General features: G+C 53.4%; 44 protein-coding genes (2 of these 44 only partly in view). 23 read left to right on the forward strand and 21 right to left on the reverse strand.

Translation table 11 applies throughout. The features are described from left to right. The 3 genes in view from HV334_RS09310 to poxB are tightly spaced (at most 36 nt apart) and all read right to left on the reverse strand, a layout consistent with a single transcriptional unit that may run on beyond the window. Window positions 1–713: the 5' end (the start) of an SDR family oxidoreductase gene (locus HV334_RS09310; RefSeq protein ID WP_016156947.1), read on the reverse strand. Its footprint begins 721 nt before the window's first position; 713 of the gene's 1434 nt are visible here — the first part of the coding sequence; it begins with the start codon at window positions 711–713; its stop codon lies beyond the left edge, outside the window. A gap of 10 nt (window positions 714–723) precedes the next feature. After that, a complete protein-coding gene (ltaE, locus tag HV334_RS09315; protein WP_016153662.1) occupies window positions 724–1725 on the reverse strand; it encodes a low-specificity L-threonine aldolase in 1002 nt (333 codons plus the stop codon). Between the two features lie 36 nt (window positions 1726–1761). Continuing rightward, window positions 1762–3480, reverse strand: a complete 1719-nt coding sequence (poxB, locus tag HV334_RS09320; protein WP_016156946.1) for a ubiquinone-dependent pyruvate dehydrogenase — start codon at window positions 3478–3480, stop codon at window positions 1762–1764. Between the two features lie 152 nt (window positions 3481–3632). On the opposite strand from poxB, the gene HV334_RS09325 reads away from it, so the two are divergent. Then, on the forward strand, window positions 3633–4067 hold the full coding sequence (locus tag HV334_RS09325; protein WP_047501022.1) for a DoxX family protein: 435 nt from the start codon (window positions 3633–3635) through the stop codon (window positions 4065–4067). 72 nt (window positions 4068–4139) lie between these two features. On the opposite strand, the gene HV334_RS09330 is transcribed toward HV334_RS09325, so the two are convergent. From HV334_RS09330 to aqpZ, 5 genes are all read right to left on the reverse strand, one after another. Then, complete coding sequence (locus HV334_RS09330; protein ID WP_181221528.1) at window positions 4140–5756, reverse strand: FAD-NAD(P)-binding protein; 1617 nt, start codon at window positions 5754–5756, stop codon at window positions 4140–4142. A 201-nt stretch (window positions 5757–5957) separates the two neighbouring features. Beyond that, a complete protein-coding gene (gene hcr, locus HV334_RS09335) occupies window positions 5958–6926 on the reverse strand; it encodes an NADH oxidoreductase (RefSeq protein WP_181221530.1) in 969 nt (322 codons plus the stop codon). A gap of 10 nt (window positions 6927–6936) precedes the next feature. Beyond that, window positions 6937–8589, reverse strand: a complete 1653-nt coding sequence (hcp, locus tag HV334_RS09340; RefSeq protein ID WP_181221532.1) for a hydroxylamine reductase — start codon at window positions 8587–8589, stop codon at window positions 6937–6939. Between the two features lie 155 nt (window positions 8590–8744). After that, on the reverse strand, window positions 8745–9644 hold the full coding sequence (locus HV334_RS09345; RefSeq protein WP_016153656.1) for a lysine exporter LysO family protein: 900 nt from the start codon (window positions 9642–9644) through the stop codon (window positions 8745–8747). Between the two features lie 142 nt (window positions 9645–9786). Continuing rightward, window positions 9787–10482 (reverse strand): aquaporin Z, encoded by a 696-nt coding sequence (gene aqpZ / locus HV334_RS09350; protein WP_003840208.1) that lies wholly within the window; start codon window positions 10480–10482, stop codon window positions 9787–9789. Between the two features lie 372 nt (window positions 10483–10854). Between aqpZ and HV334_RS09355 the strand changes: the two genes are divergently transcribed. Further along, window positions 10855–12513 (forward strand): ATP-dependent endonuclease, encoded by a 1659-nt coding sequence (locus HV334_RS09355; RefSeq protein ID WP_049281962.1) that lies wholly within the window; start codon window positions 10855–10857, stop codon window positions 12511–12513. On the opposite strand, the gene HV334_RS09360 is transcribed toward HV334_RS09355, so the two are convergent. Beyond that, window positions 12510–13460, reverse strand: a complete 951-nt coding sequence (locus tag HV334_RS09360; RefSeq protein ID WP_181221534.1) for a VirK/YbjX family protein — start codon at window positions 13458–13460, stop codon at window positions 12510–12512. The two genes, HV334_RS09355 and HV334_RS09360, sit on opposite strands and share 4 nt — an antisense overlap. 160 nt (window positions 13461–13620) lie before the next feature. Here HV334_RS09360 and macA point away from each other — a divergent pair, with 160 nt between their 5' ends. Both macA and macB read left to right on the forward strand, forming a co-directional pair. Further along, the gene (gene macA, locus HV334_RS09365) at window positions 13621–14736 is read left to right on the forward strand and encodes a macrolide transporter subunit MacA (RefSeq protein WP_016156938.1); all 1116 of its coding nucleotides are present in this window, start codon (window positions 13621–13623) and stop codon (window positions 14734–14736) included. After that, the gene (gene macB / locus HV334_RS09370; RefSeq protein WP_181221536.1) at window positions 14733–16679 is read left to right on the forward strand and encodes a macrolide ABC transporter ATP-binding protein/permease MacB; all 1947 of its coding nucleotides are present in this window, start codon (window positions 14733–14735) and stop codon (window positions 16677–16679) included. Before macA ends, macB begins: the two co-directional genes overlap by 4 nt. A 74-nt stretch (window positions 16680–16753) precedes the next feature. Here macB and cspD read toward each other — a convergent pair whose 3' ends face one another. Continuing rightward, entirely contained in the window at window positions 16754–16978 is a 225-nt protein-coding gene (gene cspD / locus HV334_RS09375; RefSeq protein WP_003036813.1) for a cold shock-like protein CspD, read from the reverse strand. A 323-nt stretch (window positions 16979–17301) separates the two neighbouring features. Between cspD and clpS the strand changes: the two genes are divergently transcribed. Together clpS and clpA are read left to right on the forward strand one after the other, a co-directional pair. Further along, entirely contained in the window at window positions 17302–17622 is a 321-nt protein-coding gene (clpS, locus tag HV334_RS09380) for an ATP-dependent Clp protease adapter ClpS (RefSeq protein WP_181221538.1), read from the forward strand. A 30-nt stretch (window positions 17623–17652) separates the two neighbouring features. Next, the gene (gene clpA / locus HV334_RS09385) at window positions 17653–19929 is read left to right on the forward strand and encodes an ATP-dependent Clp protease ATP-binding subunit ClpA (protein ID WP_016153651.1); all 2277 of its coding nucleotides are present in this window, start codon (window positions 17653–17655) and stop codon (window positions 19927–19929) included. 259 nt (window positions 19930–20188) lie between these two features. On the opposite strand, the gene yegQ is transcribed toward clpA, so the two are convergent. The 9 genes from yegQ to yegD all read right to left on the reverse strand — a co-directional run bounded on the left by yegQ (window position 20189) and on the right by yegD (window position 34950). Next, window positions 20189–21550 carry a tRNA 5-hydroxyuridine modification protein YegQ gene (gene yegQ, locus HV334_RS09390; RefSeq protein ID WP_006683890.1) on the reverse strand — a complete coding sequence of 454 codons (1362 nt, stop codon included), beginning with the start codon at window positions 21548–21550 and terminating at the stop codon, window positions 20189–20191. A gap of 159 nt (window positions 21551–21709) precedes the next feature. Continuing rightward, complete coding sequence (locus tag HV334_RS09395) at window positions 21710–22042, reverse strand: YegP family protein (RefSeq protein ID WP_047501032.1); 333 nt, start codon at window positions 22040–22042, stop codon at window positions 21710–21712. Between the two features lie 135 nt (window positions 22043–22177). Beyond that, window positions 22178–22900: a two-component system response regulator BaeR gene (gene baeR, locus HV334_RS09400; RefSeq protein WP_016156936.1), complete on the reverse strand. Its 723-nt coding sequence runs from the start codon at window positions 22898–22900 to the stop codon at window positions 22178–22180. Continuing rightward, on the reverse strand, window positions 22897–24300 hold the full coding sequence (gene baeS / locus HV334_RS09405; RefSeq protein ID WP_016153606.1) for a two-component system sensor histidine kinase BaeS: 1404 nt from the start codon (window positions 24298–24300) through the stop codon (window positions 22897–22899). The genes baeR and baeS overlap by 4 nt, the downstream gene beginning before the upstream one ends. Next, window positions 24300–25712, reverse strand: a complete 1413-nt coding sequence (locus HV334_RS09410; RefSeq protein ID WP_016153605.1) for an MFS transporter — start codon at window positions 25710–25712, stop codon at window positions 24300–24302. Before HV334_RS09410 ends, baeS begins: the two co-directional genes overlap by 1 nt. After that, entirely contained in the window at window positions 25709–28789 is a 3081-nt protein-coding gene (mdtC, locus tag HV334_RS09415; protein WP_016153604.1) for a multidrug efflux RND transporter permease subunit MdtC, read from the reverse strand. Before mdtC ends, HV334_RS09410 begins: the two co-directional genes overlap by 4 nt. Then, window positions 28790–31912, reverse strand: coding sequence for an MdtB/MuxB family multidrug efflux RND transporter permease subunit (locus HV334_RS09420; protein WP_016153603.1), 3123 nt, complete (start codon window positions 31910–31912; stop codon window positions 28790–28792). Then, a complete protein-coding gene (locus HV334_RS09425) occupies window positions 31912–33159 on the reverse strand; it encodes an MdtA/MuxA family multidrug efflux RND transporter periplasmic adaptor subunit (protein WP_181221540.1) in 1248 nt (415 codons plus the stop codon). Before HV334_RS09425 ends, HV334_RS09420 begins: the two co-directional genes overlap by 1 nt. 438 nt (window positions 33160–33597) lie before the next feature. Then, entirely contained in the window at window positions 33598–34950 is a 1353-nt protein-coding gene (gene yegD / locus HV334_RS09435) for a molecular chaperone (RefSeq protein ID WP_046275425.1), read from the reverse strand. A gap of 136 nt (window positions 34951–35086) precedes the next feature. Between yegD and alkA the strand changes: the two genes are divergently transcribed. Beyond that, window positions 35087–35956 (forward strand): DNA-3-methyladenine glycosylase 2, encoded by an 870-nt coding sequence (alkA, locus tag HV334_RS09440; RefSeq protein WP_181221542.1) that lies wholly within the window; start codon window positions 35087–35089, stop codon window positions 35954–35956. Here the strand turns inward: alkA and HV334_RS09445 are convergent. Continuing rightward, window positions 35924–39253 (reverse strand): diguanylate cyclase, encoded by a 3330-nt coding sequence (locus tag HV334_RS09445; protein ID WP_181221544.1) that lies wholly within the window; start codon window positions 39251–39253, stop codon window positions 35924–35926. The two genes, alkA and HV334_RS09445, sit on opposite strands and share 33 nt — an antisense overlap. A 315-nt stretch (window positions 39254–39568) precedes the next feature. Between HV334_RS09445 and udk the strand changes: the two genes are divergently transcribed. The 3 genes from udk (at window position 39569) to asmA (ending at window position 42759) form a co-directional block, all read left to right on the forward strand. Next, complete coding sequence (gene udk / locus HV334_RS09450) at window positions 39569–40210, forward strand: uridine kinase (RefSeq protein WP_003036776.1); 642 nt, start codon at window positions 39569–39571, stop codon at window positions 40208–40210. Between the two features lie 91 nt (window positions 40211–40301). Further along, window positions 40302–40883, forward strand: coding sequence for a dCTP deaminase (dcd, locus tag HV334_RS09455; RefSeq protein WP_016153598.1), 582 nt, complete (start codon window positions 40302–40304; stop codon window positions 40881–40883). 25 nt (window positions 40884–40908) lie between these two features. Further along, window positions 40909–42759, forward strand: coding sequence for an outer membrane assembly protein AsmA (gene asmA, locus HV334_RS09460; protein ID WP_103766506.1), 1851 nt, complete (start codon window positions 40909–40911; stop codon window positions 42757–42759). Between the two features lie 44 nt (window positions 42760–42803). Here asmA and HV334_RS09465 read toward each other — a convergent pair whose 3' ends face one another. Beyond that, window positions 42804–44408, reverse strand: coding sequence for a TerC family protein (locus HV334_RS09465; RefSeq protein WP_181221546.1), 1605 nt, complete (start codon window positions 44406–44408; stop codon window positions 42804–42806). Between the two features lie 653 nt (window positions 44409–45061). Between HV334_RS09465 and HV334_RS09470 the strand changes: the two genes are divergently transcribed. The 13 genes from HV334_RS09470 to wcaI form a co-directional block, all read left to right on the forward strand. Further along, window positions 45062–46201 carry a polysaccharide export protein gene (locus tag HV334_RS09470; RefSeq protein ID WP_029139591.1) on the forward strand — a complete coding sequence of 380 codons (1140 nt, stop codon included), beginning with the start codon at window positions 45062–45064 and terminating at the stop codon, window positions 46199–46201. A 5-nt stretch (window positions 46202–46206) separates the two neighbouring features. After that, window positions 46207–46656, forward strand: coding sequence for a low molecular weight protein-tyrosine-phosphatase Wzb (wzb, locus tag HV334_RS09475; protein WP_016156925.1), 450 nt, complete (start codon window positions 46207–46209; stop codon window positions 46654–46656). Then, window positions 46653–48815 (forward strand): tyrosine-protein kinase Wzc, encoded by a 2163-nt coding sequence (wzc, locus tag HV334_RS09480; RefSeq protein ID WP_181221547.1) that lies wholly within the window; start codon window positions 46653–46655, stop codon window positions 48813–48815. Before wzb ends, wzc begins: the two co-directional genes overlap by 4 nt. Before the next feature lie 120 nt (window positions 48816–48935). Then, window positions 48936–49778: a colanic acid biosynthesis glycosyltransferase WcaA gene (gene wcaA / locus HV334_RS09485; protein WP_016153592.1), complete on the forward strand. Its 843-nt coding sequence runs from the start codon at window positions 48936–48938 to the stop codon at window positions 49776–49778. Between the two features lie 2 nt (window positions 49779–49780). Beyond that, window positions 49781–50269, forward strand: coding sequence for a colanic acid biosynthesis acetyltransferase WcaB (wcaB, locus tag HV334_RS09490; protein ID WP_016156923.1), 489 nt, complete (start codon window positions 49781–49783; stop codon window positions 50267–50269). After that, complete coding sequence (wcaC, locus tag HV334_RS09495) at window positions 50266–51483, forward strand: colanic acid biosynthesis glycosyltransferase WcaC (protein ID WP_181221549.1); 1218 nt, start codon at window positions 50266–50268, stop codon at window positions 51481–51483. Before wcaB ends, wcaC begins: the two co-directional genes overlap by 4 nt. Further along, entirely contained in the window at window positions 51458–52675 is a 1218-nt protein-coding gene (wcaD, locus tag HV334_RS09500; RefSeq protein WP_047499633.1) for a colanic acid polymerase WcaD, read from the forward strand. Before wcaC ends, wcaD begins: the two co-directional genes overlap by 26 nt. 5 nt (window positions 52676–52680) lie before the next feature. After that, the gene (gene wcaE, locus HV334_RS09505; RefSeq protein ID WP_019077134.1) at window positions 52681–53427 is read left to right on the forward strand and encodes a colanic acid biosynthesis glycosyltransferase WcaE; all 747 of its coding nucleotides are present in this window, start codon (window positions 52681–52683) and stop codon (window positions 53425–53427) included. Between the two features lie 9 nt (window positions 53428–53436). Next, the gene (gene wcaF, locus HV334_RS09510; protein ID WP_016153587.1) at window positions 53437–53991 is read left to right on the forward strand and encodes a colanic acid biosynthesis acetyltransferase WcaF; all 555 of its coding nucleotides are present in this window, start codon (window positions 53437–53439) and stop codon (window positions 53989–53991) included. A gap of 24 nt (window positions 53992–54015) precedes the next feature. After that, complete coding sequence (gene gmd / locus HV334_RS09515) at window positions 54016–55137, forward strand: GDP-mannose 4,6-dehydratase (RefSeq protein WP_047499634.1); 1122 nt, start codon at window positions 54016–54018, stop codon at window positions 55135–55137. Window positions 55138–55139: 2 nt separating this feature from the next. Continuing rightward, window positions 55140–56105: a GDP-L-fucose synthase gene (locus tag HV334_RS09520; protein WP_047499637.1), complete on the forward strand. Its 966-nt coding sequence runs from the start codon at window positions 55140–55142 to the stop codon at window positions 56103–56105. A gap of 2 nt (window positions 56106–56107) precedes the next feature. After that, entirely contained in the window at window positions 56108–56587 is a 480-nt protein-coding gene (locus HV334_RS09525; RefSeq protein ID WP_047499639.1) for a GDP-mannose mannosyl hydrolase, read from the forward strand. Beyond that, window positions 56584–57671 carry the 5' portion of a colanic acid biosynthesis fucosyltransferase WcaI gene (gene wcaI, locus HV334_RS09530; protein WP_181221551.1) on the forward strand. The gene runs 139 nt beyond the window's last position, so 1088 of the gene's 1227 nt are visible here — the first part of the coding sequence; the start codon lies at window positions 56584–56586; the stop codon falls past the right edge of the window. Before HV334_RS09525 ends, wcaI begins: the two co-directional genes overlap by 4 nt.

Below are 57671 nucleotides of genomic sequence, written 5' to 3' on the forward strand. Positions count from 1 at the left end.
GGAAAGGGGACAGGGATGAGCAGGCGATGTTTACCGCTGACCGCCATAAAATGCTCGAACTGCTCCTGATAGCTCAATACCTGCGGCCCGGCGGCTTCGAGCACGCGGTGTTGGCGTGTAGGATGGTCCAACAACGCCACCAGGTAGTACATTAAATTCTCCAGCGCGATAGGCGTGGTACGCGAGCGCACCCAGCGCGGAGGGGTGAGTACCGGCAGGTTGTAGACCATGTCGCGCATCACTTCAAAGGCGGCAGAACCTGCCCCTACGATAATACCAGCGCGTAATTCGGTCATTGGCACGCCTGATTCGCGCAGGGTGTCCGCGGTTATCTGTCGCGCACGCAGATGATCGGATTGTTCATGCCGGGGAGCCTGTAATGAGCTCAGGAAAATAAGCTGTTTGACTGGCGTATCACGTAGCGCATCGCGCACGTTCATTGCTACCTGGCGCTCATGGGCGATAAAATCACCGCCTTCTCCCATGCCATGGACCAGGTAATAGACCGTATCAACGCCGGTCAGCAGCGGCGTTAGGTTATCTGGCCAATTCAAATCGACCTTATGGCAACTGACGTTGGCCAACTGCTGCTTTTCCAGCCGCTCGATGCGGCGTGCCGCAGCCAGCACCTGATGCCCTTGCTGACTGAGCGCCTGTACCAGATGCTGACCAATGTAGCCACTGGCGCCAAGAACCAAAATCCGTTGCGGCACGCCCATCTCCTTAGCGGGTTAAAAAAGCGCGCCAGTGGGCGACGACTTCAGCAAGCTGTTCACGCGATACGTCCAGATGCATCACCAGACGCACAATCGGCGAGGCGTTAATCAGCACGCCTTGCGCTTTCATGTACTCGCCCAGTGCCGCAGCGTGTTCTTCGCCAACGCGGACAAACAGCATGTTGGTGTCGTGGCGCATGACGTCCGCTCCTGCTTCGCGCAGTTGTTCCGCCATCCAGGCGGCGTTGTCATGGTCTTCTTGTAAACGCGACACGTTATTTTTCAGCGCATACAGTCCGGCCGCCGCCAGAATACCGGCCTGACGCATTCCGCCGCCGGTCATTTTACGCCAGCGAATGGCGCGCTTGATGTACTCGTGGCTGCCGACCAGCAGTGAGCCTACCGGCGTTCCTAAACCTTTGGAGAGACAAATGGTGAACGAATCGCAGTATTGCGTGACATCTTTTAACTCACAGCCATAGGCGACGATGGCGTTAAAAATACGTGCGCCGTCGACATGCAGCGCAAGATTGCGCTCACGGGTAAATTCCCAGGCCTCTTTCAGATACTCGCGTGGTAGCACTTTGCCGTTGTGGGTGTTTTCCAGGCTAAGCAGACGCGTGCGGGCAAAATGGATATCGTCCGCTTTGATTTTTGCCGCCACTTTGTCCAGCGGCAAAGAGCCATCCGGCATGGCGTCGATAGGTTGCGGTTGAATGCTGCCGAGCACCGCTGCGCCACCCGCTTCGTAGAGATAGTTATGTGCGCCCTGACCGGCGATATACTCTTCGCCGCGCTGACAATGGCTGAGGAGAGCCACCAGGTTCGCCTGAGTGCCTGTGGGTAAGAAAATTGCGGCTTCTTTGCCAGCAAGCTCGGCTGCGTATTGCTGGAGGGCATTAACGGTAGGGTCATCACCGTAGACGTCGTCCCCGACCGGGGCGGCCATCATCTCTTCGAGCATGGCGCGACTTGGCCGGGTGACGGTATCACTGCGTAAATCAATCACGGGCATTCCTTTTTAAGTGAGGTAATGCCCTCTGTTTTACCTGAGCCAGTTAGTTTTCGCCAGTTCGATCACTTCATCACCGCGCCCGCTGATGATTGCGCGCAGCATATACAGGCTAAAACCTTTAGCTTGTTCGAGTTTGATCTGCGGCGGGATCGCCAGTTCTTCTTTCGCGACGACCACATCGACCAGCACCGGACCGTCAATCGACATCGCCCTTTGCAGCGCTTCATCAACCTCTGAGGATTTCTCCACGCGAATGCCCGTAATGCCGCAAGCCTCGGCAATCCGTGCGAAATTTGTATCGTGCAGTTCGGTGCCGTCGGTCAGATAACCGCCAGCTTTCATCTCCATCGCCACAAACCCCAACACGCTGTTGTTGAAGACAATAATCTTCACCGGCAGCTTCATTTGCACAACCGACAGAAAGTCGCCCATCAGCATGCTAAAACCGCCGTCACCGCACATTGCGACAACCTGACGTCCCGGTTCGGTCGCTTGCGCGCCGAGCGCCTGCGGCATGGCATTGGCCATCGACCCGTGGTTAAACGAACCGATCAGACGGCGTTTACCGTTCATTTTCAGATAACGTGCCGCCCACACCGTTGGCGTGCCAACGTCGCAGGTGAAGATGGCGTCGTCAGCGGCAAAATGGCTGATCTGCTGCGCCAGATACTGCGGATGAATGGCTTTATCGCTGGGTTTGGCTAAATCATCCAGCCCTTTACGCGCCTCACGATAGTGTTCCAGCGCTTTATCCAGGAACTGCCGATCGGTTTTTTCTTCCACCAGCGGCAGCAGGGTGCGGAGTGTGGATTTAATATCGCCTACCAGCGCCATATCAACTTTACTGTGCGCGCCAATGCTCGCCGGATTGATATCGATCTGAATAATCTTGGCGTCGGTGGGGTAGAACGGGCGATAGGGGAATTGGGTACCTAGCAGGATCAGCGTGTCGGCATTCATCATGGTATGGAAGCCGGATGAAAAGCCGATCAGCCCGGTCATGCCAACGTCGTAAGGGTTGTCGTACTCAACATGCTCTTTACCACGCAGGGCGTGCACAATCGGCGCTTTTATTTTAGCTGCAAACTCAACCAGTTCTTTATGCGCACCGGCGCAGCCACTGCCACACATCAGGGCGATATTACTGGAGTAGCGTAGCAGTTGCGCTAGTTTTCTGAGCTCTTCTTCTTCCGGAGTGACCACCGGGAGCGGCGCATGATACCAGTGAGTGCTGGCGCTTTCAGGTGCTGGCTTCAGCGCGACGTCGCCGGGTAATACCACCACGGAGACGCCGCGGTTGAGCACCGCTTTACGCATGGCAATTGCCAGCACCTGTGGGATCTGTTCAGGGCTGGAAACCAGCTCGCAATAGTGGCTACATTCGCGAAACAACTCTTGCGGGTGGGTCTCCTGAAAATAACCGCTGCCTATCTCACTGGATGGAATGTGTGCGGCAATTGCCAGTACCGGGACGTGGTTGCGGTGGCAATCAAACAGGCCGTTAATCAGGTGCAGGTTGCCTGGTCCACACGAGCCAGCGCAGACGGCCAGTTCTCCCGTCAACTGCGCTTCAGCGCCCGCGGCGAAGGCCGCAACCTCTTCATGACGGGTTGGCATCCAGTCAATCGTTCCCATACGATTCAGACTGTCACTAAGGCCATTTAGCGAGTCACCCGTCACACCCCAAATGCGTTTAACGCCAGCTTGTTCAAGTGTTTTAGCAATAAAAGCGGCAACCGTTTGTTTCATGGTTTTCCTTCTCCTTTAATGTGATACCGGTTACAAGTTTAGATGAAGATAATAGTTATGCTTATCATTACCTCTTATTTCCGGCAGGTTTCATTAAGCCTGTATTAAGCGTAGTTTGTTATTGGACATGGTGAAACAAGGAATAAATTCAAATGGTTATAAAACTATTAAATACAGTTAACCGGGTACTGACTCATGAAGATTTTGGCAAGTTTTTGTTACGTATTGCCGTGGGGGGATTAATGCTGTTTCATGGGCTGCATAAACTGTTCGCGGGTATTGATGGCATCGGTGGCATGCTGATAGCGAAAGGTTTCCCCGGCTTTATTGCGTATGGCGTTCTGCTGGGAGAGGTTGTGGCACCGTGTCTGATTATTCTTGGGATCCTGACGCGTCCGGCGGCGTTGGGGCTGGCGTTTACGATGGTGGTGGCATGGCTGATGGTCGGGATGGGTGAAACCTGGTCACTGGATAAAACCGGCGCATGGGCAATTGAAAGTCTGGTGTATTTCTTCATCGGCGCTCTGGCCGTGGCATTTTTGGGCGCGGGGCGATTCTCCGTTGCCGGAAACTCGGCCTGGCGATAGTTTGCCATCCGAGAATCAATACAGAGGCGGGAATGCGTTAACCTATCTCCGCCTCGCCATTAAATCTGGCCGTTAATCCATGTCGACACTGCTCCACAGTTTGTGCCGACGTCTCAGTGCACGTTGCGTCAATGCCTTTGCCATCGCGGTGCCTATTTCAGCGCTAACCACCAACCCCTGAATAAAGGGACGGTCGTGCATCAACCACGGCAGTCCGCCAAAGGCGATGCGGTTGCGGGCGTTTTCCGGCGCTTGCAGCGTGTAATCTTCGCCGATATCCGGGATCTCATCGCCACAGGCCAGCAGTTGATCGCGTAGCGTTGGGAACGGAATATCTTTGCTCTGTAATGCCCGTTGCCCTCGGGCGTCAATGAATACATCAAATTCACTGCGCTGACCGTGGTGGTAAATGACCGTCATTTCCTGCTCATTTGTACGCTCATAATCTTTGCCGAGTGCGAGGATCTCAATCAGCCCGGCATCGTGCAGAGCCAGCAATCGGCGGATAGATTCAGACGGGATTGCCGCATAGTTATCAATAAAGACGCGCGCCAGTCCGTGCCTGAAACGTTTTTCGTCGCGAGCATCAAGATGAGGAACGATCTCTTCAATAACCTCATGGAGGCGCAATAAGGTATAGCGCCAGGCGACGGTATGTTGTTCCTGCTTGTTGCGTTCAACCTCCACCAGGTTACGCCTCGCCCAGTCAAAAGGGTCATGCTTGAGCCTGTCGGCAAAATAGACCTCGGGGAATGTGTCGGCGTTAAGCGTTGCAAGTGCAACCTGTTGACACCACCCTGGGGCCGCGTCTTGCAGTTGTTGCACAATAAGCCGGAAGATGCGGTCCAGTAATCCGTTTTGGCCCTCGGCAATGGCGTTTTCAATCGCTTCTTGCGTCGCGATATTCAGCGGTTCATAGGGAAGAGGGCAGTAAAAATCCGCTTCAGGCAGCACACCGCTGCGCGACATCAGGGTCAGCTTCAGGTTTTGGCTGTCGGGTTTACGCGTGAACTGCAGTGAACGGTCGGTATTGGTGGTGAAGGTACCATGCTGACTGACCACGGCCATCGCCGCGTCGATAGCGCTTAGCGAGGTGCCCAGAATACCCACCCTGCAAGCGCTAATCTGCGCCTCCATCAGGCCGGTCCACGGACTGGGGAAAAACTTGCGTGCCTGAGCATCAGTTTCTGGCCACAGATGGCCGCTGGCGATAGCGGCGAAATCCACTTCGACGGGCTGTGACGCGTGATTGATCCACAGGGAGACCCCAGTCGGGTTTGCTTGCAGGTCGGTGACTTTACTTGATTCATATACGCGAATTGTGAACCCGGATCTTTGCGCTTTATCGACGATGGCTAAAAAACGATCGCGATAATAGTCGCCGAGGATCACCCGGGGCAAAAATTGCCGCTCATGCAACGATGTACGTTCAAGCCGAAACTGCGCCAGGTATTCATCGCTTTGATTCTGTAGCCACGTCAGATAACTGATATAAATCGGCGGGATCTCAATGCTGGCTATATTGGCCAGCATGTGGTCTGCGTTGTTGTCGCTGTTATAAGGCATGCCTACGCCAGCTTCCTCAGCTTGCTCATAAAGCTGTATCTCCAGCGGTTCACCGCGCTCAACGAGGGCATGAAACGTATAAATTCCGGTGGGACCTACGCCGACGATGGCCACTTTTTTCATGGGGATCCTTTGTTGAAAGTTCGACGTGGTAGTCGGGGTTTTGCTTAACCTGTGCCAGGTAAGTGTGGTCGATAATTCGCGGGAAGAGGGCGGTATTTTGCCTCGGAGGGTGAAAAAATCGGAATTTTGCAGCGTCTGACAACATAAAAAAAGGCCACCCGATATAACCGGGTAGCCTTTTGCACATCAGATATCGGTCAATTACGCCAGCACTAAATCACCCTGCGGATGACAGGAGCAAGCCAGCACATAACCTTCAGCAATTTCTGCGTCGGTCAGCGTCATGGTGCTGCTGACCGTGTAGTTACCGTCAACCACTTTGGTTTTGCAGCAGCCGCAAACGCCCGCACGGCATGCGGCGACAACCGGCACTTTATTGCTTTCCAGCGCTTCCAGCAGCGTACTGCCTACCGGCGCATAAAACTCTTTTGCCGGCTGCAGTTTGGTGAACTTCAGACCGCTGGTGGCGGCTTCAGCTACCGGCGTGAAAAACTGCTCTTTAAAGAAGCGTGTCACGCCCAGCGCGTTGACTTCTTTCTCGACCAGATCCATATACGGCGCCGGGCCGCAGGTCATCACGGTGCGCGAAGCCAGGTCCGGTACGCTTTGCAGCAGTTCGGTGGTCAGTCGGCCGGAAACAAAACCGTCAGTGGCATTGTTTTCAGCAACTAAGGTCACCGGATACTCGCGCCATTCGTCGGCAAAAATGACATCTTGCGGTGAACGAACGTTAAAGATCACCTGCACATCTGCCTGTGGGCGGTATTTTGCCAACCAGCGACGCATTGACATGATTGGCGTGACGCCACAGCCAGCGGCCAGCATCAGGAACCTGTCTTCCGCTTTATCTTCACAGGTGAATTCACCCATTGCATCGGAGAGCCAGATATAGTCGCCGCGCTTCACGTCGCGGGTTAACCACTGTGAGCCTGAGCCATCGTCAATGCGGCGGATGGTCAGCGTGATGTATTCGCTAACGCCCGGCGTTGAAGAGAGGGTGTAAGCACGCAGCGTGTCCGCTGAATTACGTACGCTGACCAGTGCATACTGCCCGGCGCGGTACGGATAATAGTCGTGGCACAGCAACGAAATTGTCCATACATCCGGCGTTTCCTGATGGATGTGATGAACCTGCATCCGCCATGGGCACTGATGAGTTGGCATTGTCATTCTTTACTCCTTACGCGCTCAGCAGTTGCTTCATATCTTCTTCAACGGTGGTCACGGAGCGCAGACCGAACTTCTCGTTGAGAACTGCCAGCAGGTCCGGCGTGAAGAAGCCAGGCGCAGTCGGGCCAGTGACGATGTTTTTCACACCCAGAGACAGCAGGGTCAGCAGAATGACAATCGCTTTCTGTTCGAACCAGGAGAGCACCAGAGACAGCGGCAGATCGTTCACGCCACAGCCCAGTTTCTCAGCCAGGGTTACTGCCAGGATGATGGCAGAGTATGCATCGTTACACTGACCTGCATCGACCAGACGCGGCAGGCCTTCGATATCGCCGAACTCCAGTTTGTTGAAACGGTATTTACCGCACGCCAGAGTCAGGATCAGGCAGTCGTCCGGCACGCTGGTGGCGAAGTCGGTGAAGTAGTTACGTTCGCCACGCGCGCCATCACAACCGCCAACCAGGAAGATGTGGCGCAGTTTTTCGCGGCTTACCAGGTCGATCAGGGTATCAGCCGCGCCCAGCAGAGTCTGACGGCCGAAACCAACGGTGATCAGGTGCGGAATTTCGCTGTACGGGAAGCCCGCCATCTGCTGAGCCTGAGCGATTACCGGAGCGAAGTTGTCGCCTTCGAGGTGGCTTACACCCGGCCAACCGACGATGCTACGAGTCCAGATACGGTCATCGTAGGCGCCAACGGTTGGGTCGATGATGCAGTTAGAGGTCATTACGATTGGGCCCGGGAAGCGGGCAAATTCAACCTGCTGATTCTGCCAGCCGCTGCCGTAGTTACCGATCAGGTGTTTGAACTTACGCAGTTCCGGGTAGCCGTGCGCCGGCAGCATTTCACCGTGGGTATAGACGTTAACGCCGGTACCTTCGGTCTGCTCCAGCAGGTTGTACAGATCTTTCAGGTCGTGACCGGAGATCAGGATGCACTTACCTTCGGTTGCTTTGACGTTGACCTGAGTTGGCGTCGGGTGGCCGTATTTAGTGGTTTCGCCAGCATCCAGAATGCTCATCACTTTGAAGTTCATCTGGCCGATTTCCATTGAGCACTCCAGCAGAGCGTTCATATCGGAAGGCCAGGTTCCCAGCCATGCCATGATTTTGTGGTACTGAGCGTAGAGGTCGTTGTCGTACTGACCGAGAACGTGCGCGTGCTCCATGTAAGCTGCCGCACCTTTCAGGCCGTACAGGCACAGCAGACGCAGGCCGAGAATGTTCTCGCCGATGGCAGCTTTGTCTTTGTTCGGGGTAAATTCAGCGGCCTGACGTTGCAGGTCGCCCAGATCGTCGCTGACCAGTTGCAGATCGGCCATCGGGTTAGCGACCGCTGCGTTCGCGTCGATGTTCAGGCATTGCGCTTTCAGGGCGTCGCGCATGGCGATAGCTTCACGGGCATAGCCAACAATACGCGGAGAATCGAAGTTAACGTTGGTCAGCGTGGAGAAGAATGCACGCGGCGCAAAGTTATCAACCTCATGGTCGATGATGCCGTATTCACGTGCCTTAACAGCCCATGCAGACAGACCTTGTAGGGAAGCAATCAGCAGATCCTGCAAATCGGAGGTTTCAGCCGTTTTACCGCACATACCCTGCGCGTAAGAGCAGCCGTTTCCTGCCGGAGTACGGATGGTTTGTTCACATTGCACACAAAACATGGTCACACCTTTTAAAGTTATATTTAATATACATGTTTAAGGTTATGCCTGTGCGCGAAGGGATAAAAGGGATTTCTGCTACAACTTGCAGGGAGATTGATTTAGCGCAATTTTGGCGGTAGATGACTACCGCCAGAGAGGTATTTGTCCTGACTTCAGGCGGAGAAAAACGCCATCAGCAAAGGCACTAACAGACTCAGAATAAAGCCGTGGACGATGGCTGCCGGAACCATCTCCAGACCGCCGCTGCGTTGGAGCACCGGTAAGGTGAAATCCATTGATGTCGCGCCACATAGCCCCAGCGCGGTTGAGCGGCTGCGGCCCACCATTCCAGGAATCAACATAATGGCAATCAGTTCGCGGGCCAGGTCATTAAAGAAGGCGGCGCTACCAATCACCGGCCCGAACGATTCGGTTAACAGAATACCGGACAGGGAGTACCAGCCAAAACCAGACGCCATCGCCAGCGCGGTTTTCAGCGGCAGGCCGAGGATCAACGCATTGATAACCCCCGCCAGCATCGAACTGGCGACGACGACCACCGCAACAATCATCCCCCGGCGATTCAGCACAATTTGCTTTAAGGTCATACCGCTGTTGCGCAGTTGAATCCCGACCAGGAACAGTAAAAAGATTAACGTATATTCGCTGGCTTCGGTGGCGTGCTGCAGAATAGGAAGACCGGTGAGGCCGAGCAGAAAACCCACGACGACGACGCCACAAAGCTGGAGCGACTCAAGCGCCATCGCAATTCGCGAGGGTAGCTTTTCTTGCTTGTGGTTATGTCGCCAGGGCAGCGAACGCTCCAGCCAGAACAGCGCCGCGATATTACACAGCAAAATGACCGTCACGCTGACCGCAGAATAATGAAGAATGGCTAACAGGTTGCTGGCGAGATTATCCAGAAACGCCAGGCTGATACCCATAAAAAAGAGAATAAGGTAGACGATCCAGCTCAACAGGCGATTGATGAGTTTTAATGCAGCCCTGTGCCGAAGCGGAATAAGGTAGCCCACAATAAGGGGAACCAGAATGATTAACAGCCCTGAAAACATGAAAACCAGATCCTTGCTGAGAGTAAGACGAAATGCGCCAGCACACACTACTCAATGCAAAGAAGGGAGTAAAGTTGCAAATAAAAGGAAATATAGCGGGGGAAAAAAGACCTGACTTGCGCCAGGCCTTTTTTGTTATCGATTAATCGCGTTTTTCCAGCAGAGTACGGTAAATAAGACCGCCGAGGACCCCACCGATAATCGGCATAACCCAGAAGAACCACAATTGTTGTAATGCCCAGCCGCCCTGGAAGATGGCTACAGCGGTACTACGTGCCGGGTTAACGGAGGTGTTGGTAACCGGAATACTGATCAAGTGGATCAGGGTTAACGCCAGACCAATCGCAATGGGTGCAAAACCTGCCGGAGCATGTTTATCGGTCGCACCGTGGATCACTAATAAGAAACCAGCAGTCAAAATAATTTCAATTACGACGGCAGACAGCATTGAATAGCCGCCAGGTGAATGTTCACCAAAGCCGTTCGAGGCAAAACCACTGGCAGTTGCGTCAAAACCAGCTTTACCGCTGGCAATAAGATACAGTGCCGCTGCTGCAACAATACCGCCCACAACCTGAGCGATAACATAACCAATAACGTCTTTTGCCGGGAAGCGACCGCCCGCCCATAAACCGAAGGTCACCGCCGGGTTAAAGTGTCCGCCGGAAATATGACCTACGGCGAAGGCCATGGTTAATACGGTCAAACCAAACGCCAGCGCGACACCGGCAAATCCAATACCCAACTCCGGGAATGCTGCGGCCAGAACTGCGCTACCGCACCCACCAAAGACGAGCCAAAACGTACCGAAGAATTCGGCTGCTAATTTCCTGAACATAACCACCTCAATTAAAAGTTCCGGGTTCGTGTTCCTTACCCGGTAATTCATCGCTAAAAGGGACGATGATGAAAGAGCCGGTATTTTAGAAAAAAACATCATCCCTTCGCCAGTTAAATTGATGAAAAAATTTGATTTAAGGCAATATGTTGTGATTCCTTTTTGAATATTGGATGAATGAAGCATAGTTCAATTAGCAAAACGGCGATGATTGAGTTCTGAAATAATATTCCGGGGAAAACATAAGAAGAATATTCTTATATTTTTTGATTTCTGCGGCTAACCTCCTGATCATATCGGGTGTCCTGAGCGCCCGCTTGCCGTTATACTCCTGATAACTTGAAGGAAAAAGTTAGCATTTCCGGAGGCTATATGATTCTCGAACGCGTTGAGATTGTTGGATTTCGTGGTATTAACCGTCTGTCGTTGATGCTGGAGCAAAGCAACGTGCTGATTGGGGAGAACGCGTGGGGTAAGTCCAGTCTGCTGGATGCTTTAACCCTGCTGCTGTCGCCGGAAACTGATTTGTACCACTTTGACCGCGAAGATTTCTGGTTCCCGCCGGGCGATATTCAAGGCCGGGAACATCATCTGCATATCATCCTGACGTTTCGTGAGTCTCAACCGGGTCGCCACCGCGTGCGCAGGTATCGCCCTCTGGAAGCCAGCTGGACGCTGTGTCAGGATGGCTATCACCGCATTTTCTATCGGCTGGAAGGTGAATGTGCGGACGACGGTAGCGTTCTGACGTTACGCAGTTTTCTGGATGGCGAGGGCCATCAGCTTCCCCTCGACGACATTAACGAGCAGGCGCGGCACCTCGTGCGTTTGATGCCAGTACTGCGCCTGCGCGACGCGCGTTTTATGCGACGGATCCGTAACGGTACTGTGCCGGATTCGGCGGATGTCGAAGTGACCGCGCGGCAACTGGATTTTCTGGCACGTGAACTGGCTACCCGACCGCAAAACCTGACAGATGGGCAGATACGTCAGGGGTTATCGGCCATGGTACAGCTATTGGAACACTATTTTTCTGAGCAGGGTTCCAGTCAGTCCCGCTATCGTCTGATGCGTCGACGTTCCAATAATGAACAACGTAGCTGGCGCTATCTGGATATTATCAACCGTATGATTGATAGACCGGGCGGACGGACGCACCGCGTGATCCTGTTGGGACTGTTTTCGACGCTGTTACAGGCCAAAGGTACGCTGAGGCTGGATAAAGACGCCCGGCCGTTACTGTTGGTAGAAGATCCTGAAACGCGTTTACATCCGATTATGCTGTCGGTTGCCTGGCACCTGCTGAATTTGCTTCCGCTGCAACGGGTGGCGACCACCAACTCAGGTGAGTTACTGTCCCTCACCCCCGTGGAACACGTTGTCCGCCTGGTGCGTGAGTCCTCCCGCGTCGCCGCCTGGCGGCTTGGGCCTGGTGGGATCAGCGCAGAAGATGGTCGGCGTATTGCCTTTCATATTCGTTTTAACCGTGCATCGTCGTTGTTTGCCCGCTGTTGGCTGCTGGTGGAAGGCGAAACGGAAACCTGGGTCATTAACGAACTGGCCCGCCAGTGTGGGCACCACTTTGATGCGGAAGGTATCAAAGTCATTGAATTTGCCCAGTCCGGCCTTAAGCCGCTGGTTAAGTTCGCCCGCCGGATGGGTATCGAGTGGCATGTGCTGGTTGATGGTGATGAAGCCGGGAAAAAGTATGCCGCTACGGTGCGGAGTTTGTTGAATAACGACAGAGAAGAAGAGCGCGATCATTTAACCATGCTTCCCGCGCTGGACATGGAACACTTTATGTATCGCCAGGGGTTCGCTGACGTATTCCACAGGGTGGCGCAAATCCCCGAAAACGTGCCCATGAATATGCGCAAAATTATCTCGAAGGCGATTCACCGGTCGTCAAAACCAGATTTAGCCATTGAGGTGGCGATGGAAGCCGGGCGGCGCGGCGTTGACGCGGTGCCAACGCTGCTGCGAAAAATGTTTTCCCGCGTGCTGTGGTTGGCACGCGGCAGAGCGGATTAGTTGCGAAACATCGACGACAGCTGCGAGTGGATGCTGTCCAGTAACTGGTAGCGACGGCGGTATTCCGCGCGTTTTTTGCTGGCAATGTCCGCTTCGCTTTTTCGCGCCATTGTGCGTGGGATATGGTAATAGCCGTGACTGTCGCACTCACCGCCAACCGACTCCCAAAATGCGTTGTAGTCGGAAAGTATCACCTTGTTTTTATCGTGGTAACGCGGGCTGCGAAAGATATGCTGTTCATTACTGACAGCCAGAATTTGTTTAATATTCAATTGTTCTGCAAAACAGCAAATGGCTTCCATCACAATACGTTTAGGGAAAATCCCGTAGCATGATTTGGTCGCTTTTTGAATTTCTTCATGTGGCAGTAATCGACTGCCTCCCTGTAACCCGCCAATAAACAGTGTGCTGCTTCCTTGATAATTGCACAGCGTAAACGTCATTTCCGCTAAAGTCTCGCCAGCGCTATTGCGTACCAGAATGGTACTTTCACCTTCTTTATCCAGTGAGATAAATGAGCCCAGTATTACGCTAAATATTTCGCTATTTTTGCCTTCAATTTGTGCCAGTTGTAATCCACCCGCACTTAAATAAGCTTTATATTCCGTGGCTGAAAAAGAGCTGCGGATAGCATTGTAATGAAAACGCACAGCATCCAGTTTCATTTTCCGATCAAGGTTTTGTGCGAGATAGGCGCGATGTAGGCGAACCGGCAGACGAGGCTGGCGTGCCAGTACGCTATCGAGATCAGGCCATTGCGCCAGTTCAGTCATCCATTCATGCATTAATCGTGGCATAAGCGCTGAGCGCAACAAAAACTTACGACGAAAGCTACGCTGATGCCAAAATTTTCCAGGGCGCCAATGTCCGGTTATCAGGCTACAAAAGAGGCTAAAACTTGTGGCGGGTTTTGAAGAATGAAAAGTGCTGTCAGTTAGCTGGCTCATAATAACAATCCGATGGATACTCTGGTACTAATTTCAACACAGCGGATCTTAACCATTCATCAATAACTCTGTTATTCTTGCGTTTTTCAACGGCTATTTATTTAACGTTGATGTTTACCACTCCACTCTGGTGGACGTATTGGGGGAAATTGGGACATTTATGAAGCTCAAGGGAAAAATCAAAAAGCGCTATTTTCTCTTCGCCATCATCATTATTGTGGCGATAATTGCACTTTGGCGAACGCTTAATGCGCCTTTACCTCAGTATCAAACGTTAATTGTTCGTCCGGGCGATCTGCAGCAAAGCGTACTGGCAACCGGCAAACTGGATGCGTTGCGTAAAGTTGACGTCGGGGCGCAGGTAAGCGGGCAGTTAAAAACGCTGTCGGTCGCGATTGGCGACAAAGTAAAAAAAGATCAACTGCTTGGCGTTATCGATCCTGAACAGGCGCAAAACCAGATTAAAGAGGTTGAAGCGACACTGATGGAATTACGCGCTCAGCGTTTACAGGCTGAAGCAGAGTGGAAGCTGGCGCGGGTAACGCTTTCCCGTCAGCAACAGCTGGCGAAAACCCAGGCTGTCTCGCAGCAGGATCTCGACACGGCGGCTACTCAGATGGCGGTCAAACAGGCGCAAATCGGCACAATTGATGCGCAAATTAAGCGTAATCAGGCCTCTCTCGATACGGCAAAAACCAACCTTGATTACACCCGCATCGTCGCGCCAATGGCAGGCGAAGTCACGCAAATTACTACCCTTCAGGGGCAAACCGTTATTGCTGCCCAGCAGGCGCCTAACATTCTGACATTGGCAGATATGAGCACCATGCTGGTGAAAGCGCAGGTTTCCGAGGCGGATGTGATTCACCTGCATCCCGGGCAAAAGGCCTGGTTTACCGTACTGGGCGATCCTCAGACGCGCTACGAAGGTAAGCTCAAAGATGTTCTTCCGACGCCAGAGAAAGTGAATGATGCAATTTTCTACTATGCTCGCTTCGAAGTTCCCAACCCGAAAGGGATCCTGCGTCTGGATATGACCGCGCAGGTCCATATCCAGCTCACCGATGTGAAAAATGTCCTGACGATCCCGCTGTCGGCGCTGGGCGATCCTATTGGCAACAATCGTTATAACGTCAGGCTGCTGCGTAACGGTGAAACCCGTGAACGTGAAGTGGTTATCGGCGCGCGTAATGACACCGATGTGGAGATCGTGAAAGGGCTGGAAGAGGGGGATGAAGTCATCACCGGTGAGGGCAACGCTGGAGCGCCAAAATGACGGTATTGCTTGAACTGAGCAATATCCGCCGCAGCTATCCATCAGGCGAAGGCCAGGTCGAGGTATTGAAGGACGTATCCTTGAGCATTCAGGCCGGGGAAATGGTGGCGATTGTCGGGGCGTCTGGCTCGGGGAAATCGACGCTGATGAATATTCTCGGCTGTCTGGATAAACCCACCAGCGGTACGTATCGGGTTGCCGGGCGCGATGTCTCCACGCTGGATAGCGATGCGTTAGCCCAGCTGCGTCGCGAACATTTCGGTTTTATCTTCCAGCGTTATCATTTGTTGTCGCATTTAACCGCCGCGCAAAACGTTGAGGTGCCTGCAGTCTACGCTGGCACCGAACGTAAGCAGCGCCTGGCCCGTGCGCAAGAACTCCTGCAGCGACTGGGTCTGGGCGACAGAGTCGACTATCAGCCTTCCCAGCTTTCCGGTGGTCAGCAGCAGCGGGTCAGTATTGCGCGTGCGCTGATGAACGGGGGGCAGGTTATCCTCGCCGACGAACCCACCGGCGCGCTGGACAGCCATTCAGGCGAAGAGGTGATGGCGATTTTGCATCAGCTGCGCGATCGCGGGCATACGGTGATTATCGTCACTCACGACAGCCAGGTCGCCGCACAGGCCGAACGCGTCATTGAAATTCGTGACGGCGAGATTGTGCGCAATCCGCCGTCGCACAAACCCTCTACCGGGCGCGATATCGCGGAGCCGACGGTGAAAACGGCGTCCGGTTGGGGGCAGTTTGCCAGCGGTTTTCGCGAAGCGCTCACTATGGCCTGGCTGGCAATGGCTGCGAATAAAATGCGAACGCTACTGACCATGCTTGGGATCATCATCGGTATTGCTTCAGTGGTGTCGATTGTGGTGGTAGGCGATGCGGCTAAACAGCTGGTGCTGGCAGATATTCGCGCTATCGGCACCAATACCATCGATATCTATCCTGGCAAAGATTTCGGCGACGACGACCCACAATATCAACAGGCGCTGAAGTATGACGATTTAACGGCATTACAGAAGCAGCCCTGGGTCAGTTCGGTGACGCCTGCGGTGTCGAAAAACCTGCGGCTACGCTATGGCAATATCGACGTGGCCGCCAGTGCTAATGGCGTTAGCGGCGACTATTTCAACGTCTATGGCATGACGTTTAGCGAAGGGACCACTTTTAACGCTGAACAACTGGCGGGGCGCGCTCAGGTGGTGGTGCTCGACAGTAATACCCGTCGTCAATTGTTCCCCAACAAAGCGAAAGTTGTCGGCGAAGTCGTGCTGGTGGGGAATATGCCTGCCACGGTGATTGGTGTTGCAGAAGAGAAACAGTCGATGTTTGGCAGTAGCAAGATCCTGCGGGTCTGGCTGCCTTACAGCACCATGTCCGGGCGAATTATGGGGCAGTCGTGGCTGAACTCGATCACCGTGCGGGTGAAAGACGGTTTTGATAGTGCCCAGGCCGAGCAGCAGCTCACCCGGCTACTGACGTTACGCCACGGTAAGAAGGATTTCTTCACCTGGAATATGGACGGTGTCTTGAAAACCGCCGAAAAGACCACACGTACATTACAACTCTTCCTGACGCTGGTGGCCGTGATTTCGCTGGTGGTCGGTGGGATTGGTGTGATGAATATTATGCTGGTTTCGGTAACCGAACGAACGCGCGAGATTGGCATTCGTATGGCGGTTGGCGCCCGCGCCAGTGACGTACTGCAGCAGTTCTTAATTGAAGCGGTGCTGGTGTGTCTGGTTGGCGGCGCGTTGGGCATTAGCTTGTCGATGCTGATCGCCTTTACGCTTCAGCTATTCCTGCCTGGCTGGGAAATAGGTTTCTCACCCGTAGCATTATTGACGGCGTTTCTGTGTTCGACTGCGACCGGGATTTTGTTTGGCTGGCTACCGGCGCGAAATGCGGCGCGGCTGGATCCGGTAGATGCTCTGGCGCGGGAATAATACCATCGAGATAAAAATGCCAGCCGCAAAGGCTGGCATTTTGACTGCGGGATGTACACAATGAAACAGAAGAGCTATGCGACAGCTTCTGCTTCAATGACAGGCACGATGACACTGGCATGATTGCCTTTTGGCCCCTGGTGGACATCAAACTGGACAGATTGTCCGGCTTTTAGCGTTCTGTAACCATCCATCTGAATGGTGGAGTAATGGGCGAAAATATCTTCGCCGCCGCCTTCGGGGCAGATGAAACCAAACCCTTTGGCGTTGTTGAACCACTTAACAGTACCCGTTTCCATGCTTCGACATCCTTCGTAAATCTTATATAAGTAAGATGGAATGAACCGGTGGCGGAGTGGGGGCTGTTCAAAACCTCGCCAACTCTCGAAACTACAATTTAGAGAAATCAGGCGAGGCGTCAAGCGCCAGGCTGACGGAATAGGGTAAAAATGCATCAAAATTTGAAGCAGTTAACGCTATTGTCGGTTATGTGACAGATGTCGCGGATGGCACTAATAGATGATAGTTATCTAATACTTGAGGTAGATTGATTGTGCGCATAGGCTGCTTGTCAGCGGCAAGATTTTCTGCCGGAAACCGTAACTGAAGATGACGACTGACGATGGGTAAGACTAACGACTGGCTGGATTTTGATCTGCTGGCGGAAGATAAATTGCGCGACGCGCTAAAACCGCCATCTATGTATAAAGTGATATTAGTCAATGATGATTACACTCCGATGGAGTTTGTTATTGACGTGTTACAAAAATTCTTTTCTTATGATGTAGAACGTGCAACGCAACTGATGCTTGCCGTTCACTATCAAGGTAAAGCGATTTGCGGCTTATTCACTGCCGAAGTGGCTGAAACCAAAGTTGCGATGGTGAACAAGTATGCGAGGGAGAACGAGCATCCGTTGCTGTGTACGCTAGAAAAAGCCTAAATGCAGGCATAAATATTGGGGGAGGTGCCTATGCTCAATCAAGAACTGGAGCTCAGTTTAAACATGGCTTTCGCCAGAGCGCGCGAGCACCGACATGAGTTTATGACCGTCGAGCACTTGCTACTGGCATTGCTCAGTAACCCATCGGCCCGCGAAGCGCTGGAAGCGTGTTCTGTGGATCTGGTGGCGCTGCGTCAGGAACTCGAAGCCTTCATTGAACAAACCACACCCGTATTGCCTGCCAGTGAAGAAGAGCGCGACACGCAGCCAACGTTGAGTTTTCAGCGTGTGTTGCAACGCGCGGTCTTTCATGTTCAGTCCTCCGGGCGCAATGAAGTTACCGGTGCTAATGTGCTGGTCGCCATCTTCAGCGAGCAGGAATCTCAGGCGGCTTATCTGCTGCGTAAGCATGAAGTGAGTCGCCTTGATGTGGTGAATTTTATTTCTCATGGCACGCGCAAAGACGAACCAAGTCAGTCCTCTGACTCTGGTAATCAGCCGAATAACGAAGAGCAAGCTGGCGGGGAGGACCGTATGGAGAACTTCACGACTAACCTTAACCAGCTTGCCCGTGTGGGCGGAATTGATCCGCTCATTGGACGGGACAAAGAGCTGGAACGCGCCATTCAGGTACTGTGCCGTCGTCGAAAAAATAACCCGCTGCTGGTGGGTGAGTCTGGCGTCGGGAAAACCGCTATTGCGGAAGGCCTCGCTTGGCGTATCGTCCAGGGCGACGTGCCGGAAGTGATGGCTGATTGTACCCTTTACTCTCTGGATATCGGCTCGCTGCTGGCGGGTACCAAATACCGTGGCGATTTTGAAAAACGCTTTAAGGCGCTGCTGAAACAACTGGAACAGGATACTAACAGCATTCTGTTTATCGATGAGATCCACACCATTATCGGCGCGGGTGCGGCATCGGGCGGCCAGGTGGATGCAGCTAACCTGATCAAACCGTTGCTCTCCAGCGGTAAAATCCGTGTGATAGGCTCCACAACCTATCAGGAATTCAGCAATATCTTTGAAAAGGACCGCGCGCTAGCACGCCGTTTCCAGAAAATCGATATCACTGAGCCGTCGGTTGAAGAGACCGTGCAGATCATCAACGGTCTGAAGCCGAAATACGAAGCGCACCATGACGTTCGCTACACCGCCAAAGCGGTGCGTGCAGCGGTCGAACTGGCGGTGAAATACATTAACGATCGTCATCTGCCGGACAAAGCGATTGACGTGATCGATGAGGCGGGCGCGCGGGCGCGTCTGATGCCGGTCAGCAAGCGCAAGAAAACCGTCAACGTGGCGGATATCGAGTCCGTCGTGGCCCGCATTGCGCGGATCCCGGAGAAGAGCGTTTCGCAGAGCGATCGCGATACGCTGAAAAACCTGGGCAATCGTCTGAAAATGCTGGTATTCGGACAGGATAAAGCCATTGAGGCGCTGACTGAAGCGATCAAAATGAGCCGTGCTGGTCTGGGACACGAGCATAAACCTGTCGGTTCGTTCCTGTTTGCCGGACCGACTGGCGTCGGTAAGACCGAAGTCACGGTGCAGTTGTCCAAAGCGCTGGGTATTGAGCTGCTGCGGTTTGATATGTCCGAGTATATGGAACGTCACACCGTCAGCCGCCTGATTGGTGCGCCTCCGGGATATGTCGGTTTCGACCAGGGCGGTTTGCTGACAGATGCTGTCATTAAGCATCCGCATGCGGTACTGCTGCTGGATGAAATCGAAAAAGCGCATCCGGACGTCTTTAACCTGCTGCTGCAGGTGATGGATAACGGTACGCTGACCGACAATAACGGGCGTAAAGCGGATTTCCGCAACGTGGTGCTGGTCATGACCACCAACGCCGGCGTGCGTGAAACCGAGCGTAAATCGATTGGGCTGATTCATCAGGACAACAGTACTGATGCGATGGGCGAAATCAAAAAAGTGTTTACGCCGGAATTCCGTAACCGTCTCGACAACATTATCTGGTTCGATCATCTCTCTACTGAGGTGATTCATCAGGTTGTTGATAAGTTTATCGTCGAACTTCAGGTTCAGTTGGATCAGAAAGGTGTCTCTCTGGAAGTGAGTCAGGAAGCCCGCGACTGGCTGGCTGAGAAGGGCTATGACCGCGCAATGGGTGCACGCCCGATGACGCGCGTTGTCCAGGATAACCTGAAAAAACCATTGGCTAACGAACTGCTGTTCGGCTCGCTTGTGGATGGCGGTCAGGTGACCGTTGCGCTGGATAAAGAGAAAAATGAGCTGACCTATGGTTTCCAGAGTGCGCAAAAGCACAAGCCAGAAGCAGCGCATTAATATCTAACCACCTAATGAACCGGGCGTAATGCCCGGTTTTTTTTCGCCTGAAAGTCGTGATTTGAATAGGGGGGATTAAACGGCAGGCAAAAAATAAGCCTGCGTAAGGGAGATTACGCAGGCTAAGGAGGTGGTTCCTGGTACAGCTAGCATTTATGGGTTATGTTTTTCAGCGGATGGGATAATACCCTTAATGAACGAAGCGGTATGTGATCGATTTCTAAGAATCTTCCGAACGCTGAAAAATAACCGTAATTAACTACTTAGCATGTGGGTTGCGCGTGGACTCACCGGCAAAATTACGCATCAACAATGCATAATTCAGATCGATATCCTCCGGTACAGGCATCCACACGGTGTAACCATCGCCCGGTGCAACCGGCATCGCTTCGCCTTTCGCGTTTTCCATCTGTTCGAGGGTAAAGTTGATGTTGCCCTGTGGGGTCATCAGCTCCAGGCTGTCGCCGACGGTGAATTTATTTTTCACCAGCACAGCCGCCAGTTCACCTTTACGTTCGCCAGTGAATTCGCCGACAAACTGCTGACGCTCGGAAACAGAGAAGCCGTATTCGTAGTTCTGATAGTCGTCATGTGTATGGCGGCGCAGGAACCCCTCGGTGTAACCGCGATGCGCCAGACCTTCCAGCGTTTCCAGCAGTTGCGGGTCGAACGGTTTCCCGGCAGCGGCATCATCAATGGCCTTGCGATAAACCTGCGCGGTACGTGCACAGTAATAGTATGATTTAGTACGGCCTTCAATTTTCAGCGAATGCACGCCCATCTGAGTCAGGCGCTCAACGTGGGCAATGGCACGCAAATCCTTCGAGTTCATGATGTAAGTGCCGTGTTCGTCTTCAAACGCGGTCATGTACTCACCCGGACGCTGGGCTTCTTCGATCATAAAGACTTTGTCAGTCGGCGCGCCAATACCCAGTGTCGGCTCAACATTTTGTACCGGGATAGGCTCGTACTTATGCACGATATTGCCCACCACGTCTTCTTTGCCTTCCTGCACGTTGTATTCCCAGCGGCAGGCATTGGTACAGGTACCCTGATTTGGGTCACGCTTGTTGATGTAGCCAGAGAGCAGGCAGCGGCCGGAGTAAGCCATGCACAGCGCGCCGTGAACAAAGATCTCAATTTCCATATCCGGCACCTGGGTGCGGATCTCTTCAATTTCTTCCAACGACAGTTCGCGGGACAGGATCACACGGGTCAATCCCATCTGCTTCCAGAATTTCACCGTCGCCCAGTTTACGGCGTTAGCCTGTACTGAAAGGTGAATGTCCATGTCAGGGAAGTTTTCGCGCACCAGCATAATCAGACCGGGGTCGGACATGATCAGTGCATCCGGCCCCATTTCCACCACCGGTTTCAGGTCACGAATGAAGGTCTTCAGCTTGGCGTTATGCGGGGCAATATTAACCACCACATAGAATTTTTTACCCAGTTCATGGGCTTCATTAATGCCTAGCTGCAGGTTTTCGTGATTGAATTCGTTGTTGCGTACGCGCAGTGAGTAACGCGGCTGGCCCGCATATACAGCGTCTGCGCCATAGGCGAAAGCGTAACGCATGTTTTTCAGCGTTCCCGCCGGGGAAAGGAGTTCCGGTTTAAACATAATTTTCTCGTTCTGATGACAGGTCAGACTCGCCTCACTCAATGAGGCGGTTAGGGGAGTGCCCCCATATTAAGGGCGGGCATTGTAGCGCTGTGGGGAAGACAGGTAAAGAAAAACGCCGGGCGACAGCGTGGCGTTACCCGGCTGAGCGAGTCATTATCAGGTTTTATCTTTTATCGTCTGACTTACACCATTGGCCTTAACTGAAGCAATACCGGTCTCGCGCGACTGTTCATTCGCATACAGTTGACTGCTACCAATAATCTGGTGGTTTGCTGCTTTCAGATTGAAATGCAATTTGCCATTAGCTGCCGTTTTTTTCTCATAACGCTCGGCCAGAGGGCTGTTAGCCTGGACAGAAGCGATCCCTTTTTCTGCCGCGCCTTTTGTCGTGTAAAGCTCACTGGTAAGGATAGTTTCCCCGTTTCCAGCCTTAAGAACAAAGCGGTACTGATCATCGCTACTCTTGCTTAATTCAAACCAACCAGCCATATGAACTCCTTGATTAAAGTTTTATATCAAACAGTTATTGACGACAGTGTTGCCACAAAGAGTATGAGCGATATTTGGAGAGTTGCTAGTCAACAGGACTCCACGAAGCCGCGGAGTCCTGCAGGACGGGAGTGTTTACACAATCCGACAGGCGTCGGCTTCCCAGCGATACCCTACGCCATAGACCGCGCGGATAAACGACTGCTCCGCATCCAGCGATTCCAGCTTGCGTCGCAGGTTCTTAATATGGCTGTCGATGGTTCGGTCGGTAACGACACGGTAATCGTCATAGAGATGATTGAGCAACTGTTCACGGGAGAACACTTTTCCCGGTTCATGCGACAGCGTTTTGAGTAAGCGAAATTCAGCAGGCGTTAAGTCGAGCATTTTCCCACGCCAGGACGCCTGAAAACGACCTTCATCGACGATCAACGGGCTGTCAGCATCCATCTGTTGCAGTTCGCGCTGCGGCTTGCAACGGCGCAGAATCGTCTTCACGCGAGCAACAACTTCACGCGGGCTGTAGGGTTTGCAAATATAATCATCCGCACCGATCTCCAGCCCCAGCAGGCGATCAATTTCTTCTATCTTGGCGGTTACCATCATGATGGGGACTTCAGAGAATCGGCGGATTTCCCGGCACAGAGTCAGGCCGTCGGTACCAGGCAGCATCAGATCCAACAAGATCAGATCGGGCGGCGTCTGACGCACGTAAGGAAGAACCAGATCGCCGTGGCTGATGAGCGTAGGAGCGTAGCTTGCCGCGCGCAGGTAGTCGATAAGCAGTTGCCCCAGCTTGGGCTCGTCTTCCACGATCAGAATACGCGGCGTGTTTTCATCAATGGGTAACTCAGTCATACATCTCTCTGTAAATCGCGTTCCAGCGGTAATGTTACTGTAATGCTCACCCCGCCAAAAGGCGAATGGGCGGCGCGAATCAGACCATTATGCGCCTGTACGATATTGACGCAAATTGCCAGCCCCAGCCCGGAACCACCGCTGGCACGGTTACGCGAGCCTTCGGTTCGATAAAATCGTTCAAACAGCTTCTGTAACTGGTCGTCACTCACGCCGGGAGCGGAATCAGCGAAGGTTAATAAAACCATACGCTCGCGTTGTTCGGCGCTGATGTGCAGCCCGCCGCCGCTGTCGGTATAGCGCAGACTGTTTTCCAGCAGATTGTTGAACAACTGCATCAGACGATCCCTGTCGCCAAATACCGTCATGCTGTCCGGGAGTGAAAGTTGTATCGTCAGTCCACGGCTGGCAAAGCGTTCACGAAATGCGCCACTTGCCACTTCCAACAGGGGGATGAGATCCAGCGATGTTTTCTGGTAGGCCAGCGCGCCTTCATCAGACATGGAGAGCTGATGCAGATCGTCCACCAGCTTGGTGAGCGTACCCACTTCAGCCTGCAAAGAGGCAACGGAGTCAGGTGTGAACTGGCGTACGCCATCCTGAATGGCCTCCAGTTCACCGCGCAACACCGCTAACGGCGTACGCAGTTCGTGAGAAATATCGGCCATAAAGTCACGACGCATCTGCTGGTTTTTTTCCAGCGTACTGGCAAGCTGGTTGAAGTCCTGCGCCAGCTTGCCCAGCTCATCCGTACTGGTCGGCGCAACGCGAGTGGTGAAATCACCAGCCGCCAGTTTGTGCGTGCCTTCTACCAACCGCTTGACCGGGGCCAGCAGGCTGCGCGCCAGCGTAAACGTTGCCAGCGCAGCCAGGATCGTGGAGAGCGCGACGATGAGCCAACTTGAACGTCTTTGCTGCATGTCGAAATTGATATCCGTATTGCGCGTTAAGCGTTCCACGGGAGAGGCAATCACGGCACCGACTTCGCTACCGTTGACGCGGATCGGATGGCGCATACCGTCACGGGGGACCGGAGCACGCGGACCGACCAGCACGCGGGCATTTTGGTCGACAACCCAAAACTGCGTACGCCAGCCGTGCGGCGGCATGCCGGGGCCGGGTTTATCATCGTCGTTGTCGTGTTCAAAAGAGCGCAGGATCTGAAAAACAAACCGATCGTTATTGCGTAAGAATCGCCAGTTGCCGTGCTGTTCATACTGCTCGCTTAATGCGTCGCTGAGCATTTGCAGCCGCTGTTCGTTACCGTGCTTGATATAGTCAATAAAACCGCGTTCGAAGCTTATGCGTACGGCCCAGTGCATGCTGATCAGCAACACGATGCAGGTGGCGAAAATCGCCAGAAACAGTTTGCCGGTGATACCGGGCCGCCAGAACTTCATCAGGTGCTCCTTTTGCGCCGTGAAATCACCGCGTTGGTTTGCGTGTCGTTCGGCACGCGGGCAAAAATAATGGCAGGCAGCGCGATAATGAATGCGATGCACAGCCAGGTATACATAAAGACGGTATGCGTACTTCCGCTGTCGATGACGCTATGCTGCTGACCGAACATGCCTAGCAGCAGGCCCGCGATGGTCACCCCGATACTCATCGACAGCTGCATGATCATTGACAGCAGGCTGTTACCACTGCTGGCGAGATCGTCAGGCAGGTCCTTTAACGTCAGGGTGTTCATGGATGAAAAACGCGTTGAGTTGACCATTCCCTGTAAGAACAGTACGAAGGGTAGGGCGTAATACCAGCCGAGCAGCGCGGTGGTCATCAGCAGCAGACTGACCAGCGACAGGCCAAGCGTTGTAGCGACCAGTACGCGACGGTAGCCAAAGCGGTTAACGACCTGCACCACAATGCGCTTCATGCCCATACTGCCGAGCACCATCGGGATCATCATCAGCCCGGCATGAAAGGGGGAAAAACCGAGGCCTATTTGTAAAAACACCGGCGTCATAAACGGCAGCATACCGCTACCGATGCGTCCGGCAAAACTGCCGAAAAGACCCAGCGAGAAGGTCGGTGTGCGAAACAGATTCAGGCTGAACAGCGCGCGTGGATTACGATGGGCGTGTTTCAGATACAGCGCAATAGCCAGCACTCCGCAGATAACCAACGCTGCCAGCGAGATACTGGAGATGCCGGTTCCTTTACTGCCATCAAGTGCCAGCGTCAGTACCGCCATGCCGACTGCCAGCATCGCAAATCCGGAGAGATCGAAGCGTCGGGTTTGCATGGTGTAGTTGGGCATCAGCATTAACGTCGCTATCGCGCCGACAATGCCAACCGGAATGTTAATCAAAAATATCCAGTGCCAGGAGGCGTACTCAACCAGAATACCGCCTAATGCCGGTCCCAGTAGCGGGCCAATCTGACCGGGCAATGTGACAAACGTCATCGCCGCCATATATTGCTCACGTGGGACGATTTTCATCACCGTTAGCCTGCCGACCGGCACCATCATCGCACCGCCAACGCCTTGTAAGACGCGCGCCATCACCAGCTCGTTGAGTGTGCTGGACCCGGCGCAAAACAGCGAGCCAAGCGTAAACAGGATGATGGCGGTGAAGAAGATATTACGCACGCCAACTTTGTCCGCCAGCCATCCGCTGGCGGGCAGCATCACGGCAACGGTTAAAACATATGACACAATGACCATATGCATGTGTAACGGGCTTTCCCCGAGGCTTGCCGCCATCGAGGGAAGCGCAGTATTCACGATGGTGGTATCCAGCGACTGCATAAAAAAGCCGAATGCCACAATCCAAAGTTGCCAGCGGGTGCTGTCGGGAAGTTCTGTCATAACTCTGCTACCGGTTTGCTGTTTTTACGCGAAAAACGCAGACGCAGACGGTCGAAAAAGAGATAGACCACGGGCGTGGTGTACAGCGTCAGGAGTTGACTCACGACCAGCCCGCCGACAATGGTTATCCCCAAAGGTTGACGTAGTTCGGAGCCATCCCCGGCGGATAACACCAGCGGCAGCGCGCCAAACAACGCCGCCAGCGTGGTCATCATGATTGGGCGAAAGCGCAGCAGGCAGGCCTGGAAAATGGCTTCTTCTGGCTGCAGCTTGCCGTTTCTCTGCGCTTCCAGCGCAAAATCGACCATCATGATGGCATTTTTCTTCACAATGCCAATTAATAGCATTATCCCTATCAGGGCGATTAGGCTGAACGGGGCATTGAACAGCTCCAGCGCCAGCAAAGCCCCGACGCCAGCTGAAGGTAGCGTGGAGAGAATGGTCAGGGGATGAACATAGCTTTCATACAGCATACCCAGAACGATGTAGACCGTGGCGATGGCGGCGATAATCAGGATCACCTGTGAGTTCATGGTGTCCTGAAATACCTGGGCCGTGCCGGCAAAGCTACCGCGAACCGTGGAGGGGACGCCGAGCTGGGTCATGGTTCTGTTGATAGCCTCTGTCGCCTCAGACAGTGAAGAACCTGTTGGCAGGTTAAACGACACGGTTGAGGCAGCGGACAAGCCCTGATGGTTTACCGACAGCGGGGCATTCGCCGGTTGCCATTTGGCAAAGTACGATAGCGGGATTGCCTTACCGTCATTGTTGATGACGAACATTTTATCCAGCGCGCTGATGTCCTGGGTGTAACGTCGATCGACCTCCATCACCACTTTGTACTGATTCATCGGTTGATAAATAGTTGAAATTTGCCGTTGTCCAAAAGCGTTGTTCAACAGGCTGTTAGCGGCTGCAACGTCGATCCCCAGACGAGACATGGTGTCGCGATCGTAGACCAGGTTCATTTCCGCGCCATTGTCCTGCTGATCGGAGTTGACATCCGCCAGTTGGGGCAGGGCGGCAAGCGCCTTACGGATCTTCGGTTCCCACTCGCGCAGTGCCGCCAGATCGTCGGAAAGCAATGTGTATTGATAGCTGGCATTGGCCTGGCGGCCGCCGACGCGAATATCCTGCACCGCCATCAGAAACAGATTCGCGCCAGGCTCTTTTGCAAGCGCGACGCGCAGGCGGTCAATCACCTGCTGAGCGGTTTCACCGCGTTCATCGCGTGGCTTGAGGGTGATAAACATCATCCCGCTGTTAACCCGGGAACCGCCGGTAAAACCGGTGACGTTATTCACTGCCGGGTCGTCGCGGATGATCTTCATAAAGTCCTGCAGTTTGCCGCGCATCGCCTGGAAAGAGATGCTCTGGTCGGCCTGAATCCCCCCCATCAACACACCCGTATCCTGCTCCGGGAAGAAAGTTTTGGGGATGGAAATATAAAGCCAGATATTCAGCGCAATGGTGCCAAGTAACACCACGCCAACCAGTCGCGTATGGCGCAGCACCCATTTAAGCGAAGTGCCGTAACTCTGTTGCAGTGCCACCAGCACACGACCAAAACCTCGTTTACGAGACTGTTCACGCGGGGCGCTGGATTTGAGCATCCAGCCACACATCATTGGCGTTAATGTCAGCGACACCAGTAGCGAGATACCGATAGCAACTGACAGCGTGACGGCAAATTCGCGCAGCAAGCGCCCAGGCAATCCGCCCATTAACAGCAGCGGGAGGAACACCGCTACCAGCGACAGGCTCATTGAGAGCACCGTGAATCCCACTTCGCGCGTACCCTGTAGCGCCGCCTGCAGTGGCTTCATTCCCGCTTCCAGGTGGCGGGCAATATTTTCCAGCACCACGATCGCGTCATCAACGACAAATCCCGTGGCAATGGTCAACGCCATTAATGACAGGTTGTTCAGGCTGAATCCGCACAGATACATGGCGGCAAAGGTACCGATCAGCGAGACCGGAACCGCTACCGCAGGGATCAGGGTCGCGCGCCCGGAGCGCAGGAAAACAAAGACCACCAGGATAACCAGCGCAACGGAGATAATCAGCGTCTGTTCGACTTCCTCCAGCGAGGCGCGAATGGTCGGTGAACGGTCCTGGGCAATTTGCAGATCGATGGCGGCCGGGACCAGCGTTTGTAACTCCGGTAATTTGGCCCGAATGCTGTCTACCGTCTGAATAATATTGGCTTCTGGCAGCTTGCGGATCATCAGCAGGATAGCCGGTTTTGCGTTGGTCATCCCCGCGTTACGTACGTCCTGGACTGAGTCGCTCACAGACGCAACATCGCCCAGCCGCACCGCAGCGCCGTTATTGTAGTGGATGATAATCGGCTGGTACTCGGCGGCGGTTTTCAGCTCATCGTTGGTTTGTACCTGCCAGCGATGGGTATCATTCTCGATAGCTCCCTGCGGCTTACGCACATTGGCGTTAGCAATCGCGCTACGCACGTCGTCCAGCGACACGCCCTGATTAAACAGCGCTTGCGGATTAAGCCCTACGCGCACGGCAGGCAGAGAGCTGCCCCCAACGTCGACGTCACCCACGCCGTCGATTTGCGCGATGGTCTGTGCTAATTGGGTTGATGCGAAATCGTACAGCTCACCCTGCGAGTAAGTGTCCGACGTGAGCGTCAGGATCATGATTGGCGCATCGGAAGGGTTGGCTTTGCGGTACGTGGGGCGGCTTGGCATGCCGCTGGGTAGCAGGCTTTGCGCTGCGTTAATCGCGGCCTGAACATCCCGCGCCGCGCCATTGATGTCACGGTCGAATTTGAATTCAAGAATAATGCGCGTACTGCCAAGGGAACTGCTCGAGGTCATTTCGTTCACGCCCGCGATGCGCCCCAGTGAGCGCTCCAGCGGGGTGGCTACCGAAGACGCCATCGTTTCAGGGGAAGCGCCGGGTAATGATGCGCTGACCATGATCACCGGGAAATCCACCTGCGGCAGCGGAGCTACCGGCAGCAGACGAAAGCCCAGTATCCCGCATAGGGTGATGGCCACCGAAATGAGAATGGTCGCCACCGGACGATGAATGAAAAGCGCGAAAAATTTCATTTACGCTTCCTCTTCCTGACGCGGGAAGCGGCTTTTCACGTACAGCGACAGGCGGTCAAACAGCAGATAAATCACCGGGGTGGTAAACAGGGTTAATACCTGGCTTACCAGCAGACCGCCGACCATACCAATTCCTAATGGACGACGTAATTCGGCCCCCACGCCGGTACTTAACATCAGCGGCAACGCGCCGAGCAGTGCCGCCAGCGTAGTCATCAGAATCGGGCGAAAACGCAGCAGACAGGCCTGGAAAATAGCGTCGCGTGGGGTCATGCCCTGTTCGCGCTCCGCGGCAAGGGCGAAGTCGATCATCATGATGGCGTTTTTCTTGACGATACCGATGAGCAAAATAATGCCGATAATCGCGATGACGTCCAGTTCACTGCCGGCAATCATTAACGCCAGGAGGGCGCCGACGCCCGCCGTGGGTAGCGTGGAGAGAATGGTAATCGGGTGAATAAAGCTCTCATACAGCACGCCGAGAACGATATACATCGCGACAACCGCAGCCACAATCAACCAGATGGTATTACCCAGTGCGGCCTGGAAAGCGAGCGTACTGCCCTGGAACTGGGTGGTAATATTTGCTGGCAGATTGAGCGTTTTTTCGGCATCCAGAATTGCCTGCACCGCATCGCCCAGCGAATGACCGTCCGGTACGTTGAACGAGATGGTGGTGACCGGGAACTGATCGAGGTGGTTAATCGACAGCGGAGCGAAACGCTGTTCAATGCTGGCGATTGCGCTAAGCGGAACCACGCCGCCGTCGCTGCTGGTCAGACGGATAGTGTCCAGTGCAGCAAGCCCCGGCGTACTATTGGTGTCATGCTCTAACACGACGCGATACTGGTTGGCTTGGGTGTAGATGGTTGAAATCAGTCGCTGGCCGAAGGCGTTGTACAGGGCGTTATCGACATCCGCCATGCTGATGCCTAAACGGCTGGCGCTATCGCGATTAACGTTCACATACGCCACCAGCCCTTTGTCCTGCCAGTCGCTACTGACATCGGACAGTTGCGGTAGCTGGTGTAGTTTTTCTAACAGCTGTGGAACCCAGGTGCTGAGGGCATCAAGGGACGTTGCTTGCAGCGTAAACTGATATTGCGTCCGGCTGACCTGGGTATCAATCGTCAGGTCCTGGGTGGGCTGAAGATAGAGATCAACGCCGGGTACTCTGTCAACTGCGTCCTGTAGGCGTGCGATCACTTTCTGCACGCGATCGTCGCGATCGTCCAGAGGCTTAAGGTTGATTTGCAGACGCGCGCTGTTTAATGCCGGATTAGTACCATCCACGCCGACAAAAGCGGTCAGGCTCTCTACCGCCGGATCTTGAAGGATGACATCGGAAACCTGGCGCTGGCGCTGGGCCATGCTGGCAAATGAACTGGACTGCGGCGCCTGCAGCGTACCCTGGATGATGCCGTTGTCCTGGATTGGGAAGAACCCTTTGGGGATAAAGACCCATAACATAACGCTCAGTGCCAGCGTGCCGAGCGCCACGCCCAGCGTGAGCCACGGATGGTTCAGCACTTTTGCCAGCCAGTGACCGTACCCGGCAATGACGCGATCGAACATACGCTCCGAGGCGCGGGAGAAGCGGTTTTGCTTACGCAACGAGGCCTGATTAAGCATGCGCGCGCACATCATCGGCGTGAGGGTGAGCGAGACGACGGCGGAAATCAGAATTGCCACGGCCAGCGTAACGGCAAACTCGCGGAATAATCGGCCAACGATATCACCCATAAACAACAGTGGGATCAGCACGGCGATTAGCGAAAATGTCAGAGAGATGATGGTAAAACCAATCTCACCAGCCCCCTTCAGGGCGGCAGTCAGCGGTTTTTCGCCTTTTTCGATATAGCGAGAAATATTCTCGATAACCACGATAGCGTCATCCACTACGAATCCTGTCGCGATGGTTAGCGCCATTAGGGTCAGGTTATTGATGGAGAAATCAAGAAATACCATCACCGCGAAGGTGCCGATGAGCGATAGCGGAACGGCGACCGCAGGAATAATCGTCGCCGGAATATTGCGCAGGAACAGGTAGATGATCATCACCACCAGCGCAATCGCCAGCATTAGCTCAAACTGGGTGTCTGCAACGGAGGCACGAATATTGGTCGTACGATCCGAAAGCACGCTGACCTTAACTGATTTGGGCAGGCTTTCGGTGAGCTGCGGCAGCATTTGACGGATACTGTCTGCCGTGGAGATGATGTTCGCCCCAGGCTGGCGCTGAACATTCATCACAATGGCTTGTTGCTTATTGGCCCATGCGCCCAGCCAGCTATTTTCTGCCCCTTGTTCGACGGTGGCGACATCGCCCAGACGAACCGGCGCACCGTTTTTATAGGCCACGATGAGCTGGCGATATTCGTCTGCGGACTGCATCTGGTCGTTGGCGGAAAGGGTGACAGCACGCGTTGGGCCATCAAGACTCCCTTTTGCCGAATTGACGTTAGCCCCGGTAATGGCTGTACGGATGGTTTCGCTGGTCAGACCGAGTGCGGCAATAGCCTGTGCGTTAAGCTTCACGCGGACCGCCGGTCGTTGCCCGCCGGAAAGTGTTACCAGACCGACACCGGAAACCTGAGAGATTTTCTGCGCGACGCGGGTTTCGACCATATCTTCCACCTGCGTCATCGGCATGGCGCTGGACGTGACCGCCAGCGTCATGATCGGTGGATCTGCCGGGTTTACCTTGCTGTAGACCGGCGGATTGGGCAGATCGCCCGGTAATAAATTGGTGGCGGCGTTAATCGCAGCCTGAACTTCCTGCTCGGCAACATCCAGCGGGAGTGTCAGTTGAAACTGCAACGTGACGACCGATGCGCCGCCGGAACTTTGCGAGGACATCTGTTTTAAGCCGGACATCTGTCCGAACTGACGCTCAAGCGGTGCGGTTACCGCCGAGGTCATGACGTCCGGGCTGGCACCCGGGTACAGCGTAACGACCTGAATCGTGGGGTAATCGACTTCCGGTAAGGCAGCGATCGGCAGGAAACGATAACCGATAATACCGGCAAGCAAAATCGCGACCATCAGCAGCGTGGTGGCGACAGGTCGCAGAATAAACAGGCGTGATGGCCCGCCTGTGTTGTGCGGAGGTAACACCTGCATCAGGAGTTAGCTCCTTTTTTGCCGTATCCGCGGGGCGCAGTTTTCTCGTCCTGAACTGAGGCGTCATGCGCCTCTACAACTTCTACTTTTGCGCCTTCCGTCAGGCGGTCAATACCGTCGGTTACGACCCGATCGCCTGCGGACAACCCGGCGGCGATCACTACTTTTTGGCTATCCTGAATACCTGGTTTAACCAGATGTTTGCTCACTTTATTCTCGCTGTTCAGCACCCAGACAAAATGGCCCTCATTGCCCATCTGCAGGGCGGCCGTTGGGATCACCACGGCATTTTGTTCCGTGTCGACCAGCATGCGGGCGTTAACGAACTGGTTAGGGAATAAAGCATCATCCTGATTGTTAAAACGGGCTTTAACTTTGATGGTTCCGGTCGTGGCATCAATCTGATTGTCGAGACTGAGCAGGACGCCTTCGCTCAGTTTTTGCGAATTGGTTCGGTCCCAGGCTTCGACCTTTAACGGAGTCCCCGATTTTTGCGCCCGCAACACGGTGGCAATGTCGTTTTCAGGCAAGGTGAATATCAGGTCGATAGGATGGGTTTGCGTAATGACGACGATTCCGGTGGTATCGCCGCTGGAAATTTGGTTACCGACGTCGACCTGCTTCAGACCGACACGCCCCTCTACAGGCGCGGTTATCCGGCTCCAGTCAAGCTGCAATTGGGCGCTGGCGACGCTGGCTTCATCGGCTTTGATTGTCCCTAATGTTTCATTTACCAGCGCCTGCTGGGCATCCAGCTCCTGGCGGGAGACCAGATTAGTTTTCACCAGTTGTTGATAGCGGGCAAGATCGCGACGGGCATTTGCCAGCGTGGCTTTATCTTTGGCCAGTTGGCCCTGCGCCTGAGCCAGAGCAACTTTGAACTGGCTGGGATCTATCTCTGCCAGCAGGTCGCCGGCTTTTACCTGCTGTCCTTCCTCGAAGTGTAAGGCAATGAGCTGACCATCCACCCGGCTACGTACCGTGGCGGTATTTGCGGCAGTAATGGTACCCAGTCCTGTCAGGTAACGCGGAACGGCTTCCATGGCGGCGGTGGCAGCCTGAACGGGAGCCAACGGCCCGGAGCGCATTCCACGCCGTCCCGAACCTGGCGTGTGCTGCGCTGGTTTGGTCGCGCCCGGTGCGTTTTCCTGGGCGTCGTTACGGCTTTGCCAGAACCAGATGGCGGCGACGGTGGCCACAACGATCGCGATTGCTATCACCCAGCGGGATTTTTTACTGCCTTTCATTGTTATAAGTTTCTCATCCTGAAACGATTCGCGGAATGATACTAGTTTAGCCAGCGAACAAGGGAGAAAAATGGAGGAATTATGAAACACTGTCGGGATTCGTCTGAATGCCGATGCGGCTTTGCGAAGCGTTACGCAAAAATCGGTGGTGAAGATAGCGAATACGTGATTGTGCGTTAGAGTGCTGACAAGGCAAAAAGGAGGAAAGCCAGAGATTTCAGCGGGACGCTGGAACGGAAAAGCCCCTCCCGAGGAAGGGGCCAAAATAGGGAAAGGGTTATGATGAAGCAGTTCATCATCCTGGTGATACTCTTAGTGATTAGCTTACCGGCTTACTAAGACACCAGGGGGAGGAGAAGCCCTCCCTAACCCTCATTCCTGTAAATAAGCCACAGCAATGGTGATGTCAATACGCGTACTTTTCAGCATGCGAGCCGCTTAGCGGAAAACAACGTCAGCCCAGCGGGCCAGTCCGGCAGTAACGGAACCGAAATCATCGCCCCCCGCGATCGGAATCCCGGGAAGTTGCTGGGCGAGGGCTTTTTTAATCAGCGGCGAACGCGCGCTACCGCCGGTCAGGTAAATCACGTCCGGTTTTTCCTGCGCGTTTTCCAGCGCCAGTTGAACCTGCTCCAGAATGCGCGCCAAGGGCTGATTGAGCGCAGCTTCCAGCCCGTGTTGACTGATATCGGTTGCCAGCGTGTCGCTGATAAACGGTATCGCCGCCGTCACAATGGTCTGATCGGAAAGCGCGATTTTGCTCTCTTCTGCGCTGCGCACCAGGCGATAGCTCAGACGCTCGCGCCAGACTTTAAGCAGTAGGGCGACTTTATCGGCTTCTTTCGCGTCGCGGACAAGATCGTTGAGCAAGCGACCGTTGGCGCTACTGTAGAAGTCACTTTGCGCGGGAACATCGTTGATCGCGACCGCGTTCCACCAGGGCAGAATAGGTAAGGCGATCCCTTTTTCCGTTTCTCCCCCCATACCGAGCAGCGGCATCAGATGTTTAAACGCCAGCGCAATATCCAGATCGTTCCCGCCAACGCGGCAGCCGCTATGCCCCAGCAGGCTGTTTTCGCGATCGGCGCGCTGATGCCATTGCGGCCCCATCAGCAGCAGTGAACAGTCGGTTGTACCCCCGCCAATATCCACCACCAGCACGCGTTTTTCTTCCTGCAGCGTGGCTTCGTAATCCAGACCAGCCGCTACCGGCTCGTACTGGAAGACGACATCCTGAAAACCGGCGCGTTTGGCCGCACGTTCAAGAATACCCTGCGCCTGGGCGTTGGCGTCATCGCCCCCTAACCCCTGGAAGTTAATGGGACGACCAATAACGGCCTGGGTGATGGCTTCCGGCAACTGATTTTGTGCCTGGTTGCGTATGTGCAGCATCATCGCGCAGACCAGATCTTCAAACAGCGCAACCTGCTGCGGCTTCAGACCGCTGGCACCCAAAAATGATTTTGGCGATTTAACGAAGTACACCTCTTCCGGGTCTTCAATATATTGACCCAGCGATGCCAGACCGAACTGCACGCTGTTGGCGTTAACGTCGATGTCTTCTTCGCGGTTATAGCGCATCGCGCGGCGAAGCAGCGCCTGCGTTTCGTCGTCCGTGGTTGGGATGTCGTGATGGCGATACAGCCACTCGCTGACCGCTTCGCGCGTTGGCGCGCACAGCATTGAAGGCAGAAGCGTGCTGTTATTTTCCATTTTGAGCAGGTGAGGCTGCCCGTCACGCATAACGGCCACTGAACAGTTTGCCGTACCGTAGTCAAAACCAATAAACACCGTAAAAATCCCCATGCCAGTGAAGAAGGGGCGTGACTTTAACGAAATGTTGACGCTCCGACAACTGGAATATGAAAGCAAGGCGCATCGATTGAATACCGTTTATGCTGTAGGTTTGCATAAAAAGGAAAACTGAATGTTCACGCTGAGCTGGCAACCGCCTTATGACTGGCCCTGGATGCTGGGATTTCTTGCCGCCCGTGCGGTTGACGGTGTCGAAACGGTGGAGGAACTGAGTTATACCAGAAGCCTGTCCGTAGGGGAGCATCGGGGTCTGGTGCGCGTCGTACCGGATTTGCACGCCAATGTGCTACACGTGACGTTAAGTTCGGGATTACAACCCGCCGCCCCCGAGTGCCTGGCGAAAATAACCCGCTTGTTTGATCTTACCTGTTGCCCGCAGCAAATTGTCAGCGCGCTGGGAAGCCTTGGTGCGGCGCGTCCGGGACTGCGCCTGCCGGGATGTGTCGATGCTTTTGAGCAAGGGGTACGGGCGATTTTAGGGCAGTTAGTCAGCGTGGCTATGGCGGCAAAACTGACGGCGAAAGTCGCCCATGCTTATGGCGACACGCTGGAGGATGCGCCAGGGTATGTTTCTTTTCCCACGCCTGAAGCGCTTGCTGACGCCGAACCGTTGCACCTGAAAGCGTTAGGGATGCCGCTCAAACGCGCTGAAGCGTTGATTCACCTGGCGCGTGCAACGCTTGAAGGAACGCTTGCGACAATAGCGCCTGACGATATTGAGCAAGGCGTTAAGCAACTACAAACGTTTCCCGGAATAGGGCGCTGGACCGCCAACTATTTTGCGCTGCGTGGTTGGCAGGCGAAGGATGTTTTTCTGCCGGATGATTATCTGATTAAACAGCGTTTTCCCGGCATGACGCCAGCCCAGATCCGGCGGTATGCAGAGCGTTGGAAACCCTGGCGCTCCTATGCACTCTTGCATATTTGGTACACGGATGGCTGGCTTCCGTCAGTTGATGGCGAAATTACTGGTATTCAGTAGCAGATCCAGCGGTTGGGCGTTGGCAATAATGTCGCCATAAATCATGTCAATACCGATGCCAGAAAGCGCATCCATGATAAGCGGCAACTGCACCGGACCGGCGATGCTTTTAATGTCCAGACGCTGGGCATGGCCCTGGATAATGGACACCCACATCTCGTCAATCAGGTCTCCGTGAGCGCTGGCGCTTAGCTCGCTGTCAAGCAACAGGTAATCGACAATGTGGTATTTCAGATTGTCAAAAAGCTCTAAATCACGACCGACCTGACTTAACACAATTCGACAACCGAACTGACGTAGCCGATGCAGGGCGGATATCGCCTGCGTTGGATTCGTTTTGATGACGCTGGCCGGAACGGTCAGGTGCAGCAGGCGTGGCGGTAACGGGCTATGTTGCAATTGTTCCAGCAGCTCATCAACAAGTTCTGAATTGAGCAGCCCGGCGGCGGAAAGGGGGAGCGCAACACTGAGGCCCTTGCTGGCGACTGCCGGGGCAGCATTCTGGAAGAATTCGCTGAATACCCGACGGTCGAGCGCTTGATTCAATGTGGGATCGACCAGCCCGGTACGGAATGTCTGCTCTTCAATCACTTCGCCTTCAGCGGTCCCTAAGCGTAGCGATATAAGCCAGAAGCTAAACGTCTCAGGTATACGTGGAGAAGCCACGCCTCTGGCGATCATCAGCATGGGGCTGTGCATAATGGTATGCTTTTGTTCATCCAATGACAGTTGGCTACGCGCGGCATGCGCCTGGCTTTGCTGGGGTTCATAGACGCAGACACGCCCACGTCCGCTGTTTTTCGCCGCGTAGCAGGCGATATCCGCCTGAGACATGACGTCAGTCGCAACATGGTTTTTGTCATCAATCAGCGTAATTCCCGCACTGGCGCCAATGCGGTGCAAGCGGCCATCCCACATGAAGTGGTAATCGTTAATAGCACTGATGATGCGACCTGAGATGAAGCGGGCGCTTTCGATATTACAATCCGGCAGCAACAGACCAAACTCGTCGCCGCCAAGGCGCGCCAGCATATCGCTGGACCGCAGCATGCTTAGCATCAGTGAAGAGAGTTCGCGCAGCAGGGCATCGCCTGCAGCATGACCTGCGCTATCGTTCACCGCTTTAAAACGATCAAGATCGATAAAAACCAGCACATGACTTTGGTGCGCGTCGTGCACCGTATGCAGCAACTGTTTGAGATGGTTTTCAAAGCTGACCCGATTGGCCAACTGCGTCAGGTCGTCATGCGAAGCGCTGTAGCTAAGCTGGCGCAGCATCTTACGTGACTCGGTGACATCCTGAATGACCAGCACCGAGCCAATGCTGCCGCCATCAAGGGTACTGAGGGGCGTGATGCTGTACTGAATGTCATAACTGTTGCCGTTGCGACAATGCAGGACGACTTCTTGTTCCATTGCCTTACGCGACATGTCGGCGCTGTAGATATTTTCCATCAGCGGACCGTTATCGCCGAAAGTAATACGCAGTACCGTCAGGAGCGGAATGCTAATTGCGTTTTCCTGCTGCCAGCCGCTCATTTTCTCAGCGACCGGATTCATAAAGGTCACATTCATGTCGACATCAATACAAATCACCGCCTCGCCGATGGAGTCCAGCGTAATATGCAAACGCTCTTTTTCTTGAAACAGCGCTTCGTTGAGCTGCTTCACCTCGGTCATATCCATATTGATGCCAAGTAAGCGTTCAACTTCACCGTCTTTATTCAGTACCCGGTTGGCCAACGAGCGGATATGCCATATGCCACCTTTTACTGCGATACGAAACTCAAGCTTAAACGGGGCTCGTGCGGCCAGCGAATCGCGAATCACATTTTCGGCGTGTTCGCGATCTTCAGGCACAACGCATTCATACCAGACTTGCCAGCTGGGCTTGATATGTGCCGGGACTTCGTAGAGATCGAACATACGCTTATCCCAGCTGATCACATCAGGCTGCAGCTCCCATTCCCAAATGCCGATCCCCCCGGCTTCATTAGCGAGCGTAATGCGCTCCATCAGCCGTTTGTTCATCCACTCGGTATGCTTCAGATCGTTAATATCCTCAATCTGCGCAATAAAGTAGAGTGGGGTGGTGTCGCTATGGCGCACCAGCGAAACGGCCAGCAAGGCCCATACCACCTCGCCTGCGCGCGTGTAATAGCGTTTCTCCATGGAATAGCTGTTAATTTCCCCGCGTGCCAGCATGTTCAACTGTTCGAGGTCATTGTTCAAATCTTCCGGCCAGGTTAATTGCTGGAAGGTGAGCGAACGTAGCTCCTCCTGGCTATAGCCCAGAAACTGGCACAAGGCTTTATTGGCCTGTAGCCATTGCCCCTCGGTCCCGACCAGCGCCATGCCAATTGCGGAATATTCCATAGCATTGCGAAAGCGCGCTTCGCTTTCTGAGATGTGCTTGCGTTCAGCCCGAAACGCGTACATCACCATGGTCATCATATTGGCTGGCAACAGGATCATCAAAAACGGCAGCCACGGTATGCTGGTCATCATGTTCTGTTTGGGGGTGTAGAGCAGCGAAGGGTCAGCGGCCAACATCAGCGAAACCATCATCACGGTACTGAGGAAAATTAAAAACGCCTCCATACGCGGCAGGCGGACAGCGCTCCACATCAACAGGACAATAACGCAGGTAAACGGCCATGGAATGAACATCATCGACAGCCAACTGAATGTTAACGTCACCAGAAGCGTAATCAGAGTTTCAAGCAGTAATCGCGGATTGCGGTGGCGCAGCAGATAATGTGGCTTAAACAGTAAACCTAATGGTACCAGCGCCAGCGCGCCGATGGATTCTGACAGCACCCAAATGAGGAAGGTATTTAACGACGTTTCTTGCGGTAATAATAACCAGAGTAATACGCCGCCCAGCAGCGGAGGGACCACTGCGCTGCCGAATGCCAGGCGCGCCCAGTCGTTGAGATTTTGTAAAGGATTGTACCAGGGCAGCAGTTTGCGCAATAACATTGCCCCCACGACAGCCTCAATAATGTTGATGGCCGTGTAGGTAAAGCTAAGCGACTCGCCGGGGAAGAAGAGCAAAGAACCCGCGATGTTACCCAATGAGCACGCCAGCGCGATCCCCGGCCACATTTTTCCCGCATGGCGGTAAAAAGCCACCATCATGATTGAGGTCGGAAACCACAGCGGCGCCAGCTGCGCACCGAAACGAGACAGTTCCAGCGAGAACAGCGTAAAGATGAAAGCCACCAGACCTAAACTGGCCAGGCGCAGTAGAGGATGAGGTAAGGTAACTAAAACATGTTGGGATTGTTTACTCATTACCACTCTACCCAAATAGCCGTTGTCGCCCAGTAGAGATGCCGGACGCATCACATTTAATCTGGGTTTATGCTAGTACAAATAATTTACAATTTATACGCCAGCTGCTCATAAATTAACACTCTCAAGCTATTAATTACTAAGGCTGGCGAATAAATGTAGCGCATGCTTTAAATATGACCGTTTTAATTTGCGACAGGGAAGGCATTGGTGCAGCCTGGGCTGGCGTCGCGCCGCTGAAATCCCTATAATTGCCGCGTTTGGCGTTTCGGCGCCGCCCTTCCTAACATCCAGGTTAATCAGGTCGCTAAATTTATGACTGATCAGTCCCATCAGTGCGTCATTATCGGCATTGCCGGCGCATCGGCTTCCGGCAAGAGTCTTATTGCCAGTACTCTTTATCGCGAATTGCGTGAACAAGTCGGTGACGAACATATTGGCGTTATTCCCGAAGACAGCTATTACAAAGATCAAAGCCATCTATCGATGGAAGAGCGTGTAAAAACCAACTACGACCATCCGAACGCGATGGATCACAGCCTGCTGTTCCAACATCTGCAAACGCTGAAACGCGGTAGTGCCATTGAGCTGCCGGTGTACAGCTACGTTGAGCACACGCGCACGCAAGACACTATTCATATCGAACCCAAGAAAGTCATCATCCTGGAAGGCATTTTGCTGCTGACGGATGCGCGTTTGCGTGATGAGATGAACTTCTCTATTTTTGTTGATACCCCGCTGGATATTTGCCTGATGCGCCGTATCAAGCGCGATGTGAACGAACGTGGTCGTTCAATGGATTCAGTGATGGCGCAATATCAGAAAACCGTCCGTCCGATGTTCCTGCAATTTATTGAGCCTTCAAAACAATACGCCGACATCATTGTGCCGCGCGGGGGTAAAAACCGCATCGCCATCGATATTCTGAAGGCTAAAATCAGTCAGTTCTTTGAATAAGTTCAGCGAATTGTGTACCGTTCAGTGATAACCTGGTTCACCCTTAATGCACCTGGCATTAAGGGGTTGAAGCACGAAAGGAGAAAGTGCCATGCGTTTATGTGACCGAGATATTGAAGCCTGGTTGGATCAAGGTCGTCTGTCGATCAATCCACGCCCTCCTGTCGAGCGAATCAACGGCGCCACGGTAGATGTGCGCCTTGGCAACAAATTCCGTACGTTCCGCGGGCATACGGCGGCGTATATCGATCTGAGCGGACCGAAAGATGAAGTCAGCGCCGCGCTGGATCGCGTGATGAGTGATGAAATCGTCCTCAAAGACGGCGAGGCATTTTTCCTGCATCCGGGCGAACTGGCGCTGGCAGTGACGTTCGAATCCGTGACGCTGCCTTCCGATCTTGTGGGTTGGTTAGATGGCCGCTCTTCGCTGGCGCGTCTGGGACTGATGGTACACGTCACCGCACACCGTATCGATCCGGGCTGGTCTGGCTGCATCGTACTGGAGTTTTACAACTCCGGAAAACTACCGCTGGCCCTGCGTCCTGGCATGCCGATTGGCGCATTAAGCTTCGAACCGCTTTCCGGTCCGGCGGCGCGACCTTACAACCGTCGTCAGGATGCAAAGTATCGCGATCAGCAGGGCGCCGTTGCCAGCCGGATCGATAAAGACTGAGTATTTTCAGTCCATTGGGGATAGCATGAGACGATTTCTGACGACGCTGATGATTCTACTGGTCGTGCTGGTGGCCGGTTTTTCTGCGTTAGTACTGTTGGTTAATCCGAATGATTTCCGCGCATATATGGTCAAGCAGGTTGCTGCGCGTAGCGGATATCAGCTGCAGTTGGATGGCCCTCTGCGTTGGCACGTATGGCCTCAGCTGAGTATCCTCTCGGGGCGCATGGTGTTAACGGCTGAAGGCGCCAGCGAACCCCTGATTCGTGCCGACAATATGCGTCTTGACGTCGCGTTGTGGCCGCTGTTGAGTCACCAGCTCAGCGTGAAGCAGGTGATGCTCAAAGGCGCGGTGATTCAACTGACCCCGCAAACTGAAGCGGTGCGCGGCAAAGATGCGCCCGTTGCCCCAAAAGACAATACGTTGCCCGACCTGGCTGAAGACAGAGGATGGTCGTTTGATATTGCCCGCCTGCGTGTTGCCGATAGCGTTCTGGTATTCCAGCATGAAGACGATGAACAGGTCACGGTTCGCGATATTCGTCTGGATATGGAACAGGATAACCAGCACCGCGGCACGTTTGATTTCTCCGGGCGCGTTAACCGCGATCAGCGTGACCTCGCGTTATCCTTCAACGGCAGCGTTGATGCCTCCGACTATCCGCATAACTTATCCGCGAATATTGAGCAGCTAAGCTGGCAATTGCAGGGGGCCGATCTACCGGCGCAGGGGATCAAAGGCCAGGGACAGTTTCAGGCGCAGTGGCTGGAAGAGAAAAAACAGCTCGCGTTTAGCCAGATTCATTTGACCGCTAACGACAGCTCTCTCGCCGGGCAAGTTCATGTGACATTGTTGGATAAACCAGAATGGGCCGTCGACCTGAAGTTTGGTCAGCTCAATCTGGACAATCTGCTCGTACAACGTGAGGCTGTGACGACGAACGGTGAGGTTCAGCAAGGTCAGAGTCAGTCAACGCTGGCGCGCCCCGTCATTGCTTCCCAGGTTGATGCCGTTTCGTATCAGGGACTGAAGGGATTTTCGGCAGACATCGCGTTGCAAGCTGACAAAGTGCTGTGGCGGAAAATGGCGTTTGACAATGTCTCGGCAAAAATTGACAACCAGTTCGGCTTGTTGAACGTTACGCAGTTGCAGGGGAAAAGTGACGGCGGGCTGGTGTCGCTTCCTGGTATGCTGGATGCCAGAAAAGGACAGCCGCGAGCGGTCTTCCATCCGCGCCTGGAAGGCGTAGAAATTGGTACTATCCTGAAAGCCTTCGACTACCCCATCGCCCTCACCGGTAAGCTGTCACTGGCAGGGGATTTCTCTGGCTCAGATATTGATGCCCAGGCGTTTCGTCATAGCTGGCAAGGGCAGGCCCATGTCGAAATGAGCGATACGCGAATGGAAGGAATGAACTTTCAGCAGATGATACAACAGGCCGTCGAGCGTAGCGGTGGGGATGTTAAAGCTCAGCAAAACCTGGATAACGTGACCCGGTTGGATCATTTTGTAACCGATATGACGCTGGATAACGGCGAGGTTACGCTGGATAACATGGCGGGTGAGTCGGCGATGCTGGCGCTGACCGGCAAGGGAACGCTGGATCTGGTGAAGCTGAATTGCGACACGCTGTTTAACATTCGCGTGCTGGGCGGCTGGGATGGCGAAAGTAAGCTGATTAACTTCCTGAAGGCTACCCCGGTTCCTCTCAGAGTCTACGGTCAGTGGCAGGCGCTAAACTACAGTCTGCAGGTCGACCAGATTTTGCGTAAGCATTTGCAGGATGAAGCGAAACGTCGCCTTAACGATTGGGCCGATCGCAATAAAGACTCCCGCAACGGTAAAGATGTTAAAAAGTTGCTGGATAAACTCTGATTCATATTGCCGGATGGCGGTTGATGCCGCCTCCGGCTCGTGATTTACACCTCGTAATCCATCTCTTCTTCACTGTGCAGCGGTATCAGTTGGACTTTTTGCACGCGATGATTTTCCACCTGCAGGGTTTTTAGTCGATAGTCGCCGACCTGAACTTCCTCCCCGGTTTTCGGGATGCGCTGCAAATACTCCATTAACAGTCCGGCAATGGTGTGATATTCACGCTTATCATCTAACGGGATAGGCACATACTGCACCAGATCTTCCAACGGCATGTGTCCGTTAGCGGTCCATGAACCATCTGCGTTTTTCTGAATGTCATGGCGGGCGTCAATCTCCTCTACCTCATTTGGCAGGTTACCGGCGATGGTTTCCATCACATCACTGAGCGTAACAATCCCTTCAACTGACCCAAATTCATCCGCCACAAAAGCGAAGTGCGTCCGGGCGTTACGGAACTGCTCAAGCGCCGGAAGCAGCGGCAGAGTTTCCGGGAACACCAACGGCTGGCGAATCAAGACGCGTAAGTCGAGCGGCTCGCCGCGAAGAGATTGCTGTAGCAGGTCGATGACATGCACCACGCCCAGCAAGTCTTCCTGCTCATCTTCGCCGGTGACCACCAGACGCGTATGCTGGTTTTTTTCCAGCAAAGCGCGGATTTCTGTTTCCGGCGCATTGAGGTCGATGTGCTCAATATCATGGCGCGAGGTCATGATGCTGCTGACCGTACGCTGATTAAGGTTCAGCACACGTTCAATCATCCGCCGTTCCTGAGGGGCAAAAATTTGGCCTTCATGATGGTCTGCCAGCATTGCCGCGGTTTCGGCATCCAGTTCGGCGTCTTCTTTTTGCCCGCTCAGCAGTCGCATTACCGCCTCGGCGGTGCGCTGGCGCAGGGTATGGTTGGCTGACAGGAAGCGACGGCGGTTAAAGATAGCTAACTGGTTCAATGCTTCTATCATGACCGAGAAGCCGATGGCGGCGTACAGGTAACCTTTCGGAATATGGAAACCAAACCCATCGGCGACCAGACTGAAACCAATCATCAGCAAGAAGCTCAGGCACAGAATGACGATAGTGGGATGGCTGTTGACAAAGCGCGTCAGCGACTTGCTGGCAAGCACCATCAGGCTGATGGCAATAATCACCGCGGCCATCATTACCGCCAGGTGATCGACCATCCCCACGGCGGTAATGACGGAATCCAGGGAGAAGATGGCGTCCAGCACGACTATTTGCGCGACGACGCCCCAGAACTTAGCGCCTTTACGCTGGGTCGGGTTCTCGCTGTCTTTGCCTTCCAGCCGTTCGTTTAGCTCCATGGTGGCTTTAAACAGCAGGAAGAAACCGCCGAACAGCATGATCAGATCGCGCGCGCTGAAGCTCAGGCCGCGCGCGCTGAAGCTCAGGCCGCGAATGCTGAACAGCGGCGTGGTCAGCGTTACCAGCCATGATATTGATGCCAACAGCAGCAGGCGCATGACCATCGCCAGCAGTAGCCCGGTAATACGCGCCTTATCCCGCTGGGCAGGAGGCAGTTTCTCCGCGAGGATGGCAATAAAAACAAGATTATCAATGCCAAGAACAAGTTCGATCACGATTAGCGTGACGAGTCCGGCCCAGATTGACGGATCGGCAATCCATTCCATAGTAAATGCTATACCCATAGTTATATGACAATTGTCACAATTCGATCATGGGTAAAACTGGCGAAAAATGCAATGGCGAGGAGGGATTTCTCTGTAGCCTATTACAATCAGGTACGGGATATTAGCCTTAATGTAACTACAGGAAATAATATTATTAATCCAAAGCTCTTTAAGAAATATCGCAGGTGGGATATTTCTATATTAATATTGTCAATATCAATAAAATCCTAAAAATATACAAATTCAACGCTTAATATTAATCTTAAAAGCAAGTTGTCGGTAACTTGTTACCTTGCCTGATATTCGCTTAGCTGCAACAATTCCTCCGGTAATAATCAAAAGATAAATATTTCCTTATCAACCAGCGGCGCTATTCCTGATGCGTTCCCGCTGTGAATGTGATGAAAATAAAGGGGAAGATAAAAATTTAAATTAATCAGTGCATTGGTAGCTAATGAAGCCAGGGGCGGTAGCGTGTCTGGTCGCCTGAGACGAGCCTAAATTATTCTGTCAAGAGACCGCAGATGAATTCATTTTTTTAGGACAGATGCCAGTTAAATTCCTTTTCAATTAACGGCAAGGTAAATGCGTACAGGCGAAGTCGCTATTTAGATCGCACGTGATAATTACTCTGCCAAAGTGATAAATAATCAATGATGAAATCCAAACTTAAATTGATGCCTGTATTGGTATCGGTAATCTTGATAAACGGTTGTACCGTGCTTCCGGGCAGCAATATGTCTACGATGGGCAAAGATGTGATTAAACAGCAGGACGCTGATTTTGATATCGATCGCATGGTGAATGTTTATCCACTCACCCCACGACTGGTCGAACAATTACGTCCCCGACCAAATGTTGCGCAGCCTAATATGTCTCTCGACCAGGAGATTGCCGGGTATCAGTACCGGGTCGGCCCGGGCGATGTCCTGAATGTTACCGTCTGGGATCATCCTGAACTCACCACGCCGGCCGGACAGTATCGTAGCTCAAGTGATGCCGGCAACTGGGTGCAGCCTGATGGCACCATGTTTTACCCCTACATCGGCAAAGTTAGCGTGTCAGGGAAAACGTTGGCCGAAATTCGTAGTGATATTACCGGGCGCTTAGCGAAGTACATTGCTGACCCGCAGGTGGACGTTAATATCGCCGCTTTCCGTTCGCAGAAGGCCTATGTCTCCGGGCAGGTGAACAAATCCGGCCAGCAGGCCATCACCAACGTGCCGCTTACCGTTCTCGATGCCATTAACGCCGCAGGCGGTCTCACCGAGGCGGCAGACTGGCGCAACGTTGTACTGACTCATAAAGGGCAGGAGCAACGCATTTCACTGCAAGCGCTAATGCAAAATGGCGACCTGAGCCAGAACCGTCTGCTCTATCCTGGCGACATCCTGTTTGTTCCGCGTAATGACGATTTGAAAGTCTTCGTAATGGGGGAAGTGAAAAAACAGAGCACCCTCAAAATGGACTTCAGCGGCATGACGCTCACCGAAGCACTCGGCAACGCGGAAGGTATCGACCTGACCACCTCCAACGCCAGCGGCATTTTCGTTATTCGTCCATTGAAAGGCGAGGGCGGGAACAACGGCAAGATCGCCAATATCTATCAGCTTGATATGTCCGATGCGACATCGCTGGTGATGGCGACGTCATTCCGACTCCAGCCATACGATGTGGTGTACGTCACTACCGCGCCGGTTGCTCGCTGGAACCGTTTGATCAATCAGTTGCTGCCGACTATTAGCGGTGTTCGCTATATGACGGACACGGCCAGCGACCTTCACAACTGGTAATCGTCATGTTTAACAAAATCTTAGTTGTCTGTGTGGGGAACATTTGCCGCTCTCCGACGGCAGAGCGCTTGTTAAGGCAATTTCACCCGGCGTTGACGGTATCTTCTGCCGGCCTTGGGGCGTTGGTAGGCAAAGGCGCGGACCCGTGCGCCATCAGCGTGGCGCAGGCGCACAACCTGTCACTGGAGAATCATTGTGCCCGGCAGATCTCGGGACGAATGTGCCGGGAGTATGACCTGATCCTGACCATGGAAAAACGCCATATCTCTGCCCTGTGTGAAATGGTGCCGGAGATGCGCGGCAAAGTGATGTTGTTTGGTCACTGGGACAGCGAGCGCGAAATTCCCGATCCGTATCGTAAAAGCCGTGATGCGTTTGACGCGGTGTACGCATTACTTGAACGGTCTGCACGCCAATGGGCTCAGGCACTGAACGCAGAGCAGGGAAAACAATGACAGAAAAAGTAAAACAGTCTGCTGCGCCGGTAACGGGCAATGATGAAATCGATATTGGCCGTCTGGTGGCAACGGTGGTGGAAGCCCGCTGGTGGGTGCTTGGTATTACTGCGGCATTTGCATTATGCGCAGCGGTTTACACGCTATTTGCCACTCCGATCTACAGTGCGGACGCGCTGGTGCAAATTGAGCAAAATACCGGAAATTCACTGGTGCAGGATATTGGCTCGGCGTTGTCGAACAAACCTCCGGCCTCTGAAGCGGAAATTCAGCTCATCCAGTCACGGCTGGTATTGGGGAAAACGGTAGACGATCTCAACCTGGATATCGCGGTTACCAAAGATACGTTCCCCATTTTTGGCGCGGGTTGGGGTCGGTTGATGGGGCGCCAGAACGAAACGGTTAACGTGACGACTTTCACGCTGCCAAAGGCAATGAATGAACAGACCTTCACGCTAAGCGTGCTGAATGACAAAAGTTATCAGCTGGTGAGTGACGGAGGTTTTAGCGCCCAGGGGCAGGTTGGGCAGGTGCTGAAACATGACGGCGTGACGATGCTGGTCGAGGCGATCCATGCCAGCCCTGAGAGCCAATTTACCGTCAGCAAATTCTCCACGCTGGGCATGATCAACACCCTGCAAAATAATCTGATGGTGACGGAAACCGGCAAAGACACTGGCGTACTGAGCCTGACCTTTACCGGCGAAGACCGCGAGCAAATCCGCCAGATCCTTGACAGTATTACCCGCAACTACCTGCAACAAAACGTGGAGCGTAAATCTGAAGAGGCCGCCAAAAGTCTGGCGTTTCTGGCAAAGCAGTTGCCCGAGGTACGTAACCGGCTGGACGTTGCCGAAAACAAGCTGAATGCCTTTCGTCAGGACAAAGACTCCGTGGATTTGCCGCTGGAAGCCAAAGCGGTGCTGGATTCCATGGTGAATATTGATGCGCAGCTTAATGAGCTGACCTTCAAAGAAGCGGAGATTTCCAAGCTGTTCACCAAAGCGCACCCTGCGTACCGCACCTTGTTGGAAAAACGCCAGGCGCTGGAAGATGAGAAAAGCAAGCTGAACGGGCGCGTAACGGCGATGCCGAAAACGCAGCAGGAAATTGTCCGTCTGACGCGTGACGTGGAGTCCGGCCAGCAGGTCTATATGCAGCTGCTGAACAAGCAACAGGAGCTGAAGATTACCGAGGCCAGTACGGTCGGAGATGTGCGCATCGTCGATCCCGCGATTGCCCAGCCAGGCGTGCTGAAGCCGAAAACGACGCTGATTATTCTCGGCAGCATCATTCTTGGTTTGATGCTTTCAGTGGTGGGCGTATTGCTGCGTTCCCTGTTTAATCGCGGCATTGAAAGCCCACAGGCGCTGGAAGAGCATGGTATCAGCGTGTATGCCAGCATTCCGCTATCAGAATGGCAAAAAGCACGCGATAACGTGCAGACCATTAAAGGCGTGAAACGCTACAAGCAAAGCCAGTTGCTGGCGGTGGGGAATCCGACGGATCTTGCGATAGAAGCGGTCCGCAGCCTGCGTACCAGCCTGCACTTTGCCATGATGCAGGCGCGCAACAACGTCTTGATGCTGACCGGCGTCAGCCCGTCGATTGGTAAAACGTTTGTCTGCGCCAACCTGGCGGCGGTCGTTAGTCAGACCAACAAACGCGTGCTGTTGATCGACTGCGACATGCGCAAAGGTTATACCCACGAGCTGCTGGGGACCAATAACGTTAACGGTCTGTCTGAGATCCTCATCGGCAAGGGGGATATCTCATCCAGCGCGAAACCGACATCGATTCCACATTTTGATCTGATCCCTCGCGGACAAATTCCCCCCAACCCCTCCGAGTTGCTGATGAGTGAACGCTTTGGCGAACTGATTGCATGGGCCAGCTCGCACTATGACCTGGTGCTGATCGATACCCCGCCAATACTGGCGGTGACCGACGCGGCTATCGTGGGTCGTCACGCTGGAACCACGCTGATGGTGGCGCGTTACGCGGTCAACACGCTGAAAGAGGTGGAAACCAGCCTGAGTCGCTTCGAGCAAAACGGCATTCAGGTGAAAGGGGTGATCCTGAACTCGATCTTCCGCCGCGCCAGCGGGTATCAGGATTACGGTTACTACGAATACGAGTACACCTCGGATTCGAAATAGATTACGAACATTGCCGGATAGCGGCCCACAAAAACATATTTATACCCTTAATAATTCGGGTTGCAGGAAAGCCAACGCAGATGCAACTTGAAGTATGACGGGGATATCTGGGAAACGAAAATGACGACAGACAACCCGCTAATTTCAATTTATATGCCCACCTGGAACCGTCAGCAACTGGCCATCCGGGCGATTAAATCGGTACTGCGCCAGGACTATCCTCACTGGGAGATGATCATTGTGGATGATTGCTCTTCCTCGTATGAGCAACTGCAGCAATTTGTTGAAGAGCTCAACGATCCGCGTGTGTCGTATACGCGTAATCCCACTAACTCCGGAGCCTGTGCGGTGCGTAATCAGGCCATCATGCAGGCCAGTGGGCAATATATTACGGGTATTGATGATGATGATGAATGGACGCCGAACCGCCTGAGCGTATTTCTCAATTATCGCCATCATCTGGTGACGCGGGCGTTTCTGTATGCCAATGACTATGTCTGTGAAGGCGAAGTATATTCGCAGCCGACCAGTTTGCCGCTCTATCCGAAGGCCGTTTATTCACGCCGTAAGTTTTATAAGCGCAATATTATTGGTAATCAGGTGTTTACCTGGGCCTGGCGGTTTAAAGCATGCCTGTTCGATACCACGCTGAAAGCGGCGCAGGATTATGACATTTTCCTGCGCATGGTGGTGGCGTATGGCAAACCGTGGAAGGTAAAAGAGGCAACGCAGATCCTGCATGTGAATCACGGTGAAATGCGTATTACCTCATCCCCGCATAAGTTCTCCGGCTACTTTCAGTTCTACCGTAAGCACAAAGGCAAATTTGACCGGGCCAGCAAGAAATATCAGCTGTTTACCCTCTACCAGATCCGCAATAAACGGATGAACTGGCGCACTTTGCTGACGCTGCTTTCTGTTCGCAATAGTAAGCGCCTGGCCGACGGACTGCGAGGACGCTAAGTATGCTGGAAGATTTACGCGCGAACGGCTGGAGTCTGCGACCCTGCTGCATGGTGGTGGCCTATCGGATTGCCCATTTTTGCTCCGTCTGGCGTAAAAAAAATGTCTTGAACAACCTGTGGGCGGCGCCGGTGCTGGTGATGTATCGCCTTATCACTGAATGCGTGTTTGGCTATGAAATCCAGGCCGCTGCATCTATTGGTCGTCGTTTCACCATCCATCATGGCTATGGGGTGGTGATCAATAAACACGTGGTGGCGGGGGATGATTTCACCCTGCGCCACGGCGTCACCATCGGCAATCTTGGCGGCAACGATCTGTCCTGTCCGGTCATCGGTAACGGCGTTGAGCTGGGGGCCAATGTCACTCTGCTTGGCGGCGTTGCCATTGGCGATAACGTGACGATTGGCGCCGGGAGCGTCGTAGTGGACAGCATCCCGGACAATACGCTGGTCGTGGGCGAGAAGGCACGGGTGAAGGTAATAAAATGAAGATATTACAGTTTAATGTGCGACTCGCAGAAGGCGGGGCGGCAGGTGTGGCGTTAGATTTGCATCTGAGGGCGCTGGAAAAAGGGCTGTCATCGCATTTTGTCTACGGCTATGGCAAAGGCGGTAAGAAAAGCGTCAGCCATGCGAATTACCCGCAGGTTATCAAACATACGCCACGTCTGACGTCGGCGGCGAACATTGCGCTGTTTCGTTTCGCGAACCGCGACATGTTTGGCAATCTCGACAAGTTTTACCGTACGGTAACCCGCACTTCCGGCCCGCTGGTACTGCATTTTCATGTGTTGCACAGCTACTGGTTGAATCTGGAAGAGGTGGTCGCCTTTTGCCAAAAAGTGAAGGCGCATAAACCGGATATCACCTTCGTCTGGACGCTGCACGATCACTGGAGCGTGACCGGGCGCTGTGCCTTTACCGATGGTTGCGAAAGCTGGAAAACGGGCTGTCAGAAATGTCCAACGCTCAGTAACTATCCGCCGGTAAAAATCGATAAAGCCCATCAACAGTTGCCTGGTAAACGGCAGATGTTTCGCGCCATGCTGGCGCTGGGCTGCCAGTTCATCTCGCCCAGTCAGCATGTGGCCGATGCATTCAACAGTCTGTATGGCGCCGGTCGTTGCCGCATTATTAACAACGGCATCGATGTGGCAACGGAAGCCATTCTTGCCGAACTTCCCGCTAAGCATGAGGAAAGCGGCAGACCGAAAATCGCCGTGGTGGCCCATGACCTGCGCTATGACGGAAAAACCAGTCAGCAACTGGTGCGAGCGATGATTGCGCTCGGAGACAAAATTGAGCTGCATACCTTCGGCAAATTTTCCCCGTTTGTCGGGGATAACGTCATCAATCACGGGTTTGAGAGCGATAAGCGCACGTTGATGAGCGCGCTTAACGAGATGGATGGTCTGGTGTTCAGCTCGCGCGTTGATAACTACCCGCTGATTCTGTGTGAAGCGCTTTCCATCGGCGTACCGGTTATTGCTACGCATAGCGATGCCGCGCAGGAAGTGCTGGCGAAATCGGGCGGCAAAACGTTCAGCGAAGCGGACGTTTTGCACCTGGTGCAACTGAAAAGATCAGACATTGCGCAGGCGGTATTTGACACGTCGCTTGCCGCGTTCAGCCAGCGCAGCCGGGTGGCATATAGTGGGCAACAGATGCTGGAGGAGTATGTCTCGTTCTATCAGAATCTGTAGCTATATGGTGCTACCGCTGCTTTATCTGCTGGTTAACGTCAAACTCGCCCAGCTTGGCGAGAGCTTCCCGATAACTATCGTCACGTTCTTGCCCGTTCTGCTGTTGCTGTTTGTCGAGCGCATCAATATTAAAAAATTAATGATTGCGCTGGGCGTGGGGGGCGGACTGACGGCGTTTAACTATCTGTTCGGACAATCACTGGATGCCAGCAAGTACGTGACGTCCGCAATGCTGTTTGTCTATACCGTGGTGATTATCGGTATGGTGTGGAGTATTCGCTTCAAAACCATTTCGCCGCATAACTACATTAAGATCTTGCGTTTTTTCTGGCTGGTTGTGGGCCTGGTGGTGGGGTTAGCTGCGGTGGAAATGGCGCAGATAATTCTTAGTGGCGGCAGCAGTTTAATGGAAGTTATTTCGAAATATCTTATTTACAGTAATAGCTATGTTCTGAACTTTATTAAGTTTGGCGGGAAGCGCACCACTGCACTCTATTTCGAACCGGCATTCTTCGCTCTGGCGTTAATCTCAATTTGGCTCAGTATCAAACAGTTTGGTATCAAAACGCCTAAGTCCGATGCTATGATTCTGGCAGGGATAATATTATCAGGATCGTTTTCAGGGGTAATGACATTTATTTTGTTTTACCTCCTGGAGTGGGCGTTCCAGTATCTGAATAAAGATGCGATAAAAAAGAAGTTGCCGCTGGCGATAATCTCATTAAGCGTGTTTGTTGTTGGTGTGATATTTGCGTTTCCGTACATCGCGACACGGCTTGGAGATTTAGGAACTGAAGGCTCATCATCGTATTATCGTATCGTGGGACCATTAGTAATGGTCGGTTATTCGTTACTTAACGTTGATGGGGTAGTGAGATTCGGCTCACTTTATGAATATGTTGCGTCATTCGGAATTTTTAACGGTGCAGATGTTGGTAAAACGATAGACAATGGCTTGTATCTGCTGATTATTTATTTCTCATGGTTCGCGGTGATATTAGCCCTGTGGTACATGGGGAAAGTCATGAAGATGATGATCAATGCGTTTGGTGATAATCAGAATTATCGGGTGCAGCTTTATCTTTTTACGCCGCTGTCGCTGTTTTTTACAGGTTCAGTATTTAGTCCGGAATACGCATTTTTAATTGTATGTCCGTTTATTTTGCGCAAGGCGCTGAATATAGCGAGGTAGAACGCATGCTGCTCAGTATTATTACCGTCGCCTTTCGTAATCTGGAAGGGATCGTCAAAACTCACGCGTCGTTAGCTCATCTGGCGCAGGCGGGTGATATCAGTTTTGAGTGGATTGTTGTTGATGGCGGCTCCTCTGACGGTACCTCGGCCTTTCTTGAAGGGCTCAGTGGAGAGCACCGGTTACGGTTTGTCAGCGAGCCGGATAAGGGCATCTATGATGCAATGAACAAAGGTATCGCTATGGCGCGCGGGCGGTTTGCGCTGTTCCTCAACTCCGGGGATATTCTGCATGCAGATGCGGCTCATTTTATCCGCCAGCTAAAAACGCAGAGCGATAAAGCGATGGTCATTGGCGATGCGTTGCTGGATTTCGGTAATGGTAACAAAATTAAGCGGCGGGCCAAGCCGGGTTGGTATATTTATCACAGCCTTCCCGCCAGCCATCAGGCCATCTTCTTTCCTCTCTCTGGACTGAATGTCTGGCGCTATGATTTGCAATATAAGATATCGTCTGATTACGCACTGGCAGCCAAATTATACAAGTCAGGTTACGCGTTTAAAAAGCTGAGCGGGCTGGTGTCAGAGTTTTCCATGGGTGGGGTGTCAACGACGAATAATCTGGAATTGTGCCGGGATGCAAAAAAGGTACAGCGCCAGATATTACACATGCCAGGGTTTTGGACCGGGTTGTCAGAATATTTACGTCTGCGCACAACCGGTAAAACAAAAACCTTATATGGAAAAGCGTAAGGGTACATTATGCAGGATTTAAGCGGCTTCAACGTGCCGGGAGGTTTTCGCGGCGGCGGTGCCATTAAAGTGCAATTATGGTGGGCAGTGCAAGCCACATTATTTCGCTGGTCCCCACAGGTAATGTATCGCTGGCGTGCGTTTTTATTGCGAATGTTTGGCGCAAAAATAGGAAAAAACGTAGTTATTCGACCTTCAGTAAAAATTACTTATCCGTGGAAATTAACCCTGGGAGATTATTCCTGGGTGGGTGATGACGCGGTTTTATATACGCTGGGTGATATTACGATTGGTGCGCACGCGGTTATTTCGCAAAAAAGTTATTTATGCACCGGGAGTCATGATTATGCCAGTCAACATTTTGATATTAACGCCACACCAATTGTAGTTGGTGATAAATGCTGGCTGGCGACAGATGTCTTTGTCGCGCCTGGCGTGACGATTGGCGATGGCACCGTCGTCGGAGCACGCAGCAGTGTATTTAAATCGCTGCCAGCCAATGTCGTTTGTCGGGGAAATCCCGCAATAGTCACACGCGAACGCGTCGAGAAAGTTACTCCCTGAGGGGATCATTTAAGAGGTAATAACATGTCAAAAGTCGCTCTCATCACTGGCGTAACCGGGCAGGATGGTTCTTACCTGGCAGAGTTCCTGCTGGAAAAAGGGTATGAAGTACACGGTATTAAGCGCCGCGCTTCATCATTCAACACCGAACGAGTGGACCACATCTATCAGGATCCGCATTCGGGCAATCCCAAATTCCATCTGCACTATGGCGATTTGACGGACTCCTCCAACCTGACCCGTATTTTACAGGAAGTGCAACCGGATGAGGTCTATAACCTCGGCGCCATGAGTCATGTCGCGGTATCGTTTGATTCACCGGAATACACCGCGGATGTCGATGCTATCGGCACCTTACGTTTGCTGGAAGCTATCCGCTTCCTCGGCCTGGAAAAGAAGACCCGTTTTTATCAGGCTTCCACCTCTGAACTGTACGGTCTGGTACAGGAAATCCCGCAGAAAGAGAGCACGCCGTTCTACCCGCGCTCGCCGTATGCCGTTGCCAAGCTGTACGCCTACTGGATAACCGTCAACTACCGCGAATCTTACGGTATGTATGCCTGTAACGGCATTCTGTTTAACCACGAATCTCCGCGCCGCGGCGAAACCTTTGTCACGCGCAAAATTACGCGTGCGATCGCCAACATCGCGCAGGGGCTGGAGTCTTGTCTGTACCTGGGCAATATGGATTCGCTGCGTGACTGGGGGCATGCCAAAGATTACGTCAGGATGCAGTGGATGATGCTGCAGCAGGACAAGCCGGAAGATTTCGTGATTGCCACCGGCGTGCAGTATTCCGTGCGCCAGTTTGTGGAAATGGCCGCCGCTCAGTTGGGGATTAAATTGCGCTTTGAAGGTGATGGCGTGAATGAGAAAGGCATCGTGGTTTCCGTAACCGGACACGACGCGCCGGGTGTGAAACCTGGGGATGTCATGATTGCCGTCGATCCGCGCTATTTCCGTCCGGCAGAGGTGGAAACGCTATTGGGCGATCCGGCCAAAGCACATGAAAAACTGGGCTGGAAGCCGGAAATCACGCTGCGCCAGATGATCTCGGAAATGGTTGCCAACGATCTTGAAGCAGCGAAGAAGCATTCCCTGCTGAAGTCGCACGGTTACGAGGTCGCCATCGCGCTGGAGTACTGAGGATGAAGACACAACGTATTTTTGTGGCGGGCCATCGCGGGATGGTGGGGTCCGCCATCGTCAGACAATTGTCGCAGCGAGATAATGTCGAGCTGGTGCTGCGTACCCGCGACCAACTTAACCTGCTGGACGCCAGTGCGGTGCAGGCGTTCTTTGCCACTGAACGTATTGACCAGGTTTATCTGGCAGCGGCTAAAGTTGGCGGGATCGTGGCGAATAATACTTATCCTGCTGATTTTATTTATGAAAATATGATGATTGAGAGCAACATTATTCATGCTGCGCATTTACATAACGTGAATAAACTGCTGTTCCTCGGATCATCCTGTATTTATCCAAAGCAAGCCACCCAGCCAATAGCCGAAAGCGAGCTGTTGCAGGGGCAGCTGGAACCGACCAATGAGCCGTATGCGATTGCCAAAATTGCTGGGATCAAGCTGTGCGAATCGTATAACCGCCAGTATGGCCGCGATTATCGCTCGGTGATGCCGACCAATCTGTATGGGCCGCATGACAACTTCCACCCGAGTAATTCGCATGTGATCCCGGCGCTGCTGCGCCGCTTTCATGACGCTCGAGAGCATAATACGCCGGATGTGGTGGTTTGGGGAAGCGGGACGCCAATGCGTGAATTTCTGCATGTTGACGATATGGCAGCGGCCAGTATCCACGTGATGGAGCTGGATCAGGAAGTCTTGCAGGAATATACCCAGCCGATGCTGTCGCATATCAACGTGGGCACCGGCGTGGACTGCACTATCCGCGAACTGGCGCAAACCATCGCGCAGGTCGTGGGTTACAAGGGGCGCGTGGTGTTCGACGCCAGCAAACCGGATGGAACGCCGCGCAAATTGCTCGATGTTACGCGTCTACATCAGTTGGGCTGGTATCACGAGATATCACTGGAAGCGGGGCTTGCCAGTACCTGGCAGTGGTTCCTTGAAAACCAGCAGCGCTACCGGGGGTAAGCATGTTTTTACGTCATGAGGATTTTGCCACCGTAGTACGTTCAACTCCGCTGATTTCCATCGATTTGATCGTGGAAAACACCCACGGTGAATTTCTGCTCGGTAAGCGTCTCAATCGTCCGGCGCAGGGTTACTGGTTTGTGCCCGGCGGTCGGGTGCAAAAAGATGAACCGCTGCACGTGGCCTTTGAGCGGCTTACTGAAGCGGAGCTGGGGTTACGTTTACCGCTGTCCGCTGCGGAGTTTTACGGTGTCTGGCAGCACTTCTATGACGACAACTTTTCTGGGGATGATTTCTCAACGCATTACATCGTGCTGGGATTTCGTCTGCGGGTGTCGGAAAACGACTTGCAACTGCCCAATGTCCAACATGATGCGTACCGATGGATGGCGTCTACACAGATTCTGGCCAGTGACCACGTACACGACAACAGTCGGGCTTACTTCTGTAAAACAAGTCAGGCCGGAGTACCCGGGCTATGAAGATCCTCGTGTATGGCATCAACTATTCGCCGGAGTTGACCGGTATCGGCAAATACACCGGTGAAATGGTGGAGTGGATGGCGCAGCAGGGGCATGACGTTCGGGTGATCACCGCGCCGCCTTATTATCCCCAGTGGAAGGTAAACGGCAGTTATTCATCCTGGCGCTACCGTCGCGAAGAGGGCGACGCCCTCGTCTGGCGTTGTCCGCTGTATGTGCCTGAGCAACCCTCAACGCTCAAGCGCCTGCTGCATTTAGGCAGTTTCGCCCTGAGCAGTTTTTTCCCGCTACTGGCGCAACGTCGCTGGAAGCCAGATCGCATTATCGGCGTGGTGCCGACGCTGTTTTGCACGCCAGGCATGCGCCTGCTGGCAAAGCTTTGTGGCGCACGTACGCTATTGCACGTTCAGGATTACGAAGTCGATGCCATGTTGGGGCTAGGAATGGCGGGCAAAGGCACGCGCGGTATGGTGGCAAAACTGGCCAGCGCCTTTGAGCGCAGTGGGCTGTTGAATATGGACCATATTTCGACGATTTCCCGTTCCATGATGCACAAAGCCATGGAAAAAGGCGTTGCGCCGCACAAGGTTATTTTCTTTCCGAACTGGTCAGAAGTGACGCGCTTTCGTGATGTGAGCGACGCCGATGCCCAGGCGTTGTCTCGGCAACTGGGATTGCCTGCCGATCAAAAGATCGTTCTTTACTCAGGCAATATCGGTGAAAAGCAGGGGCTGGAGAGCGTGATAGACGCAGCGGTCGAGTTGAGCGAATACCCCTGGCTGTTTGTGATTGTCGGGCAGGGCGGTGGTAAAGCGCGGCTGGAGAGTATGGTCAGCGAACGCGGCCTGAACAACGTGATGTTCTTTCCGCTGCAATCATATGACGCGCTGCCTGCGCTGCTCAAGATGGCGGATTGTCATCTGGTCGTGCAAAAGCGTGGTGCGGCAGATGCCGTACTGCCCTCCAAATTGACCAATATCCTCGCTGTTGGTGGTAACGCAGTTATTACTGCCGAACCTGAAACCGAGCTGGGTCAGCTTTGTGACGCTCACCCTGGCATTGCGGTGTGCGTGGAGCCGGAGTC

Origin of the sequence: Citrobacter sp. RHBSTW-00944 (assembly GCF_013615435.1) — a bacterium.
Classification (GTDB): Bacteria; Pseudomonadota; Gammaproteobacteria; order Enterobacterales; family Enterobacteriaceae; genus Citrobacter; species Citrobacter braakii.

Excerpts from the sequence above, each read along its gene's own strand:
- poxB (WP_016156946.1), bottom strand. The coding sequence starts at position 3,480 with ATGAAACAAACGGTTGCCGCTTTTATTGCTAAAACACTTGAACAAGCT.
- HV334_RS09325 (WP_047501022.1), top strand. The coding sequence starts at position 3,633 with ATGGTTATAAAACTATTAAATACAGTTAACCGGGTACTGACTCATGAA.
- HV334_RS09330 (WP_181221528.1), bottom strand. The coding sequence starts at position 5,756 with ATGAAAAAAGTGGCCATCGTCGGCGTAGGTCCCACCGGAATTTATACG.
- hcr (WP_181221530.1), bottom strand. The coding sequence starts at position 6,926 with ATGACAATGCCAACTCATCAGTGCCCATGGCGGATGCAGGTTCATCAC.
- hcp (WP_181221532.1), bottom strand. The coding sequence starts at position 8,589 with ATGTTTTGTGTGCAATGTGAACAAACCATCCGTACTCCGGCAGGAAAC.
- HV334_RS09345 (WP_016153656.1), bottom strand. The coding sequence starts at position 9,644 with ATGTTTTCAGGGCTGTTAATCATTCTGGTTCCCCTTATTGTGGGCTAC.
- aqpZ (WP_003840208.1), bottom strand. The coding sequence starts at position 10,482 with ATGTTCAGGAAATTAGCAGCCGAATTCTTCGGTACGTTTTGGCTCGTC.
- HV334_RS09355 (WP_049281962.1), top strand. The coding sequence starts at position 10,855 with ATGATTCTCGAACGCGTTGAGATTGTTGGATTTCGTGGTATTAACCGT.
- HV334_RS09360 (WP_181221534.1), bottom strand. The coding sequence starts at position 13,460 with ATGAGCCAGCTAACTGACAGCACTTTTCATTCTTCAAAACCCGCCACA.
- macA (WP_016156938.1), top strand. The coding sequence starts at position 13,621 with ATGAAGCTCAAGGGAAAAATCAAAAAGCGCTATTTTCTCTTCGCCATC.
- macB (WP_181221536.1), top strand. The coding sequence starts at position 14,733 with ATGACGGTATTGCTTGAACTGAGCAATATCCGCCGCAGCTATCCATCA.
- cspD (WP_003036813.1), bottom strand. The coding sequence starts at position 16,978 with ATGGAAACGGGTACTGTTAAGTGGTTCAACAACGCCAAAGGGTTTGGT.
- clpS (WP_181221538.1), top strand. The coding sequence starts at position 17,302 with ATGGGTAAGACTAACGACTGGCTGGATTTTGATCTGCTGGCGGAAGAT.
- clpA (WP_016153651.1), top strand. The coding sequence starts at position 17,653 with ATGCTCAATCAAGAACTGGAGCTCAGTTTAAACATGGCTTTCGCCAGA.
- yegQ (WP_006683890.1), bottom strand. The coding sequence starts at position 21,550 with ATGTTTAAACCGGAACTCCTTTCCCCGGCGGGAACGCTGAAAAACATG.
- HV334_RS09395 (WP_047501032.1), bottom strand. The coding sequence starts at position 22,042 with ATGGCTGGTTGGTTTGAATTAAGCAAGAGTAGCGATGATCAGTACCGC.
- baeR (WP_016156936.1), bottom strand. The coding sequence starts at position 22,900 with ATGACTGAGTTACCCATTGATGAAAACACGCCGCGTATTCTGATCGTG.
- baeS (WP_016153606.1), bottom strand. The coding sequence starts at position 24,300 with ATGAAGTTCTGGCGGCCCGGTATCACCGGCAAACTGTTTCTGGCGATT.
- HV334_RS09410 (WP_016153605.1), bottom strand. The coding sequence starts at position 25,712 with ATGACAGAACTTCCCGACAGCACCCGCTGGCAACTTTGGATTGTGGCA.
- mdtC (WP_016153604.1), bottom strand. The coding sequence starts at position 28,789 with ATGAAATTTTTCGCGCTTTTCATTCATCGTCCGGTGGCGACCATTCTC.
- HV334_RS09420 (WP_016153603.1), bottom strand. The coding sequence starts at position 31,912 with ATGCAGGTGTTACCTCCGCACAACACAGGCGGGCCATCACGCCTGTTT.
- HV334_RS09425 (WP_181221540.1), bottom strand. The coding sequence starts at position 33,159 with ATGAAAGGCAGTAAAAAATCCCGCTGGGTGATAGCAATCGCGATCGTT.
- alkA (WP_181221542.1), top strand. The coding sequence starts at position 35,087 with ATGTTCACGCTGAGCTGGCAACCGCCTTATGACTGGCCCTGGATGCTG.
- HV334_RS09445 (WP_181221544.1), bottom strand. The coding sequence starts at position 39,253 with ATGAGTAAACAATCCCAACATGTTTTAGTTACCTTACCTCATCCTCTA.
- udk (WP_003036776.1), top strand. The coding sequence starts at position 39,569 with ATGACTGATCAGTCCCATCAGTGCGTCATTATCGGCATTGCCGGCGCA.
- dcd (WP_016153598.1), top strand. The coding sequence starts at position 40,302 with ATGCGTTTATGTGACCGAGATATTGAAGCCTGGTTGGATCAAGGTCGT.
- asmA (WP_103766506.1), top strand. The coding sequence starts at position 40,909 with ATGAGACGATTTCTGACGACGCTGATGATTCTACTGGTCGTGCTGGTG.
- HV334_RS09465 (WP_181221546.1), bottom strand. The coding sequence starts at position 44,408 with ATGGAATGGATTGCCGATCCGTCAATCTGGGCCGGACTCGTCACGCTA.
- HV334_RS09470 (WP_029139591.1), top strand. The coding sequence starts at position 45,062 with ATGATGAAATCCAAACTTAAATTGATGCCTGTATTGGTATCGGTAATC.
- wzb (WP_016156925.1), top strand. The coding sequence starts at position 46,207 with ATGTTTAACAAAATCTTAGTTGTCTGTGTGGGGAACATTTGCCGCTCT.
- wzc (WP_181221547.1), top strand. The coding sequence starts at position 46,653 with ATGACAGAAAAAGTAAAACAGTCTGCTGCGCCGGTAACGGGCAATGAT.
- wcaA (WP_016153592.1), top strand. The coding sequence starts at position 48,936 with ATGACGACAGACAACCCGCTAATTTCAATTTATATGCCCACCTGGAAC.
- wcaB (WP_016156923.1), top strand. The coding sequence starts at position 49,781 with ATGCTGGAAGATTTACGCGCGAACGGCTGGAGTCTGCGACCCTGCTGC.
- wcaC (WP_181221549.1), top strand. The coding sequence starts at position 50,266 with ATGAAGATATTACAGTTTAATGTGCGACTCGCAGAAGGCGGGGCGGCA.
- wcaD (WP_047499633.1), top strand. The coding sequence starts at position 51,458 with ATGTCTCGTTCTATCAGAATCTGTAGCTATATGGTGCTACCGCTGCTT.
- wcaE (WP_019077134.1), top strand. The coding sequence starts at position 52,681 with ATGCTGCTCAGTATTATTACCGTCGCCTTTCGTAATCTGGAAGGGATC.
- wcaF (WP_016153587.1), top strand. The coding sequence starts at position 53,437 with ATGCAGGATTTAAGCGGCTTCAACGTGCCGGGAGGTTTTCGCGGCGGC.
- gmd (WP_047499634.1), top strand. The coding sequence starts at position 54,016 with ATGTCAAAAGTCGCTCTCATCACTGGCGTAACCGGGCAGGATGGTTCT.
- HV334_RS09520 (WP_047499637.1), top strand. The coding sequence starts at position 55,140 with ATGAAGACACAACGTATTTTTGTGGCGGGCCATCGCGGGATGGTGGGG.
- HV334_RS09525 (WP_047499639.1), top strand. The coding sequence starts at position 56,108 with ATGTTTTTACGTCATGAGGATTTTGCCACCGTAGTACGTTCAACTCCG.